Origin of the sequence: Sphingobacterium sp. E70 (assembly GCF_019285695.1) — a bacterium.
GTDB lineage: Bacteria > Bacteroidota > Bacteroidia > Sphingobacteriales > Sphingobacteriaceae > Sphingobacterium > Sphingobacterium detergens.
Genome location: NZ_CP079104.1, coordinates 1,386,254 through 1,442,682, shown reverse-complemented (window position 1 = coordinate 1,442,682; position 56,429 = coordinate 1,386,254). Strand labels below are relative to the sequence as shown.

Genomic DNA, 56,429 nt, shown 5'->3' with positions numbered 1-56,429 from the left:
GGTTGAAAAACAAATACATCTGTATTAACCAACGTTGCTTTAAGGTTGAGTTTGTTATTTTCACTTAGGTGGTTGTAGGAACCTCTTAACTGAATTAATTTATCACCTTCTTCTATTTTACTATCTAGTTTTACCAATTGGTTTTCAGGGTCATAATTAGCACTAAGTGCTAATGCTCCTATTGGGATATTGTTGTAAAGGATGGGGATGTCTTGATGTTGGCAACGATAAATGGAGACTTAAAAACAGAATTAACCTCAATCTTTCCATTTAAATTTCCTAACAAATTGATACCGTGTGGTTTTGTGATACCATTGAGCGAACTGAGATTAAAATCCTCGAATCTTAAATTGATTTGATCTGAAACGTCATTTGATAATATGCCATCAATATGCACTTTCTGCTCAGCATGACTCAATGTGAGTTTTTCAAAATACCATTTGCCTTTTGAAATTTTTAATTGTGCATCATTGTTGACAAGCCACTGTTCTTTGTTGATAAGTATATTGGATGGGTAAAAATTGATGAAAGCTGGTTTTGCATGGGCAAAACGGATAACGCCATTGAGATCTAAGCTATTGCTAGCTTCCAGTTCTGACATTTTTATGTTGAACTGTAGACTGTCATTGACTAAGGTGTTTGAGATATTTACATTCTTGATGTAAGTGCTATCCGTAAAATTGATCTGGTCTATGGAAGTCTGTAGTTCCATATTTTTAAGATTGGCATTTTGGTCAATAATCAAATGGGTGAGACGTATGCCATTGTATTTAAATTCAGGTGCATAAAAATTAAAATTTGCGGTCTGCTTTTCGCTGGCAAATTTTGCATTCAATGTTGCTCCACTATCCAGGGCGATGTCTTTTCTAAAGAAGGTTGCAATAGGTCTGAAAGATTTTATATTGATATTGAGGTCAAAATCCTGACGGTTAAAGTCATTCTTTTCAAATCCAATTGCAGGGGCGTAACGCATCGCTAATGCCTTAAAATAGGGACAATCGTGTTTAGATCAATTCTTCCTTTGAGGTCTATATGGCCAATAGCGGACTGCAGTGTTAACGACCGCGCTTGATCTCCCTCTGCGAGGAAATTGATGTTTTTGATCACAAACTTTCCCTTGGAGGAAGTAAAACTTACACTATCGGATTTAAATTCCCCGGTAATATTATTGATGTTATCCCCAATTAAGCTCGTATGTAATTTGGTGTCTACAATATTAATTGAGTCCCCTTGAAAGAAATTGAGCTTTTTAAATTTGCCTGTTGTATATCCGCATCCAAGTGATAGTTAGGCTGGGCGGACCAGTCTATATCTGTCGTAAACTGTAACCTAAGATGTGGGTCATGTATTGTTCCCGAACCGAGAAATAATTGTTTGTCTATATCGCCTTTAACCTGAATCTGTTGATAGGTATATTGTTTAAAACTGAAATTAGTTAGATTACCTGCTATATTAAGTTTTAAATACTTGGGATCGGTACCTGTTCCATCGAGCTGTAGATCGAAGCCAGAACTGCCTAAATCTTTTAATTTGGTAGCTTTACCAAGATCAAATTTTTTAGACTGAAATTTGCCGGCATATTTTATTTCTTTTCGTAGGTCTAGTGCTCCATCAGCTTCTACATTACCAATGTCAGTAGCGAAGGCACCAATGGTTTTAAACTTATTGTACTTTCCAAGTAAGCTGCCTTTGAATGTGAATTTATTGAAAAGTGTGACAATCTCAGGAAGTTTGAAGTTTTTTAAATTACCGAGTTCACTAATAATATTTTTGAGATCACTATGTTCAGAGGAAATAAAAACATGGGGAACAATAAAATCTGTCTTGTCTATATCAGGTAGGCCTATAATTTTTAGGTCGCCCGCTAATTTGGTGTTTTTTCCAATGGTCAGATCTACTTGTGAGGCATTGATGGCTGCTACAGTGCCCTTCAGGTTCGATTTTTTGATCTTTACATCAAACTTGACCTGGTGCATTGGGGATGAAAAGAGGGCAATATCTTCGGAGTGTATGCGCGAATCGCGTGCACGTATCTCGACATTGACTTTATGGATAAAGTCTGAAAAATCTGAGAAATTATTGTAGCTTAATTTTATGTAATTTTTGACGGTGGAACGATTGGTTGTGAGCATGAGATCTGTCAGTTCAATGCTTTTGTTACTTACTGAAGCATGGGCGAGGAGTCCCTTAATAACCAATCCTTTTTTTTCATTAAGATTGAAACCTTTGATGTCCGCTGAGATACGATTGGAGTCAATTTTAATATTACTAAAGTGTGCATTTAATTTTGATATGCCTAAATCGCCAAAATCAACAACTTTATTATAGTGTTTTTGCCTGTGGTTAACATAGTTGAATGAGTTGTTGTTGATAATAAGTTCTTTAATATCAAAGATTATTTTTTTGAACTTTTCTTTTTCTCTTTCTTTGGCGGGTTGAAATATCGGATTAAAAATGAGATATTGCTGCTATCCTTAAATTGTTCGAAATTGCTTTCCGTATTTTCAATCTTCAACTTATTAATGACAACCCTGTTCAATTCTATGAGTTGGGATAGATTTACAATTGCCTCTATTTTTTCGGATTTTATGATTTTTTGACCTTCTGGGGTATAAATTTCGAAGCCCTCTATCACAACTGATTTAAAGGGTTTAAAATAAATACTTTTTAAACTGATTTTAGTGTCCAGCTCCTTGGATAAATACTTGATGGTCTTTTGTGCAACAAAATTTTGTACAGGTTTCAGCTGTAGCGATAATGCCAATGCAAGCAGTATAATGAATATACTACCCAGGACTATTGACATTATTTTTATTATTTTTTTGATACTTTTGTATTCTAATTTATAACTCCAGCTATGGCTATTATTTTAGGGATTGAATCCTCTTGTGATGAAACCTCCGCTTCTATTTGTATTAACGGTGAAATTCATTCAAATGTTATTGCTACTCAAGCAATCCACGCAAAATATGGTGGAGTTGTTCCCGAGTTAGCCTCACGTGCCCATCAACAAAATATTATTCCTACGGTGGACGAAGCCATTCGTCAAGCAAAAATAAGCAAAAATCAAATAGATGCAGTGAGTTTTACGCGCGGACCTGGATTATTAGGTGCTCTTTTGGTCGGAACTTCTTTTGCAAAATCATTTGCACTTGCTCAGAATATTCCATTAATAGATATAAATCATATGCAGGCGCATATTTTGGCCCATTTTATTGAAGAACCGAAACCGAGTTTTCCTTTTTATGCCTAACTGTTTCAGGTGGGCATACACAAATTGTCCTGGTAAAAGATTACTTCGAAATGGAATTATTGGGTGAAACTCTGGACGATGCTGCAGGGGAAGCCTTTGATAAGACGGCTAAGATCCTCAATCTGCCTTACCCCGGTGGACCGCTTATTGATAAATATGCAAGTCAGGGTAATTCCAATATGTACAAATTACCAGAACCTCAAATTCCTGGACTTAATTTTAGCTTTTCGGGGTTAAAGACAGCAATACTCTACCTTGTTCAAGATCAGTTAAAACAGAATCCTGATTTCTTGACCGAAAATATCGCAGATCTCTGTGCTAGTGTGCAATCCCGTATTGTCTCTATCTTATTAAATAAATTGAAGAAAGCCGCAAAGCAAACGGGTGTGAAAGATATCGCGATTGCGGGCGGTGTTTCTGCTAATTCTGGACTAAGAAAGGGATTGATTGAAATGGGGAGCAATACCATTGGAATGTCTTTATTCCTAAATTCGAATATTGTACAGATAATGCAGCGATGATCGCCATTGCTGGATATCATAAATATTTAAAAGGGGACTTTGTTGGTCAGGATGTAGCTCCGATGGCGAGAATGCAATTATAAAATATTATTAAAGAACGTTTCCCTAATTATATAACTAGGGAAACGATAATTTCCTTATAAAGGAGAACTGTAACCGTAGGCTTGTGCTGCTGAAGTAAACTTATCTTTTTTAGGTTGATAGAAGTTCAATTCATAACCTTCTGCTCCCCAAAAATGCTAACAAAACTAATTCCTGCTTCCGAACGTAGTACAGTGAGAACCTGGAATGCTTCATTATCAAATTGACCACCATCGTCGACTCGCCAAGTACTAATATCATCGTAGGTGGCCGGAAAATCCAAATTAATTAATTGGTCTTCTTTGATATAAGAAAAAACTGCTAATGCTGAATCTTGTTGGTTTTCAAAGACTGTGAGATTGAATTCAGCTTGATCTTTCAGGACCGCAACTGTAGTACTTTTGTTTATTTTCCTTTTATATTTTTTTTTCCAGTATTTCCTTTATCTCTGGAGTTGTCTCACGCTGAACCTTTGTAAAAGGTTCTATTTTGTATTGACTCAAGAAAGCTTGATTGACCAACATTCCAAAATCACCGGATTTAATTTCGTTCTTTATCGTGAACAATGAGCCTTCGCTATTGGCAAAGTTTTGTGCTGTCTGCCTTCCATTGCTTTCCTTATTGTCCGTTTTATTCTGTATAAATCCCAATGGGCTAACTTGATTTTCTATAATGACATAGTTGTATTTTTCGGGACTCTCCATGGCCTGATCCATTGGAAGGGCAATTAATGAATCTTTTGCTGATTCAAAAGCCAAAATAAGGTGAAATTAATTGCTCTTTATTTTCACTCTTAACCGGAGGTTTGGATTGATTTTGACTGTTTTCACAACCGTATAATGTAAGTAGAAGAATAGCTAAAAAAGTGATTTCATAAGAGTGTGTAAAATTTTTATGAAATATAAGGCTTTCGCGCATCATAATGAAAAGATTTAAACTTTAATGTTATGATGAACTCAAAATTGAATATCTATCGCAAGGAATGGCTGGATGTTATCTTTGCAGGTCGCAACAAGATGTATGGTGCATATGAATTGCGGAATTTGTCAAATAAAGCAACAAATGTGGGGCTCGCTATTGTTGTTTCCTTTGCTTTCCTTTTGATCGTGGGTTCTTACGGGTATAATAAATATTTTAAGAAAGCCATGCCAATAACAACTACTACGATTGTGGATTTTCCTAATGATTTGGAAGAACTCCAGAAAGAGGTCGAGAAAAAGAGGAGGTTAAAGAAGAACCTATTCTAATGCAGGAAAAAGCACCACAGCAGATCGCACAGGATGTTTCGAAGTTTGATTTGGTGCGTCTGCCGGAGCCTAAGATTACGAAGGCAAAAGAAGTAACTGAGGATGTTGCTACACAGGATGAACTGAGTAAACCAAATACAATGACCGCGCGTATTACATTAAAAGCAAATGCCGCTGGAACGCATATTGCAAGAGGTGAATTTGGCCCCTCTAAGAAAGATGGTGGTATTACAGGCCATACAGTGGGACCGGAGTCGGAGGGAGGTACTGATAGCGACGCAGGTACAGTGTTTCGGGCGGTTGAGGTAATGCCACGTCCGGAAGGGGAATGCCTGCTTTCATGAAATGGGTGTCGGAAAACTATAATTTTCCGCAATCCGCTTTGGATCAAGGCGTGTCTGGGGTTATCGAAGTGTCTTTCGTAGTGGAGCGAGATGGATCTTTGACTGATATTGTGGTAAAACGGGATATGAATTTTGGAACTGGTGAAGCCGCAATTAATTTATTAAAAAAGGCAAAAAAATGGAAAGCTGGTGTTCAGAATGGACGTACTGTGCGGGTGGCTTATACCTTGCCTATCCGTTTAAGCGCGGCATCTCAATAAAACCGATCTTAACTTTATTTAACAGATGAGGTTTTAAACTTTTGATGGTCAATAATACTCTTATAGATAAATAGGTTGGAAAGTCAATCTATTAAAATTGAAAGATTGTTGATTTAAAAAAGAGAGATGAAAAAATTGATGTTAAGTTTGGCGTTATCCGGATTAATGTTAACAGGTTTCGCGCAGGAGAAAAAGGATCTTAAATCAGATACCAAAGAAATGACGGCTCCCTTGCACAAGCGTTCAAAGGATAAAAAGCACGATGGCTTAAAAATAAAAATCCTGAGGAGTTGGCTAAGATCAAAACAGATCGCATGGACCAAAAGTTGAAGTTTACAGATCAACAGCGCAAAGAGGTATATGCATTTCATTTGAAGCAAGCGCAGGATCATAAAAAAATTGCAGCGGAGCGCAAATTGTATCGTGAAAAGATGAGAAAACAACGTGCTGCGGATCATGAAAAAATGATGGGATTATTGACTCCAGAACAGCAAAAGACATTAAAAGATTCTTACGCAGAGAACCATAAAATGCACAAAGAAAATTGGAAAAAACATCGACAAATGCGAAGGGGTGATTTTAAGAAAGGCGAGGGTGAAAAGGCAGTTGATGCTGAGGCAAAAACAACTTAAGGTTAAAAGAAAGAGTAGTTTTCATATTAATAATTGGTGAGTGTTAGTTGAAAAGGGGATCATTGATCCCCTTTTTTTTTTTATAGTGTGCACATATCCGATGTGCTGTTTTTGACCCGTTGTTTTAGCGAATAAACCGTCGTGTAATTGAGTTTGTATCAAAAAGCTTCGTCACCAAATAGCTTAAACCAAAACTTAGAAGGGCAATTGACAGAATTTTTAGGGAAGCGGGAAGATAATCAATATTCAGAAACGTATCTGTCATCGCCTGTACAATAACAAAATGACATAAATAAATGCCAAATGTGGCTCCTGCTATATTTTTTATCCACTTGGATTCGCGAATATTTAATTTTTGCACGATGAGAAATATTGCGACAGTCATCATTGCGACATTGATATTACAGAAATACCAAACAATCTCCAAATTTGCGTAATTTCCTGGATAATGTTTTTGGGTTAGCAGGAAGCCTGAAAAGGTAATGATAAAGCCTATTACAAAAAGTGGAATTGCAATTGAAATAGTCTTAGTCAGGGACCATTGAAAAGGGTATTTTACCAGATAGTACGCTAATATGATATAACCTAGGAAACCTGAGAAATAATAGAATGTGCCAAATTCATTCCAATTGCAGACTCCCCATAGTCCCATTTGTCCATAATTGCCCGTGTAACCCAAAGTTGGGGCAATCATTTTGATGTAAGGTGCTAGAAGTGTAATTCCCAAAAGCCGAGAAAATATTGAATATCTTTTTACTGGCTTGATTTAGCCAGCTTCCGATAATTGGAATGATAAGATATAAACCGATTAACATATACATGTACCATAAAGGTGTTGTATCATAATTGAAGTTAAAGACTGCAGTATAGATTTTTGTTAAGGTTGCCTGTGCCGTAAAATTATTCATATCTATCAAAGCACTCAAACTGCTCTTAATAAAGTTCAGATAGATAAAAAAAAGTGAGCGGTAAGACGATTGACCAAAATAATAAAGGAACAAGTATTCGACCTATTCTCTTTTTGTAGAAAGTAGCCACATCGGTTTGTACGGGAAATAGTAGTATACCCGACATCATTGCAAATAGCGGTACACAGGCACGAACAATGCTACCCCAAAATACGCCTTGATGAAATGTGCTGCTATTGTCAAATGTACCAACAAAGGCGTCGCAGCTGTGTGATATTAAGACCATAAAGCAAGCTAAAATGCGGAGAAAATCTATCCAAGGAAGATACGTTTTTATATTTTTTGAAGTCATTAACAGTAGGTTTGGAGCGAAACTAATAAAAAAAAGTGGCATTAGTTTGATAAGCTAATGCCACTTTTTGTTATTCTTTGTTTTTCTGCTGCTCTTTCCATTGTTTGGAAAAGGATTTTTCCGCTAGCTTGGGTAATTCCGTTGATCGCCCCATGTTTTTTAAAAAACTTCCGAAGGAAGAAGTTCTTGAATTTCCCACCAAAGAAATCAATCAATTTTCGACGTTGTATTCCGTATGTAAACCAACTCCAGACTTTTTGTTCTGTTTTAGTGGATAACCCCTGCTCTACGGAGTCTTTTCTGTTGACAAGAAGCATACGTTGAATATCGATGCCTACAGGGCACACTTCTGTACATTTACCGCAAAGGGTAGATGCATAGCTTAAGTGCTTAAACTCCTTCATCCCATTTAAATGGGGAGAAATGAGAGATCCGATTGGTCCTTGATAGGTTGTTTCATACGTATGCCCGCCTATATTTTGATAAATAGGACATACATTTAAGCAAGCTCCACAGCGAATACAATATAGGCCCTGGCGTTGTTCTTTTTGAGCAAGGAGATTACTACGTCCATTGTCAAGCAGGATAACATACATTTCTTCAGGTCCATCAGACTCGTAAGGCTGTTTTGGTCCTGTGAGTAATGTGTTGTAGACTGTTAAGTTTTGACCTGTACCATGTGTGGATAAAAGTGGCCAAAATACTTCCAGATCTTGTAGTGTGGGAATGATCTTCTCAATGCCCACAACAGCAATATGTGTTTTTGGAAAAGTAGAAGTCAGACGTGCATTTCCTTCGTTTTCTGTAATTGCTATACTCCCAGTTTCAGCAACTAAGAAATTAGCTCCGGTAATACCGACTTCTGCTGCTAAATATTTGTCTCTTAATAATTCGCGCGCCTTTAGTGTTAATTGTTCAGCAGATGCATCCAGGGGTGTGTCAAATTTTTCATGAAAGAGCTTAGCGATATCTTCCAAGCTTAAATGCATAGCAGGAGTGACAAAGTGGTAGGGTTTCTGGTCTAGCAGCTGAATAATATATTCTCCAAGATCAGTCTCGATGGCTTCTATGTTTTTGGATTCCAGAAAATGATTTAATTCAATTTCTTCGGTAGCCATAGATTTAGATTTTACAATCGATCGTGTTCTTTTTCGTTCGATGATTTTATAAATCTCCTCCCGCGCCTCATCGGCATCATTAGCCCAGATTACTTTTCCACCACGTGCAGTAAAATTTGCCTCAAATTGTAATAGATATCGATCGAGGTTTTCCATTACTTTCCATTTGATCAAATTTGCTTTTATTTTGGAGTTTTCGAGATTTGCAAATTTGCTTTTCCCCTTTTCGAAAGCAATACTGTATTTGTCGATATTGTAATTTATAATATCGCGATGTTTGGTGTCAAATGCTTTCTGTGCACTTTCTTTTAAAAACGTATTTGCCGTACTCTCTGACATCTAATCTGCTGATTTTTCACAAAAAAAGTTGGTCGTTTCCTACCAACTTTTAAATATAGTGTTAATAAATTGTTTCACGAAAATCGAGCTTGAAATTTATTCTTTTATATTAATATTTAAGCTTAATTCATCCAATTGTTCCTGGTGAATTGTTGATGGAGCATCAATCATGATATCTCTTCCTGAATTGTTTTTTGGAAAGGCAATCACATCACGGATAGAATCTAGACCAGCTAATAGCGATACAAGTCTGTCAAAGCCAAACGCTAAACCACCATGTGGAGGAGCTCCATAGGTGAACGCTTCCATCAAGAAACCAAATTGTTTCTGTGCTTCTTCCGGACTAAATCCGAGGTGTTTAAACATGAGTGACTGTAGGTCTCTGTCATGAATACGGATAGATCCACCGCCCACTTCGACACCGTTTAATACAAAGTCATAAGCATTTGCTCTTACTTCACCAGGGTTTGTATCCAGTAGCGGAATATCTTCCGGTTTTGGAGAGGTGAAAGGATGGTGCATGGCATGGTAGCGTGCGTTGTCCTCATCCCATTCCAATAAAGGGAAATCGATAACCCATAACGGAGCAAAGGTGTTTTTGTCGCGAAGACCAAGCTGTGAGGCAACTTCCAGGCGCAATTCGTTTAATTGTTTACGAACTTTATCCTTGCCACTTGCCATAATTAATAAAAGGTCGCCTGGTTTCGCGTGGAACTTAGCGGCAATAGCTGTTAGTTGTTCTGGCGTAAAAATTTATCAACAGAAGATTTAACTGAGCCATCTTCATTCACACGGGCATAGACTAAACCTGTAGCGCCGATTTGAGGACGTTTAATAAAATCTGTTAAGGCATCCAGTTGTTTTCTGGTATAATCCGCGCAATTCTCGGCATTGATACCAACAACCAGCTCCGCAGCGTCAAATACAGGGAACCCTTTTTCTTTGACTACATCATTTAATTCAACAAACTGCATTCCAAAACGGATATCCGGCTTGTCGGATCCATATAGACGCATGGCATCAGCATAAGTCATACGTGGTACAGCTCCAAGGTCTATGCCCTTAATCGTTTTGAAGATGTGTTTTGCTAATCCTTCAAAAATATTTAGTACATCTTCCTGTTCTACGAAGGACATTTCACAGTCGATTTGTGTAAACTCTGGCTGGCGGTCAGCACGTAAGTCCTCATCGCGGAAACATTTGACAATTTGAAAATAACGATCAAAACCTGATACCATCAATAGTTGTTTGAAGGTCTGTGGTGACTGAGGCAATGCATAAAATTCACCTGGATTCATGCGGGAAGGAACCACAAAATCTCGTGCTCCCTCCGGAGTAGATTTGATGAGATATGGTGTCTCTACTTCTAAGAAATTCTGAGAGTCAAGGTAACGACGTACTTCCTGAGAAGTTTTATGTCGTAAAATAAGGTTCTCACGTACCGGATTACGACGTAAATCCAGATATCTGAATTTCATTCTGATATCATCCCCACCATCCGTTTCATCTTCTATTGTAAAAGGCGGTAATTTCGCAGCATTTAATATTTCAAGATTTGAAACCTTGATTTCGATATCTCCAGTGGAGATTTTAGCATTCTTATTGGAACGTTCAATAACCTCTCCGGTTACTTTTATGACATATTCTCTTCCCAGTTCGCGGGCACTAGCACGTAAAGACGCGTCATCATCTGCATTGAACGTTAATTGTGTGATACCATATCGGTCTCTAACATCGATGAAAGTCATACCGCCCAAATCGCGGGATTTTTGAACCCATCCACTTAGGGTAACCGTTTTCCCTAAGTCAGCTAATGTTAATTCTCCACAAGTGTGTGTTCTGTGCATATCTTAATAAAAATAAAATTTATGCAAAATTATTGGTTTTACTCGACAATAACGAATTCTACTGTTCTTATTTGAATGCTGTTCTCCCACTTTCAACCACGCGAGAGATTATCTGTTTTTCAGTCCTCCACTTTCTCCCATTTTTCCCAAAAAAGAAGTAAAATTAAATTTCTAAAGAGGAAATTTTTACAATTCATTTCCATTTTTTGAAAAAAACCGAAAAATATCTGTCCTTGTTTTGAAGATATAATTGATTGAAATGCCCCTTTAACTGTTTGTAAATAAGGTTTTATGCGTTGTGGTGAAAATGGATGTTATTTTTTCTTGTAGCTATTTTTCGATGTGGAAAACTTTTTTATGTTGTAAAGTGGGGAAAGTGGGAGAAAGTGTATACTTTTACATTTAAATTAGAATAGGATAATTGACGGTATGACTCAGTTGATCGGAGAATTCGAATGCAAGCTAGACGCCAAAGGAAGGATGGTGTTGCCGGCGGCGCTCAAGAGGCAGATGCCTCATGTTGAGCGTGATGGGCTTGTTGTGAATCGCGGTTTTGAGAAGCATCTGGTTTTTTATCCACGCGAGGAGTGGGATCTGATGACAGCTAAACTGGCTAAATTAAATCAATTTGATCCGAAAGTACGGGCTTTTGTGCGTGCTTTTACTCGTGGAGCTACAGAGCTGACTTTGGATGCGGCTGGTCGTGTTTTGTTGCCAAAAAGCTTGCTTGAATTTGCAGGGATAACAACAGAATTGGTTTTGGCTTGTCAGTTTAACAAGATAGAAGTTTGGTCTAAAGAAGGGTATGATGATTTAATGGGTGACGGAGGTGTGGAGGATATATCGTCTTTAGCGGCAGAGGTAATGGGGATATTAATTTTGGAATATAGTAATATGGAGAATGTGTATCATGTTCCGGTAATGTTGCAAGAATGCATGGATGCTTTGGCGATCAAGCCGAATGGTATTTATGTGGATGTGACTTTCGGTGGAGGTGGTCACTCTCGTGAAATACTGAAGAGATTGGGGCCAGAGGGAAAGCTGTTTGCTTTCGATCAGGATCCAGATGCTTTGGGAAATGTGATTGATGATCCTCGTTTTACATTGATTCATCAAAATTTCAGGTTTTTAAAGAATAGTCTTCGTCTGCACGGTGTGCGTACAGTGGATGGTATTTTAGCTGATCTGGGTGTTTCATCGCATCAGTTTGATGCAGCAGATCGTGGCTTTTCAATCCGATTTGATGCTGATTTGGATATGCGTATGGATCAGGTGGGAGATTTGGATGCAAAAGCCGTACTAGCGACTTATGCTGAAGAAGATCTCCATCGGATTTTTGGTATGTATGGCGAGATTATGAATGCAAAGTCATTGGCGAAAACAATTGTGACAGCTCGTTTGGCACAGCCGATACATACGGTTGCTGAATTAAAAGAAGTTATTCAGCGAATGGTTCCAAAGGGAAAAGAACATAAATATCATGCGCAGGTTTTTCAGGCCTTACGTATTGAGGTTAACCGTGAATTGGAGGCTTTGCAGGAGTTTTTGTTGCAAACTGTTGATGTGTTGAAAAGTGAAGGAAGATTGGTGGTGATGTCTTATCATTCCTTAGAAGATCGTTTGGTTAAAAACTTCATGGCCAAAGGGAAATTTAAAGGAGGTGTTGAGAAAGATTTTTTTGGAAATGAAATCAAGCCGTTCCATGTGTTGAGCCGTAAGGCAATTACAGCATCGCCGCATGAACTGGCTGTAAATAATAGATCGCGCAGTGCGAAACTGCGTATTGCTGAAAGGTTGGATTTGTCTTAAAAATGGAGCGAAAAGATGAGCAGGAATACAATAAGACAGAAAGAATTGAGTGAAGAAGTTCAGGAAGAACTACAAGAAACTGTCGAGGAAAAGGCGGAAGAAACAGAAGCGTTTATTAAAACGCTTTTTACCGTTGGAGACCTTTCCTTAAACAAAATATTGGAGTATCTCCCTTTTGGGGCTTTCATCGCCTTTTTGATGTTGTTGTATATCTCTAACCGTCACTTCGCTGAGCGAACTATTCGTAGTATCGATAAAGTAAGCAAGGAAGTCAAAGAATTAGGCTGGGATCATAAGTCGTTATCTGCTGAGCTGATGAAAATGTCCACGCAAACGGAGATCGCAAAGCGTGTGGATTCATTGGGTTTGAAAGAGCGGGTGGAGCCTATCAAGATTGAAGTTGTAGAGAAAAAGAAGATAAATAGAGAGAGTTATGAGTATCAGAAACACGATTCTTATTCGCGTCTATTTTGCCTTTGGACTTATTGTGCTTCTTGCATTTATGGTATTTGGGAAAATGCTGAAGTTGCAATATGTGGATGGGCAACATTGGAAGGCTTTGGCGGATAGTCTTTCTATTCAAGAACGTGAGGTTGAAGCTGCACGGGGAATATCTATTCCAACGACGGAAGCTTATTGGCAACTTCTGTTCCTGAGTATGAACTTCGTTTTGATGCGATGGCTATTCCCGAAGAAGAAAATGAATATTTCAATCTCAAAGTTGATTCTCTCGCGATTAAACTGGCTGATTTTTTTAAGGATAAATCATCCCGGCAATATTTGACATTACTAAAACAGGCGCGGAATAAAAACAACGCTATCTACTAATTAAGCGGAATGTGTCACATCAGGATTTAAAGAAGGTGAAGCAATTTCCTTTATTTAAATCAGCTCGTGTTGAAAAAGAACGTTTTCCTAGCGGTTTGATTACCGATAGACAGAATAAACGGATTTTGCCGTTCGTTAATCTGGCAGCAAGAACTATTGGATATAAAAACGTAAAGGAAAATATTCATGTCGGCTTAGAGGAGCATACGGTGAGTATATTGATGGAAAGAGTGGAAAGAGATTGATGCAGCGTATTGCTGGTGGTGTCTGGATACCTGTCAATAGAGATATTGAGGTAGCACCTGTCGATGGTTCGGACATCATATCCACAATTGATGTTAATATGCAGGATATGGCTCAAAGAGCGCTGGAGAAACAGATGATTGTGAGCAATGCTGATGAAGGTTGTGTTGTGATGATGGAAGTGAAAACAGGTGAAGTGCGGGCCGTTGCAAATTTTATGCGGGATAAAGATGGTGTTTATCGGGAGAAGTTCAATCTTGCCATTGCGCAAAGTGCCGATCCGGGCTCAACTTTTAAACTTGCCTCTTATCTAGCGTTGATTGATGATAAGAAAATCGATTCAAGTACAACTATAAATATTGGAAATGGTAACTGGCCGATTTACAAGCATACAATTCGTGATTCGCATGCACCAAAAAAATCTATAGTTTCGGCTAAAAGAGCTTTTGAAGAATCTTCGAATGTTGGGGTTACAAAATTTGTCTATCAGGCTTATAAAGATAACCCAGACCAGTTTACGTCGAAACTGCATTCTTTTGGATTCGGTAAGACGTTAGATCTGCAGATTCCGGGAGAGGGGGTTCCATTGGTGAAAACATCGAAAAGTAAATCTTGGAGTGGATTGTCATTGGTTCAGATGGCTTATGGTTATGAGATGAAGATTACGCCATTACAGACCTTGACATTTTATAACGCTGTTGCAAATAACGGTAAATTGATTGCACCTCTATTTGTCAAAGAGATTAGGCATTTAGGTAACACGATCCAAACTTTTCAGGCGAAGGTAATTAATGAAAAGATCGCTTCGGATCATGCCTTGGCAGAGGTGAGGGAATGATGGAAGGTGTCATGACGGAGGGTACAGGAAGAAGTGTTGCTAGCCCATTGTATACATCGGGAGGTAAGACGGGAACAGCGCAGATGGCTGATGGCTCAAGAGGTTATGGAGCTAGGAGATACCAGTCTTCTTTTGCAGGCTATTTTCCTGCTGAAGATCCGAAATATTCGATTATTGTGGTGATCCGAAATCCGAGAAATGGTTATTATGGTGGATCGGTGGCCGGACCTGTTTTTAAAGAACTTGCAGATATGGTTTATGCTAACGATATGGAGATGCAGGGAAAAAAATCATTTAAAGCAGTTAATGTTGGCGGAAGAATGCCATTGACTTTGCAAGGGTCAAGAGAAGCGAGTAAGAAAGTATACGATAAGTTGGGAATTAATACAGTGAATTGGGATATGGTAGCCAGAGGCGAAGTAGATACATCGAATAGAGGTGTGCCATTTGTGGATTTGAAATATAAAGAAGGAATTGTACCAAATGTAGTGGGAATGGGATTGATGGATGCATTGTATGTGATGGAGAATGCGGGATTTAAAACACATGTATTTGGAAAGGGAAGAGTGGGAGCACAATCTTTGACTGCGGGTCAAAAACTCCCATTTGGAACAGCGATAAATTTAGAACTTAAGTAATGATGGATTTAAAAAAGTATTGCATGCTATCCCTGTTCAACAGGTGGTGGGAAACCTCGAAGAGGTCGATGTGCACTCTTTGTGCTTTGATTCCAGAAAGGTGGAGCTGGGAAGTTTGTTTATCGCTGTGCGTGGTGTTCAGACAGATGGACATTTATTTGTCGATAAGGCAATTGCCTCTGGAGCAAGAGCAGTTATTGTTGAAGAACTTCCTGTGGAGACATTGGACTCTGTGGCTTACATTTTAGTGGCAGATTCGGCATATGCCTTGGGAGTCGCTTCTGCTAATTTCTATGGTAATCCATCCGAGCAACTCAAGTTGGTTGGAGTGACGGGAACCAATGGAAAAACGACTGTAGCGACATTGTTATTCCAATTGTTTACTGAGTTGGGATATCATGTTGGTTTGTTGTCAACAGTGCAGAATCAAATTGGTCCAAAGATAATTCCCGCAACACACACTACACCGGATCCGATCCAGTTGAACCAACTCCTACGGGATATGGTAGACGATGGTTGTGATTACGCTTTTATGGAAGTCAGTTCACATGCCGTGGTACAGGAGCGTATTGCGGGGTTAGTGTTTGCAGGTGCAATATTTACGAATATTACACACGATCATTTGGATTTCCACAAAACTTTTGACAACTATATCAAAGCAAAGAAGAAGTTCTTTGATGATTTGGATGTACATGCGTTTGCTTTAACAAATGCGGATGATCGAAATGGTCAGATCATGTTGCAAAATACAGTTGCCCATAAAAAAGCTATGGCTTGCGTTCTGGGGCTGATTTTAAAGCTAAAGTTATCGAAAGCCATTTTGATGGGATGTTAATGAGTATTGATGGGCAGGAAGTATGGGTCAAATTGATCGGTGATTTTAATGCTTATAATCTTTTAGCGGTGTATACCGCAGCAATCCTATTGGAGCAAGAGACCGTAAAGGTGTTGACGGCCTTAAGTACCTTGAAAGGGGCAGAAGGACGCTTTGAAACGATGAAATCCACCTCAGGTGTTTTTGGTATTGTGGACTATGCACATACACCAGATGCTGTTGAAAATGTCTTAAAAACCATTAGTTCTTTGAGACGCCCGGAGCAAAAGATTATTACTGTTTTGGGCTGTGGAGGTGATCGCGACAAAACCAAAAGACCTGAGATGGCAGAAGCGGCATTACGCTACAGCGATCGTTTCTTGATTACATCGGATAATCCACGTACAGAGGATCCCTATCAGATTATTAAAGATATTGAAGCTGGTGTAGGGGCTGATCAAAAGGCAAAAACGCTTTCTATAGCCGACCGTAAAGAGGCGATACGTACAGCGTATCAGTTGGCAAAACCTGGAGATATTATCCTGGTCGCCGGAAAAGGACATGAAAAATATCAAGATGTGAATGGTGTCAAGCATCATTTTGATGATAAGGAAATTTTAGAGAATACATTTAACGAAAAATAGAATATGTTGTACCATCTATTTACGTGGCTTAGCGAATATATCCATATACCAGGAGGAGGTTTGTTTCAATACATCTCCTTTAGAACATCTATGGCAGTAATCGCTTCATTAATTATTACCACGGTTTTTGGGGGAAATTGATCCAGTTCTTGCATAATAAACAAGTTGGGGAAACAATTCGTGATTTAGGGCTAGAAGGTGAAAAAAAAAGCTGGTACGCCCACAATGGGAGGAATAATTATCATTGCGGGGATCTTGATTCCTACCTTATTATTTGCCAAGTTGACAAATATCTATGTGATCATCATGATTGTAACGACACTTTGGATGGGGGCAATAGGTTTTCTGGATGATTATATTAAAGTTTTTAGACATAATAAAGAAGGGTTAGCCGGGAAGTTTAAAGTTGTGGGGCAAGTGGGCTTAGGGGCTATTATTGCCTGCACGATGTATTTTCATCCAGATATTGTGGTGCGTAAAGGGGTGGATAAACCAACTTCGACAAAACCGGTGGAAGTGGTTATTAATGAGGGGACAGGAGAAAAAACATATGCTGAAAATGTAAAATCTTCTAAAACAAATATCCCTTTTTATAAGAATAATGAATTTGACTACGCCAAGGTATTCAAGATGTTTGGCTTGCAAAGTGACTATCTGACTTTTGTAGTCTTTTTAATTGTTGTCATTTTTATCGTTACTGCAGTATCCAACGGTGCTAATATTACCGATGGTATCGATGGTCTGGCCACGAGTACGTCCGCAATAATTGGGGTTACCTTGGCAATTTTGGCTTATGTGTCTGGTAACGTGATTTTTTCAGACTATCTCAATATTATGTATATCCCCAACTCTGGTGAGCTTGTGATTTTTGCAGGTGCATTTGTGGGAGCTTGTGTCGGTTTTCTATGGTATAATACCTATCCAGCACAGGTTTTTATGGGGATACGGGGAGCTTGGCAATTGGAGGTATCATTGCGGCATTTGCGATTTTGATCCGTAAAGAATTGTTGATTCCGATTTTATGTGGTGTGTTTTTATTGGAAAATCTCTCGGTGATCCTACAGGTTTCCTATTTTAAATACACCAAAAAGAAATACGGTGAAGGAAGAAGGATATTTTTAATGTCCCTTTGCATCACCACTTCCAAAAGAAGGGGTATCATGAAGCAAAAATTGTAACGCGTTTTGTCATTGTGGGAATAATTTTAGCCATTCTGACAATAGTAACATTAAAAATTAGATAACGATGTCAAATATATCAACAGCATATTACCCTCAATCCGGAAGCTTGGTCATTTTAGGCGCAGGTGAAAGTGGTGTGGGTACTGCAATCCTGGGGAAGGAAAAGGGCTATGATGTTTTTGTATCGGATAAAGGATTGATAGCAGATCATTATAAGGAGCAATTGAAAGCAGAAGGCATTGCTTTCGAGGAAGGGAATCATGATGAATCTCGGATATTGAATGCTGCTCTTGTTGTCAAGAGCCCCGGAATTCCGGAAACAGTACCCTTGGTGATCGCCTTAAAGGAAAAAAATATTCCGGTTATTGCCGAAATAGAATTTGCTGCCCAATATACTGCTGCTAAATTAATCTGCATCACAGGATCAAATGGTAAGTCTACGACAACCATGTTGACATACGAAATGCTAAAGCATGGTGGCCTTAATGTTGGTTTGGCAGGTAATATTGGAAAAAGCTTTGCACTTCAGGTCGCGCGTGAAAATTTTGACTGTTACGTATTGGAAATTTCAAGCTTTATGCTGGATGATATGTACCATTTTAGAGCAGATATTGCTGTAATTCTAAATATCACGCCAGATCATTTGGATCGTTACGACCATAAAATGGAGAATTATGTGGATTCCAAATTCAGAATGATTCAAAATCAGACGGAGAAAGATTATTTTATATACTGTCTAGACGATCCTGAGACAATAAAAGGATTGGAGAGACACCATAGTAAGGGGACTTATTTACCTTTTACACAAGAACAGCTTGTTGAATTGGGAGCCTATTTGACTGCCAATTCAACAATGATTATTAATACACCAAATAACGATACATTCACTATGAGAACTGAGGAATTGTCATTGCAGGGGAAGCATAATATTTATAATAGTATGGCTTCTGGATTGATTGCAAAAGTGCAGGAGTTGAGAAATCAAGCGATGAAAGAGAGTATGGGATCGTATGTGAATATTCCACATCGTCTTGAACATGTTGCTTGTATCGGTGGCATAAACTACATCAATGATTCAAAGGCGACGAATGTTAATTCGGTATGGTACGCTTTGGAAAGTTTTTCAACACCGATCGTGTTGTTATTGGGAGGTGTAGATAAAGGAAATGACTATACAATGCTTGCTGATTTGGTGAAAGACAAAGTACGCGCTATCGTGTGTTTAGGAAAGGATACGGCGGCAATTCATAAGGCCTTTGAGCAGGATGTAGAAATTATCGTTAATAGTACATCGATGCAGGATGCCGTTGTATTGTCTTCACATTTAGCTAAAAAGGGTGATACGGTATTATTGTCTCCAGCTTGTGCAAGTTTTGATTGGTTTAAAAATTATGAAGATCGTGGCGATAAGTTTAAAGCTGCTGTAATGGAATTATAAATAGATGGTACAACCATAAAGGGAGAAGGATATGTTACAGAACATAATGTCTAAATTAAAAGGTGATCGATGGATATGGATCATTGTGATTATTCTATCAGGATGGTCACTTTTGGCTGTATACAGTTCGGTCGGAACCCTAGCCTATAAAGAGGGTAAGGGGACAGAAATGTATCTGCTGAAGCATTTTTCGATCATTGCCATTGGATTTGTTTTGATGTATCTCTCGCATAAGCTGGATTATCGATATTATGCGGGTATTTCTAAAATTTTAATGGGGATCACGATACCTTTATTACTATTTACTTTATTATTTGGAAGTAGTGTAAATCAGGCGAGCCGCTGGTTAACTATTCCTGGTACAGGAATGACATTCCAGACATCGGATTTGGCAAAATTATCGTTGATTGTTTTTCTTGCGCGGATGTTATCTCGAAAACAGGAGGAAATCAAGGACGTTAAAAAGGCATTTTTACCCATAATGGGGTCGGTATGTGGTGTTTTCGTTCTGATCGCTTGGGCGAATATGTCTACTGCGGTTATGTTGTTTGGGGTGAGTGTTTTATTGCTTTTGATTGGTCGGATATCGTTTAAACAGATCGCTATTGTTTCGGCGGGAGTTGTTTTATTGGGGATTATAGTGGTGTCTGTTGGTCCTAGGCGTGCGACGTATTATAGTCGTGTTAAGTCTTTCTTTGGAGTAGAAAAGAAAGATGATGCAACACCAGTTTCATTCCAGGATGATAAGAACTATCAAGCAAATAATGCAAAGATCGCAATTGCTACAGGAGGACTCTTTGGTAAAGGCCCGGGAAATAGCGTTCAGCGAAATGTATTGCCGCATCCATATTCCGATTTTATTTATGCAATTATTATTGAGGAGTATGGTACAGTTGGTGGGGTGATCCTGCTATTTCTATACTTGGCTTTTATGTATCGATGTATACGTATTGTCACGATGAGTCCCAAGGCGTTTGGGACGTTCTTGGCGGCGGGTTTAGGTTTCAGTTTAACCATACAAGCTCTGGCAAATATGGCGGTGGCAGTAGGGCTAGGGCCAGTAACTGGGGTGCCATTACCCTTAGTGAGTATGGGGGGACATCGATTTTGTTTACGAGCGTCGCCTTAGGGATTATTCTGAGTGTGAGTAGAAATATTGAGGAATTAAAAGGAAAAGAACAGTTGGATGAAAAACCGAAACCCAAAAGGTGGTTATCGGCTCCATTCCAGCTTAAAAGATATATTGAGCATGGCAATCCGAGTAATAATAAGTGGGGTGGTACCGGAGGACATATCTTTCCGGCGATTTCAATTGCAAATGCGTTGAAGACGATGGATCCTGCAAATGAAATTTTGTTTGTAGGTGCTAATGGTCGGATGGAAATGGATAAGGTGCCTGCTGCAGGTTACACCATTGTTGGACTTGATATTCAGGGAATCAATAGAAAGCAGCTTTGGAAGAATATCCTATTACCATTTAAATTAATGAAGAGCCTCCGTAAGGCAAAAAGGTAATCCGCGACTTTAAACCCGATGTTGCAGTAGGGGTTGGTGGTTTTGCTTCTGGACCTTTATTGATGATGGCAAATAAATTGGGTGTTCCTACTGTAGTTCAGGAGCAGAATTCTTACGCTGGTGTAACAAATAAAAGGTTGGTGCAAAAGCGGCAAAGATTTGTGTAGCCTACGAGGGGATGGAACAATTCTTCCCAGCTGATAAAGTGTTGTTGACTGGAAATCCGATACGAAGGGAGTCTGTTTCGATCGAAGGAAAAAAGGCTGAGGCTTTGGAGTTCTTTGGATTGGAACAACACAAAAAGACAATCTTGGTATTAGGTGGGAGTTTAGGTGCCAGAACATTGAATGAAAGTGTTGTCGCCTATTTGGATTTGCTATCCAAAGAGGATGTACAGGTGATTTGGCAATGTGGTAGCTTTTATATCGACACACTTCGGACAGACCTGGAAGGGAAACTTCCAGCGAATGTGAAGATGATGGCATTTCTTCAAAAATGGATTATGCCTATGCCGCTGCTGATTTGATTATTAGCCGGGCAGGAGCAGGTACGATCTCGGAACTGTGTGTTGTCGGGAAACCTGTTATTCTGGTTCCTTCGCCAAATGTTGCGGAAGATCATCAGACTAAAAATGCAATGGCATTGGTCAATAAGCATGCAGCACTGTTGGTGAAAGATATAGATGCCACAAAGACTTTGATTCCAACAGCGTTGGATTTATTCAGGAATCCGGATCAAGTGGCACAGTTGAGTGAAAATATAAAAGTACTTGGTAAGCTGGATGCTGATATTCAGATTGCAGAGCAAGTGTATAAATTGGCAAATAAGAAATAGATAATGCGTATGAATCTAGATGCAATAAAACAAGTTTACTTGATCGGAATCGGCGGAATCGGCATGAGTGGCCTTGCACGCTATTTTAAGCATTTGGGCTGTGAGGTGAATGGATATGACCGTACGGAAACCGAATTGACCAAGACATTGGTCAAAGAAGGTATTTCGATCACATATCTGGATGATGTGAATTCTATTGATTCTATTTTCCATCAGCCTGCTGCTGCTACATTGGTGATATTTACACCTGCGATTCCTAAAGATTCCAAGATTAAAGCTTTTTTGAATCTCAGGGTCATGTATTGTATAAAAGATCACAAGTACTCGGTATCATTAGTGAAAGTAGGTTTACAATTGCGGTAGCTGGAACCCATGGCAAAACGACTACTTCAACGATGGTCGCACACCTATTGAAAGATTCGGGCTACGATTGCTCCGCTTTTTTAGGGGTATCAGCTCTAATTACGATACGAATGTACTTTACGGAAACAATAATACCGTAGTGGTTGAAGCTGACGAATTTGATCGTTCATTTTTGACACTTCATCCGAATATCGCGATCGTAACTTCTTCGGATGCAGATCATTTGGATATCTACGGTGATAAGAGCCATTTGCTTGAATCTTTCCAGCTGTTTTTGGACAAGGTCGTTGATGGCGGCACGCGTATTATAAGGAAAGGACTGGAATTTAAAGGTCAGATTAGTTATTCTGGTCAGGAAGTGGCAGATGCCTATGCATCCAATGTTCACGTAAGAGAAGGGGAGTTCTTTTTCGATTATCAGGATGCCAATGGGAAAATTGAAGATATTCATTTGGGTATTCCAGGGATTCACAATGTTGAAAATGCTGTTGCAGCAATTACAGTAGCTCGTCTACTGGGGATTTCGACGGAGGCAATTAAGACCGCTTTGACAACATTCAAAGGAGTCAAAAGACGTTTTGAATATATTGTCCGTACACCAGAGGTGGTTTATATTGACGATTATGCGCATCATCCTGAAGAGTTACGAGCTTTTTGACATCCATGCGGAAATTATATCCAACAAAGAAACTAAATGTTGTATTTCAGCCACATTTGTTTACGCGTACCAGAGATTTTGTGGATGGGTTTGCTGAAGTGTTATCTACGGCGGATAATCTACTCTTAATGGAAATATATCCAGCACGGGAACTTCCGATAGAAGGCGTTAACTCAAGTTGGTTGTTGGATAAAATTACAGCGCAGCATAAACAGATTGTTACAGCCGAAGAGGTATTAGATTTTGCACGAAATGAAAGACCGGATTTGATCGTGACAGTAGGAGCAGGAGATATAGATAAATTGGTAAAACCATTACAAGCGATCTTTGAACATGCTTAAAAATTACGTGACATACAATGGAACCGTGTACTCTACTTTACCCTATTTTTTATTGGGGTTATTGTGGTGGTTGTGATCATGGCCATTGTGGGGAAGCGTGATGAACAACAGCTCTGTAAGGATGTGAAAATAGTCATTGAAGGAACAGAGGCTTTTATTGACCAAGCAGATATTTCAAAACTGATTGAGCAAAACTATGGAAGTTTTGTAGGTAAGAAGGTCAATGGTATTCCTTTTCAGCGGGTGGAAAAGACCTTGAAAAAGTTGCCCTATGTATCGAATGCTAGTATTCATGCTGATATGGACGGAACCATACGGATTAATATCGATCAGCGCGAAGCTGTCATGCGGATTATCAATAAAAACGGACGCGAGTTCTATGTTGATCCCAAAGGTTTAAAGATACCGACTACGTTAAAGTATATCCCGCACATCATGGTGGCAAACGGTAATATAGCTGAAGGATATAACGAGGCATTGGATACAATATCAACTCCATTGGTGAAAGATTTAGTGAAGGTGGCGGAATTTATTGGAAAGGATGAATTGTGGAGTAACCAGGTTGTACAGATCTATGTGAATGCAGATCATGACATAGAACTTGTACCCCGGGTCGGAACACAACAATTGATTGTTGGATCTGCCGATTCGTTGGAACAAAAGTTTGAATTATTAAAAACATTTTATACGCAGATCATGCCAAAAGTAGGTATCAATGCCTATGGTGTGGTGAATGTAAAATACGGAGGACAGATCATCTGTGAAAAGCGAGGAAATTGGAGCTTCTCAGATGATCAAACAAAAAAAATAGCAAATAATACATTATAGTAATACAGCAACAATACAGGAAATTATGAACTCAAAGGCAGCAGAAATTGAAAGAGAGAATCCAATTATCGTGGGACTCGATATTGGTACTACCAAAATTTGTGTTACGGTTGGGAGACGTAGCTCAGGGAACAAAATCGAATTATTAGGTGTGGGCAAAGCCGACTCTGCAGGTGTGAGCCGAGGAGTGGTTGCCAATATCCAAAAGACTGTGGGAAGTATTTTGGAGGCGGTAGAAATTGCCGAAGCACAATCTAATGTCGATATTAAGGTTGTCAATGTGGGGATCGCTGGTCAACACATTAAGAGCATCCAACACCGTGGAATATTTACCAAAACAGATGGTGATGATGAAATCATTCGCAGAGATATCGAACGATTGATTTCGGATATGTATAAACTGGTACTGCCTCCAGGAGAAGAAATTATACATGTTTTACCTCAGGAGTTTACGGTAGATAATGAACCGGGTATCCGCGAACCTATCGGCATGGCTGGACGTCGTATAGAAGCAAATTTCCATATTATTTCGGGAAGAGTTACCGATATCAAAAATATTAAAAAATGTATTGATAATTCCAACCTGGAAGTTGCTGAACTGATCCTTGAGCCTTTGGCATCTTCAGAAGCTGTATTGGATGAAGATGAAAAAATGCTGGTGTTGTATTAGTTGATATTGGTGGTGGAACGACAGATGTTGCAATCTTCCATGAAGGAATCATTCGTCATACTGCTGTAATCCCATTGGGCGGTAATATTGTGACTGAAGATATTCGCCAAGGTTGTTCTGTATTGCGTTCGCAGGCGGAATTGCTGAAAACTCGATTTGGATCTGCTCTTGCGGATGAAAATAAAGAGAATGAGGTGATCTGTGTGCCTGGATTGAAAGGTCGTGAGCCGAAAGAAATTTCGGTTAAAAACTTAGCTTATATTATTCAAGCCAGAATGGAAGAGATTATCGAACATGTTTATTATGAGATCAAATCTTCTGGTTATGAAAATAAACTGATCGGTGGTATCGTTATCACAGGAGGTGGAGCTCAATTGAAGCATTTGGTACAACTCGTTGAGTACATCACTGGAATAGATTGTCGTGTCGGTTTTCCTAACGAGTATCTTTCGAAGAATGAAGTGTTGCCGAAACCGCTATTTGAGGAATTGAAAAGCCCATTATACGCAACAAGTATTGGCTTGTTGATCAAGGGTATTCAATCGCATGAAGAAGAGGAGGATAGCCGTAGAGAAGCGCATGCACCAGCTAAAAAGTACAGGCGACCACGACGACGAAAGAAGTTTCGGAACAACAGCAAAAAGAGCAAGGATTGTTGTCATGGTTCAAGCGATTTATTAAGGATGGTAATGAAATTGATGACGCAAGTTTTTTAGATAAAAAGTAAGTTTTCCACAATGGTTGAAGTTTTCCACAATTTCACAAATGTGGAAAACTTTTGTTGAAATTATATTATTATTACATTACATATAGTGGGTTTGGTTCATTTTGATATCGTGTTCATTATAAGTTAAATAGGGATAAGTTATGTCAATACAGTTTGAAATGTTAAAAGAGCAATCTTCAATAATCAAGGTTATTGGGGTTGGTGGTGGTGGCAAATGCCGTAAACCACATGTATAAACAAGGAATTAGTGGTGTAGATTTTATCGTGTAATACTGATGCTCAGGCATTGAGTTAAGCCCGATCCCAAATAAAGTTCAATTGGGAATAAGTCTGACCGAAGGTATGGGTGCTGGAGCAGATCCTGATGTAGGTGAAAATTCCGCTATCGAAAGTATTGAAGATATCAAACGCATGTTGGGCACCAATACCAAAATGTTGTTTATTACTGCTGGTATGGGTGGTGGTACAGGTACTGGAGCAAGCCCGGTTTTGGCTAAGGCCGCTAAGGAATTGGGTATTCTTACTGTTGCGATCATTACCACACCATTTACATTCGAAGGTAAACGTCGTCGTTCACAAGCGGAAGAGGGACTTTCGGAATTGCGTAAATATGTAGATTCTTATCTTGTTATCTCCAACGATCGCTTGCGCGAAATCTTTGGAAACCTAACGATGACTGCTGCCTTTGCAAAGGCAGATGATATATTAACTACTGCCGCAAAAGGTATCGCCGAAATTATCACTATCCCTGGTTATGTAAACGTCGATTTTAAAGATGTTCGTACTGTAATGAACGATAGTGGTGTAGCGATTATGGAAATGCAATTGCCGAAGGCGAAGATCGTGCATTACGCGCAGTAGAAGGTGCATTGGCTTCCCCATTGTTGAAAGACAATGAGATTGAAGGGGCTCGTTATATTTTATTGAATATTACTTCTGGAACAAAAGAGGTAACGATGGATGAAGTTGCAATCATCACAGATTATATTCAAGAAAAAGCAGGCTTGTCTGCTGATTTGATCTGGGGTAATTGTATTGACGAAAACTTTGAAGATGAATTGTCAGTAACAATTATTGCAACAGGTTTTCAGACTTCAGAAGAACGTGATAAAGAGCGCGAAAATACAAAAGTATCTATGCCCTTGACACCTGAACCGGTAAATTCTTTTGTTAAACCTGTTTCGCAGGTTGCCCCAAAGGAAGCGCCAGTTGCCAATAGTTTTGTCACTCCGGTTCAACGTGTGGATACACCAGCTCCTTCAACAAATACTTCGACGCCAAATAATCTGCAGTCTGACTTATTTACTTCTCCCAAAAATGTTGTGCAACAACAGCAAGTAGCGATTGAAGAACCACAAGTAATACGTCATGATTTGGGATTTGATGGCGCTTATGAAGAGGAAACTCCATTTGCTGAAAGTGATTTTCAATTGAAAACATCACCTTCTGTTTTTCAGTTTCAAATGCCAACAGTATTCGATTCCTATTCAACTCCATCTGCATCAGACTATGAGGAAAAACCGACGTTTTCTTCAAGCACAACAAACGAACAAATAGAAGTTCCGCAGGTAGAAGAAGAGCAGGTATCGTTTGAGGATCAATTGGTGCGTACCAAAGAGCGTATCTTGCGATTGAAAGAACTAAGCATGAAATTGAAATCTTCGAATGGTCTTCATGAGTTGGAAAATGAGCCAGCTTACAAAAGAAAGCAGATGTCATTGGAGGATACACCACATTCTTCGCAGTCACAAGTCTCTCGCTTTACATTGTCATTTGAGGATGGAAATACCGAGATTCGACCAAATAATTCATTTTTACACGACAATGTAGATTAATCGAATTGACATAAAATACTAAAAAGCCATCCATTCGGATGGCTTTTTTAGTATCTTTAAATACCGATATAATACAATTATACAAGCTATGACTACAAAATTAAATAACCCTGTATGGGTGATGAGTTCTGCCTTTGATAAATTGTCACTACCAGAATTGATTCAAACGACAAAAAGAATTGGCGCTGGTGGAATTGACCTTTGTGTTTTTAGAAAAGATGGTACGCGTGAGGACCATACAGCTACACATTTGGACTATGAGGGATTTACACCGGTAAAAGCTAAAGAGACGCTAGAATTGTTTAATCAGGCCGATTTAAAGCTTTCACTTGGAGCCTTTGAGAATATGATTGGAGGAGATCCCGAACAACGCGTGAAAAATCAGAATCACCTATTGAAATTGATCCGGATCGCCCATTTGCTGGGTGGTGATGAGAACAATGTCAAAGTTGGTACTTTCGTCGGTTATAATCACGAATTGGGAAATCAGCTCGATGGATTTCAGAAAAACCTGGATGAATATAAACGTGTATTTGCGCCAATTGTTAATTACGCAGAGAGTCTTGGGGTAACAATACTTTATGAAAACTGTCCTATGGAGGGCTGGCGTTCTTCAAGATACAGTTCTACCTACAACAACTTACCGGCAGTCTTGGCAGCACGTAAATTGATGTATGCAATGGTGCCTAGTAAAGCACATGGTGAAATTTACGATCCTTCACATGATGTTTGGCAAAATACAAACCCAATTGACGTCATTCGTAATACTGATATCAGTCGATTGCAGCGTATACATGTGAAAACCACACGTAACCTACAGACAGCTGCTCGTGTGGATTGGGGTGGAATGTATCCTATGCAACATGTCGATGCTGAACTGGCAAAAAAGCAAATGTGAGTATTCCGGGGCATGACTGGGATAGACATCACTATGAGGCGATGCTTCCTGGATTTGGTGGATCAGATAGCATGGATTGGCGCGGTTTTGTTGATCTACTTCAGGAACGTGGATTCAAAGGGCCATTTGAAATTGAAAACGAGGCAAAAATTCAAAAGATACAGGAGATTTTTCGGCAACAGTACAAGGATTTACGACTTGTCTTAATTTCTTGGCCCCTATGTTATGGGATTTGGAAGCTGAGGTGGGTTACGCTTATAAAAAAATCTGAACCCCTCAAAGATATCAATGTGAAAGATATTCCAGTTATAACAATGGATGATCTAATCTAAAAAGATACACTCCAACAACATTTTAATTGTTGGAGTGTATTCTGAAAAGTTCAATTAGCTCAGGAATATTGGAAACATTTAGCTTCTCAAATATTCTGCTTTTATAAGTACTTACAGTGGATGGGCTCAGCTCAAGTAGACCCGATACTTCAATGATTCCTAGACCTTTGATCAGTTGTTTTGCTACATCTACCTCCCTGTTTGACAAGCGTGCCAATGGATTTAATTTCGTAAGTTCGGATTTACTCTGAGTCAATTTTTGGACATATAAATCCTGTACATTGCTCGACATATACTTACCTCTCTCTTGGATAGCTAATATAGCGTGGCTCAATTCTGCCATCGCGGTAGTTTTATTGAGATAACCTACTGCTCCAGCTTCAATATAGCGTAAAGCATATAATGATTCATCATAAGATGAGAAAATTAGAATTTTGATAGATGGTTGAATCTGCAGGATTTCTTCAACAACTCTAATATTATTTCCTCCTGGCATATTGATATCCAGTAATAATAGATCGAAATCTTCCAGTTTTATCTTTTCTAGTACCTCGTCGAAATTTTCGGCCTGAAATATTTCCGCTTTTTAAGGGTTTCCTTAATAATAACGGAAGCTCCGAGTCGTACAATACCGTGGTCGTCTGCAATAAGAATCTTCTTCATAGATACTTTATATTATTCTGGGCTTTAATTACCGTACGAAATTTAAAGTACTATCAATATACAATATATCTTGATATTTTGCCCTAGTTAACGAGCAAATATAGCAAATTAAGTTAATAAAAAACTTGAGCATATCGTTTTAGGTCATAATTTTAAAAATAGGATTTAAGACAGAAAAATATAGGACAATAGAAGACTCGCGATAAAAAATTGGTTTATTTTAATTAGATTTATGTGACAATTACTAGTTTTGGTAAAATTTTAAAAGATTAAATGGTTTTAATATGGGATTTTTAAAAGAATTTAAAGAGTTCGCAATGCGCGGTAGCGTTGTTGATTTGGCTGTCGGTGTTGTTATCGGTGGGGCATTTGGTAAAATTGTTACATCATTGGTTGACGATATTATCATGCCTCCCATAGGATATTTGACAGGCGGGGTTGACTTCTCCTCGAAAAAAATTATACTGAAAGCTGCTGATGAAGCTGCGAAACAAGCTGAAGTTTCTATCAACTATGGGAATTTTATCAATGTGGTCATTCAGTTTATAATTGTTGCATTATGTATTTTCACTGTTATTAAAGCATTAAATTCGCTAAAACGCAAAGATGAGGCTGCTCCTGCCGCTCCAGCTGCACCAACAAAAGAAGAAACATTGTTGACGGAGATCAGAGATATTCTGAAAACTAAATAATTTCAAATTTTTATTTGATTTGGAATAAGACAGAGGAGTACTACTTCTCTGTTTTTTATTCTTATGCAATTTGTAAATTGGTTTTTTTAGGCTGTCAGTGAATAAATTAGAGGTGACTTTTTACTTAAAGTCTAAATGTTCTCAATATTGTTTGTTTTTGTCTAAAATAAACTTTACTTTTGCATTCCTCTTGGGGAGTTTTGTATTAATTGAAGTAAGAACAAATTAGCATAATAGCGTCATGAAAAGAACATTTCAGCCATCGCAAAGAAAAAGAAGAAACAAACACGGTTTTAGAGAGCGCATGAGCTCTGCAAACGGTAGAAGAGTATTAGCTTCACGTAGAGCTAAAGGTAGAAAACGTCTTACAGTGTCTGACGAATACCGTCACAAAGGTTAATCTTTGACAAGGATCGGTGGCCGCTTATAAGAGCTTTTTCTGATAAGATTAAGTCATCGTATGAGAAATACATTTACAAAAGAAGAACGGTTATGTGCGAAAAGGCGTATTGATATGCTTTTTAAAAGCGGTTCTTCTTTTGTTTTGTACCCTTTTAGAATTGTTTTTGTTTTCGAAAAAGCAATGAGACTGAAAATTCCTCCCCTGTCAGTCTATTATATCTGTTTCCAAACGTAGGTTCAAAAGAGCAATAGATCGCAATGCGATAAAGCGTATGATGCGTGAAAGCTATCGTCTCCAAAAATCGAATGATTTGATTCCTTTTTGCTTAGACATAATGTAACTTTGTATTTAGCTATTCAGTACGTGGGCAAGCAGATCTTAGCATATGATGTGTTCCATACCGCGATGAATAAAATGCTAAAAAAATTACAGGATGAATGTGCTGATGCTTATTTGGAAAAAGGGAATTAAACCTTTCTTTAGTTTTATTTTCTTAGCTATTATTCGTTTCTATCAACTATTTATTTCACCATTCTTGGGTGCTAATTGCCGGTATACACCTACTTGTTCTCAATATGGCAAGGAGGCTATTCTAAAATATGGACCTTTTAAGGGGGCTGGATGGCCTTGAAGCGAATAGGACGTTGTAATCCCTGGGGCGGCCATGGTCATGATCCTGTACCTTGATTTCAATATAAACGATGAATAATTTAATTTTACAAATTGATACCTCGACCAGCGTTTGTTCGGTAGCCTTAAGTGAAAATGGACAGACATTAACTGTGCTGGATCTTGATGAACCTAACGCGCATGCTGCTAAACTGACTGTTTTGATCGAACAGGTTTTGGCTGAAACAGAACGTTCTATGAAAGAGCTTACAGCGATAGCGGTAAGCATGGGCCCCGGATCTTATACAGGATTGCGTATTGGGGTGTCTACAGCAAAAGGCCTTTGTTATGGTTTAGATATACCTTTGATTGCGATCAATACGCTTGAAGCATTGTTTTTGGATACCACGAACAATTTGGATTAAAGGAAAAAGAAGCTTTTATACCCATGCTGGATGCGCGTCGCATGGAAGTATATTCTGCAGTATATGACCATAAGCGTGAACTTGTAAAACCTACTTCAGCAGAGATCATTGACGCTGATTATTTTGAAGAACTGTTGACTACATACAATTGCGTTAATCTATTTGGTTCAGGTGCTGATAAATTTGATACATTTTTTGATACAAACGATCGGGTGAATGTGCATTTAGGGTTTCGAGATTCTGCTGCGTTTTTATCACAATTGGCGTTTGATAAATTTCAAAATAAAGAATTCGAGGATGTTGCCTATTTTGAGCCTTTCTATCTGAAAGACTTTGTGGTAACGACAAAGAAAAAGGTTGGCTTATAGCCAACCTTTTCTTTGAACCATAAGTAAATGGCCATCGAAATAACAATCATGATTGCCATAGCAATGGGGTAACCATAATACCATTCCAGTTCCGGCATATTTTTAAATTCATTCCATATACTCCCGCCACAAATGTAATCGGCATAAAAAGACTGAGAAAATCGTCAAAATACGCATGATTTCGTTCGTGTGATTTGATGATATATTAAAGAATACGTTCAATAATTGCGCAACATTCTCAGATAAGTTTTCATACAATGTCGAGGTGCGTATTTGAAGATCTTTTAAGTCCCGCGTATATACGTCTTTTTGGAGGACGAATGGAAATGTTCGATGACCTCCTTATATAAAAAGATGACCTTTCTGGCGACATCTATTTGCCGTTTGATGAAATATAGATTTTTCAGTACAGGTTGTTGCTTCATACGTTTCAGAAAAATCAGTTCCTCATAAGAATCGATACGTGTTGACAGTTGTTCCAATGTTTTACTGAAAGTGAAAACCGCAGCTGTGGTAATAAATACAGCCAGTTTTCGACTATTTTTAGTCTTTATACTCGTAAACTCAATGTTTTTGAGCTTCTCTAAAAATTCAATACGGCGTTTATGTACAGTGATTACAAAATCGCTGCCATAGAAAATCGTTAGGCGATCTGTTACTTCGCCTATACTGTCCGAATTCTCTTTGAAATTATCAGACATGACCCGGAGAATAACAAACGTGTAGTTTTCAAATTCTTCAATTTTAGGGAGATGATCTGGTTCCTTGGAATCCTTGATGGAGGCATCATTTAGATTATATCTTTCCTTGATGAAAGTAAAATCTTCCGAGGTAGGCTCGGAGATATCAATCCATTCATAATTTGCGATTTCTTTTTCAACAATCGTTCTGATCATAAATCTAATTTATACAAAGACAAGATACTAAACAATTTTGTTTGTTGCCAATATCTGCAGAACGAGGGGGAGTGGGGTTGCTTTTTAATTGGCAGGTCTGGGTGTTAATAAATCAAAAAAGCCATCAAATGTTATGATGGCTTTCCTGATATTATTTTAGTCTTCTTATTTGTTGGAAGATTTGTATTCGTCATTTAACTGTTTGATTACTTCATTGGTGATTTCCAGCGAAGGGTCAGCATACAATACAGTAGGGTTGGATTTTGAGTAAGTCAGTACAAGTTTATAGCCGTTATCTGCAGCATGTTTTTTCAAAAACTCAGTGATTTTATTATACACGTTGTTGAATTCTTCTGACTCATCTTTAGCGAGGGATGAAGAAGCCGTCTGATCCAATCTTGCCAACTCATCTTGTTTACGTGCTAATTTTTGTTCGGTAGCTTGTCTATCTGCAGCAGACATTGTAGCAGCATTTTTTTGGTAGTCAGCAACCTCACGTTGAAAAGCAGCACTTTTAGCTTGAAGATCAGCTTGTGCTTTTTTACTTTGTTTTCAAGCTTTGACTTGATGTCTTTAAAATATTGATATTTTTCCGAAAGAGAATCAGAATTTAAATAAACGATTTTATCCTTATTACTGCTTTGGCTTTCTTTGCTTACAGCATTTGAATCATTTTTGGAAGGTTCATTTTGCGTTTTTGCACCTTGATTACATGATACGATTGTCCCAGCCAATAAAAGACCAAAGGAAACTTTCGATACAATTGAAAATATAGTGTTCATTTTTTTATTATTTGCAAATTAATACTGAAACAAACCTAACATAAAAAAATCGAAATTCTAATTTTTAAGCATAAAAAAGTAAAATTATCGACCATTTGATTGTTTCGGATTATCCGTTTAATACTTCACCGTAGACTTGATAAATCGGCCAAAATTTCGTATTTTTGAATATTACATTTAACAGTTTTTCAATGAGCGAAGAAAAGAAAATGCATCCACCTACTCGGCCGATAATATTCAGGTATTAGAGGGTTTAGAGGCGGTTCGTAAGCGTCCATCCATGTATATTGGTGATACCGGTGTAAAAGGATTACACCACTTGGTATACGAGGTTGTAGACAATTCAATCGACGAAGCTGTAGCAGGGTACTGTACAGATATCTTTGTTACTATCCATAAAGACAATTCAATTTCTGTTCGGGATAACGGTCGTGGTATCCCTACCGGAATCAACAAAAAGAGAATAAATCAGCGTTGGAACTCGTTATGACGGTATTACATGCTGGTGGTAAGTTTGATAAAGATACATACAAAGTATCTGGTGGTCTACATGGTGTGGGGGTATCTTGTGTGAACGCATTGTCTACACTTTTGAAAGCTGAGGTACATCGCGATGGAAAAATATACCAACAGGAGTATCAAATCGGTAAACCTTTATACGATGTTAAAGAAGTTGGTGTCTCTGATAAGACAGGTACAATTGTAACATTCCATCCGGATGCAACCATATTTACACAAACCACGGTATATAATTACGATACTTTGGCCAATAGACTTCGTGAGCTTGCATTCTTAAATAAAGGGGTAAGCTTAACTTTGGAGGACGAGCGCGAAACTAACGAAGACGGTTCAGAAAAGAAAGAAACTTTTCATTCTGAAGGTGGTTTGAAAGAATTTGTCAAATTCTTGGATGGTACGCGTCAAGCATTGATTCCTGAGCCAATCTATGTCGAGGGAATCAAACAAGGTATTCCTGTGGAGCTGGCTTTACAATATAACGATACTTATTCTGAGAATGTACATTCTTATGTCAATAATATCAATACGATCGAGGGTGGTTCACACGTAGCGGGTTTCCGCAGAGGTTTGACACGTACCTTGAAAGCATATGCAGATAAATCAGGGTTGCTTAAAAACCTAAAAGTCGAAATTACAGGCGATGATTTCCGTGAGGGATTGACTGCTGTCATTTCAGTGAAGGTTGCTGAGCCTCAATTTGAAGGACAGACAAAAACCAAGTTAGGTAACTCCGAGGTAATGGGAGCGGTAGATGTGGCTGTTGGTGAGATTTTAGGTGTTTACCTTGAAGAAAATCCACGTGAAGCAAAAGCGATTGTTCAGAAGGTTGTCATCGCTGCTCAAGCGCGTGCAGCAGCACGTAAAGCGCGTGACCTGGTACAACGTAAAACTGTAATGGGCGGTTCAGGGCTTCCTGGTAAATTGGCCGATTGTCAAGATAATGACCCTACCAAATGTGAGATTTATTTTGTCGAGGGGATTCTGCGGGCGGTACAGCGAAGTCTGGTCGAGACCGTAAGCACCAAGCCATTATGCCGTTACGGGGTAAGATCCTGAACGTTGAAAAAGCAATGGAACATAAGATCTATGAAAATGAAGAGATCAAAAATATGTTTACTGCTTTAGGGGTAAGCGTTGGTACTGCTGAAGATGCCAAAGCACTCAACCTTGAGAAACTGCGTTACCACCGTATCATTATCATGACCGATGCCGATGTGGATGGTTCCCACATTACGACTTTGATTCTGACATTCTATTTCAGATACATGAAAGAATTGATCGAAAGAGGATATGTATATATCGCTACTCCTCCTTTGTACCTCGTGAAAAAGGTAAGGAACATGAGTATGCATGGAATGAAGACCAACGTATTAATGCGATCCAACGCCTAAAAGGAACAGGTAAAGAAGATAGTGTACACGTACAGCGCTATAAAGGTCTCGGTGAGATGAATGCGGAACAACTATGGGATACAACAATGAATCCTGAAACGCGTACTTTGCGTCAGGTAACTATTGAAAATGCTGCTGAATGTGACCGTATTTTCTCGATGTTAATGGGAGACGAAGTTGCTCCTCGTCGTGAATTTATTGAGAAAATGCACGTTACGCAAAAATTGATATCTAAGCACAATTTTATAACGTAAAAAGAAGGTCTGATGAAATTTTCATCAGACCTTTTTTTTATTTCAATTTATTTTCTAACTTAATATAGAGGAATCATTTTTCTGCCGGGATAAATGCTTCTTAAACCAACGGATAGCCAATATTTAATAGAACCTATTATGAAATATTGCAGCAAAATTTTGCTCTTTATAGGTTGTTTTATTGGAATAACCTGTATGGCGCAAACAAATGAAAAAATGAACCTTGAGGAGCTATTTGAAAGCTTATCGGAGGAACTACCCGAAGACACCGATTTAAGTGATTTAAGTGAAAAATGGACCTATTATCTAAAAAATCCGATTGATCTGAATAAGACTGATGGGACAGAACTAATCGAATTACAATTTATAGATCCTTTACTGTTACAACGGTTGATTGAGCATCGTCAGGTTTCTGGCAACTTTATCAATGCCTTGGAGATCCAGTCCATTGAAGGTTTTAATCCACGGATCGTGAGCTTATTGTTGCCTTTCGTTAAAGTCGGAGAGGCTAGTCCATTTACGGGAAGCAAATTCAATGATTTATCACACGAAGTTATGTTGCGATATGGACGGACCCTGGAGAAAACAAAAGGATACCAAATTATAGATACCACAAGATCCCGGTATCTGGGAGATCCCAACCGATATGCCATTCGATATCGGGCTAATCTAAAAGATAAAATTCGCTTAGCAATTAATATGGAAAAGGATGCTGGTGAGCCATTTTTTTAAGGATAAGCAAAAATTGGGATTTGATTTTTATGGAATAAGTTTATTTGTTAAGTCTATTGGTCCAGTTCGCAACCTTGTCATTGGAGATTATGCATTGCAATTTGGTCAGGGACTTAACATGTGGAATGGTTTGAGCTTTGGCAAAGGTGGGCTGATACAGAATACCGCCAGACAGGGAATCGGAGTGAGGCAATACACCTCATTAAATGAGGTTAATTTTATGCGTGGAATTACTGGAACATTACAGCTGCAGCGATTTGAGATCACACCATATTTTTCATACCAGAACATCGACGCGAATGTATCCGATAATATAGAATCTAGGGTCATTAAGTCGACTGCGAAATCAGGATTACACCGAACGCCAACTGAGCAACGCTATAGAAATGCCGCACATCAAATGACTTATGGGGTGAATATCTTATGGCGATATAATCGTTTCAAAATCGGAGTCAATTTCAATCGATCTCAATTAGATGCGATTAAGCTCAAAGGGACGAGTAAACGACAGCAGTATGATTTCGAAGGCGACATGCTGCAAAATATAAGTCTATATACAAACTATACGTTCCGAAATGCTCATCTATTTGGAGAATATGCCAGTAGTCTAGATGGTGGATCGGCTATGTTATTGGGGTCAATTGTCAGCTTACACCCACAGGTATCCACAGTTGTTCTTGTTCGGAATTATAGAAAAAACTACCATACTTTTTATGGACAGGGTTTTGGTGAATCGAGTAACACCTCAAATGAAGAGGGAATTTATGCCGGGCTTACCTATCAGTTGGCAAGAAAGTTAGTTTGGTCCAGTTACATTGATATATTTAGATTCCCAGAAGCTAAATATCAGGCCGATACCGGATCTGTAGGTGCAGACATTTTTAGTCAACTCAGTTATATATGGTATAAGAAAGGACAACTCACGTTGAGGTACAGAAATCGACTAAAACAGACAGATTATTTAGGAGAGGGGCAAACTGAATCAGGACTGGTGAATAGCTCAAAACAACAGGTACGCTTAGAGTTTCAATATAAATTGAATCGTATCTGGACTATTCGTTCTCGAGTTGAAGCTAATTTATTCCAGAAAGAATATGAGGATAATAGTCTAGGCTATCTATTTTATCAGGATTTCTTTTGGAAACCCGATGTTGGAAAAATTCAATTGAATTCACGGATAGCCTATTTTCAAGCTGATACTTATGATAATCGGATCTATGCTTATGAGAACGATGTGTTATATGCTTCAGGATTTGGAATGTATAATATGAAAGGCTGGCGTACATATTTGAACTTAAGGTATAGAATAAACCATAATCTTGATATATGGGCAAAGTATGGTGTTTATTATTACCCTGATAAAGAAGTCATCGGTACAGGATTGGATGAGATCAGCCGTAATAAAAAGTCCGAAATCAAGCTGCAATTGAGATGGCAATTATGAAGGGATTGAGTTTTTATCAAAAGCTGGAACGAATTCCTATACTAAAAATTGCGTCGGTTTACGCTATTGGACTCTTTACAGCTCCAGCGTTAAAGCTCTCACCTGTATGGTTTCAATACCTGCAATATAGTTTGTTCTTGTTGACAGGAATAACCCTTTGCTGCTATATACTCAAAGGAAAGGTCTTTAAATATAGCTATCTTATCGGATATTATATGCTGGTCCTGTTATTTGCTTTGTGGCAATTTTGGCGTAATGACCCACTTTATCTTAGAAATCATTTTTCACATTTTGAGTTGGATAACTATGTTGTGGAAATTACCGAGGAGCCTAAAGCTAAGTCCGGTGTCATTCGATTCTCAGCTGAAGTAATAGGCGGTTATAGCCCGGGACGTTTTATAGCAACCACCGGCAAGATTATGATCTCTTTAAAATCTACAGCAAAAAGCCAGTTTCAATTTGCCGATCGCATTTGGTTGGAAGGTAAAATGGTAAGTGTACCTCCGCCATTGAATCCACTCGAGTTTGACTATAAAGAACACCTGGAAAGAGCCGATATCTATCATCAAATTTTCTTACGGACGGATAGCTATACCATAATCGAAAAAGGAACTTATCAATCCGCTGATGTTACTGGTATGGCGCTAGAAACACGGCGGTATTTTTTAAAAAAATGCGGAATTATTTTGAAAAAGAGGAACACTTCTCCATTGTAGCTGCTTTGATTTATGGTTTTCGTAATAATCTTGATGAAGATACCATAAGAGCATTTACAAACACAGGAACGGTACATATTTTGAGCGTTTCTGGAATGCATGTGGCAGTGCTTTTCAGTTTTTTATCACTTGTGTTTAGATATATTCCCTGGCCGTTAATGTTGAAGTGGTTGCCTGTTGCAATAACATTTTCCGTTATTTGGATTTATGCTTTTATTACAGGGTTAGATCCACCTATTACCCGTGCAGCTATTATGATAAGTTTTGTTTTATCCGCACAATATTTTAAACGAAATAGTTCGACTTTAAATGCGCTAGTAGCTGCCGCAACAGTAATATTGCTCTGTGCCCCGAAAGCGATTATGAATGTAGGATTTCAGCTCTCATTTTTGGCGGTTTTAGGCATGATATTATTTTTGCCAATTTTTGAAAAAATGATTGTTGCAAAAATTCGGTACTGCGTTTTTTTAGGGATACCGTTGGTATCTCTGTAGCTGCACAAATTTTGACAACACCACTGACGCTCTATTATTTTGGACAATTTCCTACCTATTTTTTACTGGCTAATCTATTGGTCGACTTCCCTTCAACATTAGCAATGTATCTGGGTTTTGTGATGACGATCAATCCTATTGATTGGTTAAATGAAATTTTGGGAATCCTCTTGGAAAATTTAATCAGATTTATGCTTTATTGCCTGGATTCCATTGATCATTTGGCCTTTTCAACTATCAAAATCAATATCATTGACAATGGCCTCCTTTTCCTTTCATATGCGGCTATTTTTTCGTTTTTATATGCCTATCAATGGAAAGACAAAAAGTATCACTATTTGGGGCTCCTTTGCGTGACTGGGATCATGATCATAGATATCAACCAACAGATGATAAATAAAAATATGGAGCGATTTCGGGTATACAATACGAGAAGTGAACTAACAATAGCTTATTTTAAGAATAGACGGGCTGTAATTTATAGCACTTTTGATTCATTAAATCATAAAGCCCTGCAATATGCTTGCGGTCGGGAAATTCAGGTATTGACTACTGATGACAATATTCAATTTATTCCATTAAATGGTAAAGCTATAAGGAATAATTATTTAATAGAACTACCCATAGGAAAAGTAGTCGTTATGGAGCATTTTGAAGACACACTACCACAAGCAGATCTATTGGTCATTAGGAAGAATGCTATTCATAAACTATCTGCTGCAGTACATATAATTTCACCCAAAGAGGTTATCCTTGATGGTTCCAATTCACTGAAAAAATCGTTACAAGCTGAAGTCATACTGGACAGCTTGCGTATAAAGAATTATATCATAAAAGATAATTTTGCGTATGTTTGGGATAAGGAGAGCTTATGACTTTAGATAGCATATCAATCTTAAGGCAATATTGGGGTTTTGAATCATTTCGACCATTACAGGAGGAAATTATTCAGTCAGTTATTTCTGGTAAAGATACACTTGCCTTACTACCAACAGGAGGGGGAAATCCATTTGTTTTCAGGTACCGGCATTGATGATGGAGGGAATCTGCATTGTGGTGACACCGTTGATCGCGCTGATGAAAGATCAGGTAGAACATTTGAGGAAAAATGGGATCCAGGCAGTCGCTATTTATTCGGGAATGAAAAAGCGGGAAGTGGATATTACCTTGGATAATTGTGTCTATGGAAAAATAAAGTTTCTTTACTTATCTCCTGAGCGATTGTATAATGATCTTGTCAGGAGCGGATCCGATTTATGAACGTCAATCTATTCGCTATCGATGAAGCGCATTGTATTTCTCAATGGGGTTATGATTTTAGGCCACCTTATCTGGAGTTAGCGAAACTGAAGGAGCTCCATCCTAAAGTGCCATTTTTGGCGCTGACAGCAACCGCCACTGAACGGGTTATTGTCGATATACAGAAGAAACTCAATTTTCCGCAGGAGAATGTATTTGTCAAAAGTTTTCTTCGAGATAACTTAGCCTATATGGCGATTGAGGAGGAAGACAAAATGGGGCGGATGGTGCGTATTATTCATAAACTGGGTGGATCAGGTATCGTGTATGTTCGAAATCGGAGAGAAACGCAGGAGATAGCACGTATTTTAATTAACAATGGAATAGCATCAGACTACTATCATGCGGGGCTGCCTGGACAGGAGCGTGATCAGAAGCAGAATGGCTGGATGACTAATGCTGTTCGTGTTATCGTTGCTACAAATGCTTTTGGTATGGGAATCGATAAACCTGATGTTCGTTTTGTCATTCACCTGGATCTGCCTGATTCGCTGGAAGCTTATTACCAGGAAGCTGGTAGGGCCGGACGTGATGGTAAAAAAGCTTATCCAGTTATTCTTTATCAAAAGAATGATGAAAAGAAACTTGTTGATAGCTTGGAAGCCAGTTTTCCGGATGTCACTTTCATCCAACAGACTTATCATTATCTCTGTAATCATTTCCAGATTCCCTATGGAGCGGGCGAAGGTCTTACGATAGATTTTGATGTGGTTACGTTTGCCAAAAATATCAATTGCCTTTGGTACCGGTCATGAATGCATTGAAATTTTTGGAACGCGATGGTTGGTTGACATTGTCAGAAGCGTTAACGATACCCTCACGTTTCAAATTTGAAATTGATAGTACAGAATTGTACAAGGTTCAAGTGCAATATGTGAAATATGATAAATTGATTAAGGCGATTTTACGTACCTATGGTGGTGTTTTTGAGAATTATATACTAATTAATGAATATGAATTTGCAAACAAGCTTGGCGTTCCATACGGTCGGGTGGTAGAACTGCTAAAATCATTGGAAACATTGGAAATTGCGAGTTACCTTCCTTCTACGGATGCACCACAGCTGACGTTTTTGCAAAATCGTGTTGACTACAAACACCTGTACATCGATCATATCTTTATTCGCGACCGCCATCAAGTCAAAGGGGAACAAGTCAATGGAATGATAGATTATATCGAAAAATCCCATTGTCGCAGCCAGTCCCTGCTGCTTTATTTTGGCGAAAAGAATGCGGGCTTTTGTCAGGTATGTGATCTCTGTTTAATGCGTATCCATAAAGAAAGCCAGCGGGCTAAAATTAAGGAAGAGATAAAAAACAGCCTGTTGTTTGGACCTAAAAGTCTTCACGATCTGATTGACAGTTTGACTCTTGGAACTGAAAAAGAAGAATAGAGATTGTCCGTGACCTACTGGATGCCGAAGTAATTCGTCTGGAGGACAAGCTCTATTCCTGGAATACTTTATTTTGATTATTTTTCTATTGGGAGGTTAAGTTCTTCTCTGCCCCATTCAGACCAGGAACCATCGTATACACGTATGTTGGTGTGACCTGAGATATACGATGCAAAGGCGAGGATAGAGGCTGTTACCCTGAACCACAGGAAAATATGTATTCATTTCCTGGTGTTTTAAATTGATCAAACTGCTGCTTAAGTTCATCAACTTGTTTATAATAAATACCATCAAGCAAATCTTCGAAAGGCAGGTTTTTAGAATGGGGAATATGTCCACCATTAAGGCCTTTTCGGGGCTCCGCAACTAAGCCGATAAATCTTCCTTTACTTCTAGCGTCAAAAATACTTACTTCTGGCGCCTTATAATGTGCTAAGATATACTCTTTGTCAGCGTAAAGGTTTTTTTGAAAATGTGCTTTATAATTTCCCGTATTGTGCTGCTGCTTGTAACTGTCTGTTAGTTCAAATTTATTTTTTTCCAGGCAGGAACTCCTCCATTTAAAATATAGACCTGATCAAACCCCATTACTTTAAACATCCACCAAGCGCGTGGACTGGAATAAACTCCCCATCTGTCATATAAAACAACAATACTGTTCTGATCAATTCCCAATGCTTGAGCTTCTGTTTCAAACACCTGTTCAGATACTAAAGTATGTGGCAATTTAGCAGCGTGGTCAGAGAATTTCCTTCGATATCAAAAAATAATGAATTTGGAAGTAATTCTAACTTTGCGTCTTTTAAAGATTGACCGACCTTATCGATGGTGCAGTCTAGTAGGATTACATTTCCATTTTGGACCAATGTATCCTGAAGTTCGGATGGACTAATTAAGGCTGATTTGAATAACATAACAATGATCTTATGTATACAAAATTACAAAGCAGACCTTTAAAAACAAAGAGGCTGTTCTTTGGGAACAGCCTCTTTTATGGATTGAAAATGCTAATTACTTAGCGTTTTTGTCATTTTCCATTTGCTCTTTCAATTGAGCTAACACGTCTAAGTCGCCTAAAGTAGATTTTTCAACAGAATCTTTTACTTTTTAACAGCTGAAGACTCAGCTTTAGCGTCTTTTTTACGGTTGCTAGACTCTTCTTTGCGAGCTTCTTCTTTCTCTTCTTCCCAAATACGAGAGAGAAATTACCAAACGTTTGTTCTCTTTGTTGAACTCGATGATTTTGAATGAAGTTACTTCATCAACTTTCAATGAAGAACCGTCTTCTTTAACAGAGTGTTTAGAAGGACAGAAACCTTCAACACCATATTGTAGCGCAACGATATCACCTTTATCACCAACTTTGATCACAGTACCTTCGTGGATAGAACCTTCAGTGAAGATTGTCTCGAAAGTATCCCAAGGATTTTCTTCCAATTGTTTGTGACCTAAAGATAATTTACGGTTTTCTTCATCTAATTCTAATACAACTACTTCTAATGTCTCACCAACTTTAGTGAATTCGTTAGGGTGGTTGATTTTTTTAGACCAAGATAAATCAGAGATGTGGATCAAACCGTCGATACCTTCTTCTAACTCAACAAATACACCGAAGTTAGTCATGTTTTTAACAACAGCTGATTGTTTAGAACCAACAGGGTAACGCTCAGTGATGTTTTCCAAGGATCTGGAGTCAATTGTTTGATACCTAAGCTCATTTTACGCTCATCACGATCTAAAGTTAAGATTTGAGCTTCGATCTCGTCACCAACTTTTAAGAACTCTTGTGGAGAACGTAAGTTTTGAGACCAAGACATTTCAGAAACGTGGATCAAACCTTCAACACCTGGGATGATTTCTAAGAAAGCACCGTAATCAGCAACTGTTACGATTTTACCTTTAACTTTAGAACCAACTTCTAATGCTGTATCTAAAGATTCCCAAGGGTGTTCAGATAATTGTTTCAAGCCTAAAGCGATACGTTTTTTCATCGTCAAAGTCTAATACAACAACGTTGATTGTTTGATCTAAAGCTAAAACTTCTTTTGGATGCTCGATACGACCCCAAGAGATATCTGTGATATGCAACAAACCGTCAACACCACCTAAGTCGATGAATACACCGAAGTCAGTGATATTTTTAACAGTTCCTTCTAATACTTGACCTTTTTCTAATTTAGCAACGATCTCAGATTTTTGGTTTTCTAAGTCGTTCTCAATTAACACTTTGTGTGATACGACAACGTTTTTGAATTCGTGGTTGATTTTTACAACTTTGAATTCCATTGTTTTACCTACGTATACATCGTAATCACGGATCGGTTTGATATCGATTTGAGATCCAGGTAAGAAAGCTTCAACACCTTTGATGTCAACGATAAGACCACCTTTAGTACGGCTCTTAACGAAACCAGTAATGATTGCATCATTTTCCAATGCCTCATTGATAGCTTCCCAAGATTTTTGAGTTTTAGCACGTTTGCGAGAAAGTACTAATTGACCGTTAGCATCTTCTTGAGATTCAACGAATACGTCAACTTTGTCACCAATTTTTAATTCTGGTAAGTCACGGAATTCGGATAAAGAAACTAAACCGTCAGATTTGAAACCAACATTTAAGACAACGTCTTTGTTGTTGATAGAAACGACAGTACCTTCAATAATTTCACCTTGGTTAACTTGGTTGAAAGTATCTGCGTATTGTGCTTCAAGTTTAGCGCGTTCAGCTTCGCTATAATTTCCGAAACCTTTATCATTTGCATCCCAGTCAAATTCACCTTCTGGTGTGATCCAAGTGTTTGATTTGATTTCGTCGATTAAGTTTGAATCAGCTTCTGATTCAATTTTTTCAGTGTCTTTCACTACTTTAGTGTCAGCACCTTGTAGCTCTGCGTTTTTCGCTGCTAATTCTTTTTCTGCTTCTTGTTTTTTTGCCATTAATTAATTTTCTCCTTTTTCCTACGTTGTAGGAGTTGCAAAGGTACAAAAAAACTTTTAATGCAAAATTTTATTTTTCTTATTTTATTGAAAGACTTTCAGTTATCCCTAGGCATAGGTTGCTGCCGAACAACTTTGTTCTGAGTGGGCTCAGGACAGGATCTTTCAATGGTCAGAATAGGAGCGGGCAACCCTTATTGTATTCTTTTTGACTGTTCGTTGTGACTTGTCGTGCTATTCGTTATCTTTTTAAAGGAGTTGAAGATCCGCGGCTTGGCGATCACAATAGTTTGCTTGGATAATGCTATTGCAGCATTTAACTCATAGCCCAATAATAATATTAGGGTATTGAGGTAGATCCAGAGCATAATGACGATCAGCGTTCCGATCGAACCATATAATTTATTATATGCACCAAAATGGTTAATATAGAATGTGAAAATCGAGAAAGTCAAAATCGCTAATATAGTGGCCATGGAGGCTCCGGGGCTAAATAACTTCCACTTGTTTGATGTAGATGGACCAAACTTATAAATACAGCTCACTGTAAAGAAATAAATTGCGAAAATAATAATCCATCGAGAGAGCTTTAACAAAGTCGCCCACATACTGGATTTAATGCCCGTAGTTTCCTTTAGATAATCAATCGTTACACCAGCAATTGTAAATACAGTCATCCCGACGGTGAGGGCAAAAATAATAAGAAAGGCTAACGTCAGTGCAACGAACCTTTTTCTTATCCAAGGTCTTTCTCTGTCATTAAGGAAGCTTTATTGAAAGCATTCATCAATGAGGCCATGCCATTTGTCGCAAAATATGCTGCGAAAAGAAAACCGAAGGAAAGGAGCCCTCCATTCTGGTTTTTAATAATATCCTCGAGGGTGGTTTCAACGACAAGGAATGCATTTTTAGGAATGACAACCGCTAAAAAAATCCAGTAATTGCTCCTGAAAGTTGTTGATTGGAATATAGGGAATTAATGTAAATAGAAAGATGATGCCAGGAAATATAGCCAATAAAAAACTATATGATAATGATGAGGCCTTGCTGACGATTGAATCTCTGGCGAGCTCCTGAAAGAAAAACACCGCTACAGTATAAAGGGGAAGTGAACCAAATCCTGGTAACACAACCCGTTTACTCCATTCGATTAATCTAAAATAAGGTTCAAAATTTAATAGCCATTGGTGGAATTTCCCCATATCAATTAAAATATTTACTCATCTTATCCTGAAAGATCTGTGGCGGCATACATGGTTTGTTCTTTTCCATATTGACAAATACCAACGTTGTCTCTCCTTGATTGAGTAACTCACCACTTTCGTTAAAAAGTTCATATTCAAAAATAATACGGATCGCAGGTTTCTTACGAATCGTTACCCGGATCGTTATCAGATCATCATATTTACCCGGTTTGAGATATTTTGTTTTCAACTCTGTGACAGGGAGCATAACGCCCATTTCTTCCAGTTCTTTATAAGATATCCCTGTACTTCTCAGCATCTCAGTCCTTGCTATCTCATAAAAGGCAGCGTAATTGCCATAATAGACATAACCCATTTGGTCTGTTTCTGCATAGCGAACACGAATCTGATGGTCAAATACAAACATTATTTCTTGATATTTCTGGCGTCTAGGGCTTGTTGGAATTTTCGCGCATTCACTAGATGTTCTACTTCTGTTTTTGCAAAGTTATGGTAACCTGAGAAATCATCTTTTGCACACATATAGATATAATCATGTTGCTTAAAATTCAGAACCGCATCAATAGCAGCAATACTCGGGATAGAAATAGGTCCCGGAGGCAAGCCTCTATAGATGTAGGTATTGTAAGGGTTATCCATTCTTAAATGCTTATTTAAGACCCTTCTGATCGTAAAATCATTGTTCGCAAAGATTACTGTTGGATCAGCTTGTAGGAGCATGCCTTTTTTAGACGATTTAAATATAAGCCAGCGATCATGGGCATTTCGTCTTGGTGCAAAGCCTCGCCTTTAACGATGGAAGCCAATGTACTCACCTGTTGTGGGCTTAGGTTCAGTGCTTTTGCTTTAGCAATACGATCTGCATTCCAGAATTTTTTCCACTCATCATCAAAGCGGGCAATAACCTTTTCTGGACTCGTGTTCCAGTAAATTTCATAGGTATTTGGAATGAAAATTGAAATCAGGTTTTCTTTGGTAAATCCAAACTTTTGGGCTGTAGCTTCATCATTCAGTACTGCAATAAATTGTGCTGAATCAGCCTCAAAGCTTTTGCCCAATAATGCAGCCATATTTTCTTTTAGCCTTACATTGGCAAATCTAAATTTCACAGGTTCCTGATAGCCACCGATTAAGTTACCGATCAAACGTCGGTTGTTCATTCCGGGAGTTAATAGGTAGCGACCCGGTTTTACACTTTGTTCGTATTTCTTATATTGGGCAGCACGTTCGAATGAAGCGATATCATCCAAAAGACTAGAGTCTTGAATTGATTTGAGGACATCTTCATACTTTGCGCCCTCATGGATATAGAGGTACTTCTTCTCTCCAGAAACGTTTGAGGCAAAGAAAGCCTTATAAAATGTCCATGCAAAATACCCACCGACGAGGATGACGATTAATGCAATAATTTTTAACCAACTTGGTATTCCTTTTTATTTTCCATCAGAATTACTTTTTTATATCTGTGATGAAACCTTCATGAACCTATGACTCATCTTTTATACAAATGATCTATGGCTCATGAAGGTTTCATAATAGCTTTAAAAAGCCTAGACTATTTGCTTTATTTTCCTTTTTTGCCCCGCTGTAGGCGCTGTATTTGAAGACTTGGCGGGAGGGGTGTTTGTTGTCGTTTTTGTCGTAGTAGCGGGCTTCGGCGCAACGGGCTTTGCGGCAGGTGGGTTCGACTGCGTCGGAGTTACCTGGGGTTTGGGTACAGTTGTAGATCCCGGTGTACCTGTTGTCGGTGAAGGCGCTGTCAACGAAAGTGTCACGTCTATTTTGGCGCCTAAGCTCGTTAATCCCTTTTCTACCCCGGAGATTGCACACTGATCACCGCTGTTGTTGTATCGGTTACGTTGGGATCGTAGGTTACTGTTCCCAAGCCAAGTCCGGCACCAGAGAGCGCAAATTTAGCTTCGTTCAAAGGCAGTCCGATCAGATTGGGGATTTCAACTTCATTCGCCCCAAGACCATTACCGAGGACAAGATCTATCCGTGAACCTTTTGGAATCATTCGGCCATTTCGGATGGACTGACCCGCAAATGGGCATCCAGAACAATATCTCTAGCAATATCAGCAACATAAGAAGTGTCTCCTATTTTAAGATTATGATTTTTCAGGATAGCTGTTGCTTCGATCAGGGTCTTATCTTTAATATTTGGGAAAGAGACTTCTGGAGCCACCTGTGTGATAATGGTCAGATAAATTGTTCGGGCAGATTTCACGTGAAATCCCTGCTCGGGATCTTGTTCGATCACCAGACCGGGTTTGGCATCCATCTGATAAACGGAGTCAATTTGATATTCTAATCCGGCATCCTCCAAGGCTTGGATGGCTGCGTTGATATGAAGTCCCTTTATTTTCGGAACCGCAATAGATTCATCATGCTTAGTATATATTTTCAGCCCCACATATACGGCAAGAAATAGGCAGACTATCGCGATGAATGCGGCAATGAGATTTTTTCTGAACGTGGGTGTCTGAAGATATTGTACGACTTTGGACATTACTGTGTTTGATAAAAATGAATTCTGCATAGAACCAAATATTGAAGCCAATTTTGCAGAATGGTTAAATAAAATTATTCCTCACAAAATTATTCGTTTTTCCGTGTATAGCAAATTATATTTGCTATTCGAATCGCTAAAATTTATGAAAGCAAAAATAGCATTAATAACTGGAGGTTATACAGGGAGGCCGAAGTTTCTTTTAAAAGTTCTGCCTTTGTCAATTCCCAACTCGATCATGACAAATACGATGTGTACCTGATTACCATATCAAAAGACACATGGTTTTATACAGATAAAGATGGACGGCAGTATCCGATCCTGCGCGAAAGCTTTACCTTACCATTAAATGGAGAAACAATAAGTTTTGACTTAGCCTTTATTATGGTTCATGGCGTACCCGGAGAGGATGGAAGACTACAGAGCTACTTTGATTTGCTGGATATTCCTTATACTTCATGCGATGCACTGACTTCAGCTTTGACGATGAACAAGGGCTATACAAAGGCGATATTAAGTGATATTCCTGAATTGTATCTGGCCAAGTCTGTTTTATTATTTGAATCACAACGAGCGGAAGCAATCAATACCGTAGAAAGTAACCTTTCCCTTCCGTATTTTGTGAAGCCTAACGCTGGTGGAAGTAGTATCGGAATGACAAAGGTGAAAGAATCGGCTCAACTGCAGGAGGCTATTGACAAAGCGTTCGATGCCGAGAATACGGGGAAGCAAGTGATCGTTGAAGAATTTGTTACCGGACGTGAGTTTTCCGAAGGGATTTTCCGTAATGCGAAAGGCGAGTTGGTCGTGTTGCCCGCAACAGAGGTTCGTACAACACGTGAATTTTTTGATTTTGAAGCGAAATATATCCCTGGCTTGACTGAGGAAATTACACCCGCAGACCTGACGACAGAGCAACAAGAACGTGCTGCCCGTATTCTGAAGGAAATTTATGTTAGGTTGAATTGCAAAGGTATGGTACGCGTGGACTTTTTCCTCGAAAATGGTACCGATAAGTTTTACTTTATTGAGATCAATACAATTCCTGGGCAGACAGCACAGAGTTTTATCCGCAGCAGGTGCGTGCCTTTGGTATGAAAGAAGGTGATTTCTATGGTGAATTGATCGAAAGTGCTTTATTATCCGCTAAATAAAATAGATCATTTCTAACACAAAGGGGCTTTCAATTTTTTGAAAGCCCTTTGTTATTTTCTGAAATCAAACTTGGATAAATCAGGTTTGATTTTCTTTGTTCTCTTTAATTCCTCCTGATAGATAAGCTGTCCAATGTTTTTCAAAAATGGATAGGTGACCGCCTCATATTCATAAATACCGTCATTATAAATACCGTTTTCATTAGACTGGACAACGACGGCAAGGAGAAACTCTACGCCATGTTCAAAATCTACAATATAAGCGTTATCAATATTATAACCATAGGAGTCACCATACTTATTGAAAATAAGGATATTGGGGTTTAGCTTTGCACTTTTTCGCGTCCATAGAAAAGTAATTTGCTATATGTTGGCCAAATTCTGTCGAATCATATTTTGGGAAATCCGATTCAAATGGATAACGTGACATATAATCATAGAGTAGGGTATAATCCTCTTTTGTAAATTAAACCTGTCTTTGCTTTTGAATGCTTCTGGAAAAAGTAATTTCTTCAAGATCAGCTGTTGATCCGCTAGTGCATAAACGTTTAGCCCTTCAAAACTCCATGGTTCGTGGATGAGTTCATCTTTATCATTCATGTAACCTTTCCCTTGAAGTATATTGGCTAACTTGATATCATAGTCTTTGGGATCGAATTGTTCTTTTTGCTGATAGATAATATGGTCACCGTTATAGAAGGTGAAGGGATTGGTATGTCTAGCCCAGATTCCCTTGTCACCTATAGCAAGGCGGTTGACAATTCGACTGTACTTGGTGCCATATTTTTTGAGTTTTGCATTTAGCTCAGCACGGCCAATAAATTCGAACAGCCTGTTTTGGGCATCATTGTCACTGGTCAATAATATTTTTTTACATACTGAGCAATTGACGGAAGACCATTAACGGCAGATTCGTCCACGGATACTTTGGTTTGTTTTTCAAAAGCAGAGTCAATGCGTAGAGGTGTTTCTTTTGTAAGGCCATTAATATGTAAATCATTGATTTTTTCCAGAGCCAAAATCGCAGTCGGCAGTTTCACGGTACTCGCCGGATAGAAATACCAATTGGGATTCAGTCGATAACTATAAGACCTGAAGTGTGGGATATTGGATTTATCACGATCAATTTGAGTGTAGAGGATCTGCACTTCATTCTTTGTCGGATGATTTAATATTTGTTGGAATAGATCAGGACGACTCTGAAGTAATTTTTCCAAGTATATGGTATCTATCTTTTGAGCGTATGTCTTGGACATAAGTAAAATAAAAACAAGAGATAAATATTTTAACATTTCAATGATTATTTTCTTGTATACACTTCAAAGGTATAGTTGAATGCATGTTTATCATCTGCCTGATGCGGTTCTGCGGAAACCAGTTCCCATTCTTCCGATGATAGTTCGGGAAAGAAAGCATCTCCTTGAATCGTTGTGTGTACACGTGTCAAAAGTATCTTGTTTGCCAATGGTAAAGCCTGTTGATAGATATTTGCTCCACCGATGATAAATATTTCACGCTCGTCACGGCAATATAAAAGAGCCTCCTGGATACTGTTGGCAACATCAATATCCTCTCCTGAAAATTAGCATTACGCGTGATGACGATATTTCTTCGATCGGGCAATGCCTTACCGATGGCGTCAAAGGTCTTTCTGCCCATCAGGACAGAATGCTCAATGGTGTTTCTTTTAAAATATTTAAAGTCATTTGGTAAATGCCAAGGCATCTGATTATTGATGCCGATCGCATTGTTTTCCGAGGCAGCTACGATTAATGTGATCGTTGGGTTACTCATTTTTGTGTTGTGTAGATTAGTTCTGTTGTGTAAAATGATGTTGCGTATTAGGACAGCTTCTTAAAGGTTTTCCTAAACTGCAACAGGGGCTTTATATGAGCATGAGATTCATAATTCAGCAATTCGAAGTCTTCGAATTTGAAATCAAAAATATCTTTCACCTCTGGGTTTATCTTCATTTGTGGCAATGGCTTTGGATCACGGCTCAACTGTAGTTCCGTTTGTTCAAAGTGATTGCTATAGATATGTGCATCGCCCAATGTATGGATAAATTCAGCGGCTTCCATATCACAGACTTGTGCCACCATCATCGTCAACAGCGCATAAGAGGCAATATTGAAAGGAACACCTAAAAATATGTCGGCGCTACGTTGATAAAGCTGACAGGATAATTGCGGCTTCATAATCCCCTTCTCAGGCTGTGCTGGTGCTACATAAAATTGAAAAAAAGCATGACAAGGGGGCAAGGCCATGTTTTCGATTTCAGCAACATTCCATGCCGATACAATAATGCGACGGGAATCAGGTGAATTTTTCAACTGGTTGATAACCTGTGTGATCTGATCGATATGACGACCATCAGGTGTTGGCCAAGAGCGCCATTGCGAACCATAGACAGGGCCTAGGTTTCCCTGTTCGTCAGCCCATTCGTCCCAGATACTCACCCCATTTTCTTTTAAATACTGAATATTGGTTTCACCTTTTAAAAACCAGATTAACTCGTGAAGAATTGATCGCAAGTGCAATTTTTTTGTTGTTACTAGCGGAAATCCTTCCTGAAGGTTGAAACGCATCTGATATCCAAAGACACTTTTGGTACCTGTCCCGGTACGATCCGTTTTTACAACACCATTCGTATATACGTGTCTGAGTAAATCTAAATATTGTTTCATCTGTAATTTATTTATTAAACGCTTAATATTTGAGGTTTGAATATGTATGTTCTGCTGCTTATATGATAGGTGTGTGCTTTTTTACATAGCCTCCTATATCAAAATTGCATTAAACCATAGCCAATGGATGCTGTATCTGCCTTTAGCTATAAAATTTAAATTCTCTAGTGCATCCAACCTTTCAAGATAGTCAAAACTAAGGAAAATCCTTATAACGAGAAAGTCAAAACTTAAAATGATAAGAGGGGTTACTGAAAAAAATGTAATTTTGCAAAATATTATGGAGAATAAAAAAGTAGCTTTTTATACACTTGGATGTAAACTGAATTATTCGGAGACATCATCCATAGGACGTTTATTTAAGGATGCGGGCTATGATACAACAGCGTTCAATAGCCGTGCGGACGTCTATGTAATCAATACATGTTCTGTAACGGACAATGCTGACAAGAAGTGTAGAAAAGTGGTCAAAGAAGCTTTAAAGCACTCTCCGAATGCCTATATTACCATTGTTGGTTGTTATGCTCAACTAAAACCAAAGGAGATCGCGGAGATTCCTGGTGTAGATATGGTATTGGGAGCTGCTGAGAAATTTAATATCATTGAACATATCAATGACCTGACCAAACAGGAAAAAACAATTGTTTATAACGGCCCGATTGATGAAACCAATCAATTTGTGTCGGCTTATTCCATAGGCGACCGTACGCGTACCTTTTAAAAGTACAGGATGGATGTGACTATTCATGTACTTTCTGTACAATCCCTTTGGCACGTGGTGGAAGCCGCTCAGGAAAGATTGAAGAAATTGTCAAGCAAGCGGAAGAAATTGCTGCTTCGGGTGTAAAAGAAATCGTACTGACCGGGGTGAATATTGGGGATTTTGGTATTCGGGATGGTAAGCGTGAAGACCGCTTCCTGGATTTGGTAAAAGCACTGGATGAGGTGGATGGTATTGACCGAATACGTATATCTTCAATTGAACCTAATTTACTCTCCAATGACATCATCGAGTTTGTCGCACAATCCAAAAGATTTGTTCCGCATTTTCATATGCCATTACAGTCAGGAAGCAACAAGATTTTGGGTCTGATGCGCCGGAGGTATAAACGGGAATTGTATACAGAACGTGTGGAATTCATCAAGTCATTAATGCCGAACTGTTGTATAGGTGTTGACGTGATTGTTGGATTTCCTGGAGAAACGCGTGAAGACTTTATAGACACCTATAATTTTCTGAACGATATGGATATTTCCTATTTGCACGTTTTTACCTATTCAGAACGTGAAAATACCATTGCTGCCCAAATGGAAGGAGCTGTACCCGGAGCACAACGTAGTGATAGAAGTAAGATGTTGCATATTCTTTCAGAGAAGAAACGTCGCGCTTTTTATGAATCACAGCTTGGAGCCCAAGGTGATGTCCTGTTCGAAGCAGATGAAAAAGACGGTTATATGCATGGTTTCTCCAAGAATTATGTCAAGGTGAGGACTTTGTATGATCCGTTATTGGTGAACGAGGTTGTACCAGTCAAATTTATGGAAGTAACAGATACGTGTGAAGTAGAAGTCGAGGAGGTTCCTGAAACATTAGCGCATTAATTTTTTAAGAATTATACATTCATAAAAAGGGCAATCTTCTATAAGATTGCCCTTTTTACTAAAGAAAAGTTTCATTTCGAGATCTTTCGATCCTAAGTGTATGCTTTTGATTAGTGCGCACTGCTTTTTGCGGCATTTAACCAGATCACTGTACCTAAAATCAAAAGAACACCGATCCATTGTACCAACGAAACGGATTCATGTAATATAAAATAAGACATACAAGTAGCTACAGGTAATTCTGCAGAACTTAATATTCCACCTAAAGAGAAGCCCGTTTTTGGTAAACCATAAGCGAATAGCAATGGTGGAATGACGGTGCCAAATAAAGATAGGATCAGTCCAAAATGGAGAAAATTAGCATCAAATTGGCCATTAAATAAATAGTTCGGTGGAAATAACGTGAAAATCAAAATGCAGGAACCTGTTACCATGATTGCACTTTTTTGTATTGATGGTAATCATTGCCCACACGGCCATTCACGATCATAAAAACCGAATAAGCGGTAGCTGCCAAGAACCCAAATAATAGACCTGTTAAGTTGAGATCCTCCAATCCCTTCTCAATGAGCCCTGTTGCCAATAATGTTGCAATCAATACGATACCAATACCGATCAAGTTGTTTTTGATGGTTTTGTTTTGAAAAAGATAAATTCAATGACCACACCGATCCATATATATTGCATCAGTAGGACAATAGCAAGAGATGCCGGAACCAGCTGCACACATTTATAGTATAAGACACTCACGAGCCCCGTTGATGTACCACTGATCAATATTTTGACCCAAGATGATTTTTTAGTTGAAGATTGAAAGGATTTTCCAGAAAATAGTTTGATCACGATAAAGATAAGCCAAAGCATAAGCATGCCAAATAATACCTGAATCCCTGTTACCTCTCCCAAAGTAAGCCCCTGACCATATGCTTTTTTACAAACGTTGATAGTATCCCAAAACTACTCGCACCTAAAAAGACGGCTAATGCACCTTTTAATTTTTCCATTCTCAAATAAATTAGGCGGCAAAGTTACGATTTCTGGACAATTCTTTTTCCGATCCTTCGTTCTTGGTAGGGAAAAAGGATAGATCCGCGGCTGTTGGGGATAGTTGAACTAAAAGCTTCAATGAAGATCAATCAATCCTAACTACTCAGTGCGTGGAAATAATCCTTTATGACGAATAGCTTATCAATAAAATAAGGAGAATGAATAAATTGTTTTTTAGGAAGGGGGTAAATAGGTTGTATATCAGGGGCAATTTATTTAAGTTTGTCTTACAGGAAAGTAAATCGAACATAATGATTGCTAAGTCTTATTTTATCTTCTGTTTAAGCGCACTACTATTCTTGAGCAGTTGTTCAACGAAGAAAAAGGTACTTACCTCCGGTTCACGTTCATCCAGTGGTTCGGTATTGACAGATGCAAGTTCGGCGCGGGAAAAACCTTTTCGGGATCTCGTCTTGATAATTATGCTTCCTTACTGAATGTAAGTACGAAGAAGCTAAACGCACAGCTCTATTCATTTATCGATGACTGGATGGGGATACCGCATCGAATGGGTGGACAGACCAAAAGCGGAGTGGACTGTTCGGGTTTCGTTAATCTGTTATATATCGAAGTCTACAAAGGCAATCTTCCGCGGACATCACGAGATATGGAAGGCATTGTGAAAAGAAAGAAGCCTGAGAAATTGGAAGAAGGTGATTTGGTGTTTTTTCTTTCGGTAAAAAGGAATTGACCATGTGGGCGTATACTTACACAACAATAAATTTGTTCATGTCTCAACGCGCAAAGGGGTTATTATATCAGATCTGACGGATAGCTGGTACGCCAAAACTTTCGTTGATGCTGGTTCCCAAAGATCTAAGCAGGTGAAATCCATGTAGGTTTTATGTCATATCTTGACATAAACTTTTATACCCTATATAAATCCTTATTTTTGTCAAAATTTTATAGAAATGACAATAAAGAGTAAAAAGATTTTTTAGGCCTTTGTATTATTGTGCCATTTTTAATGTATTGTGTTTATTATTATAGCAATATGATTAAAAACGCACCCTTCCGTTTTGCTGATTTTGAATCCATTGAATTCAAATATGGTGAACCGAATCATATGGTCAATGAATACAATTCGAAAACGCGTATCTATAAATATTTAGACAAACAAGATTCATTAATTACGGATACTGTAAAGTTCACAAAAGATGATTTATTGTATTTGCACCGCAAAGCAATGGAATTAGGGTTTTGGAATTTAGATACCGATATGACAGGTCCAGAATGGAAAAAGGACTCCACAAATTCTAAAGTACCTCGTTTTTATCTGGAATATAATTACAAAGATAAATCAAAACGAGTCACTTTAGATGCGGACTTTGCAGGCAATCCACGAATGCATGATGCCGCCAAATCGATGATAGACGAAGTAAATCGTATGTTAGCGACTGCCCAAGCAAGATAATAACAATAATTATATTTATTGAAAGAAGGAGAGACCAAGCATTTGGTTTCTCCTTCTTTTTCAACGCTTTTTCCGATTTAATGGGATCCTTTATCGATAAGCCAAACTAATCAAATAATTTCGTGCCATTATAATCCTAAAATTGGAATGAAATGATGTCGGAAAACCTTATATCAAGTGGGTGACAAATTCATAATAAATAATAGACTAACAGGGACTTGATACGGACCTTATACGGACCTCACTCGGATCTCATTCGGATAAACACGTATAAAGCCCGATTTAAATCCCTATTATATAAGAACTAATTAGGTGTTATTTGTTAAGTTGATCACTCTTTGATACGCGTTTATATTTACGAATCCTTTATATTCAATTGATATTGTCTTAATGCTAATAGGGTACTTTAGCGGCAAAACTAACGTTCGATATGAAAACATTTATGGCATTGACCAT

At 38.5% G+C, this 56,429-nt stretch carries 65 protein-coding genes and 18 pseudogenes (2 of these 83 running past the window's edge); 49 read left to right on the top strand and 34 right to left on the bottom strand.

Annotation, left to right across the window (positions count from 1 at the left end):
• From KUH03_RS10430 to KUH03_RS10415, 4 genes are all read right to left on the bottom strand, one after another.
• A protein-coding gene (locus KUH03_RS10430; protein WP_257093115.1) for a hypothetical protein crosses the window boundary here: on the bottom strand, positions 1-137 show its 5' end (the start). 169 nt of this gene lie to the left of the window's left edge; 137 of the gene's 306 nt are visible here — the first part of the coding sequence; its start codon is at positions 135-137; the stop codon falls past the left edge of the window.
• Positions 138-178: 41 nt separating this feature from the next.
• Positions 179-973, bottom strand: coding sequence for a hypothetical protein (locus KUH03_RS10425; protein WP_257093114.1), 795 nt, complete (start codon positions 971-973; stop codon positions 179-181).
• A gap of 235 nt (positions 974-1,208) precedes the next feature.
• Positions 1,209-2,198 carry a hypothetical protein gene (locus tag KUH03_RS10420; protein ID WP_257093112.1) on the bottom strand — a complete coding sequence of 330 codons (990 nt, stop codon included), beginning with the start codon at positions 2,196-2,198 and terminating at the stop codon, positions 1,209-1,211.
• A 197-nt stretch (positions 2,199-2,395) separates the two neighbouring features.
• Positions 2,396-2,806: a hypothetical protein gene (locus KUH03_RS10415; protein WP_257093110.1), complete on the bottom strand. Its 411-nt coding sequence runs from the start codon at positions 2,804-2,806 to the stop codon at positions 2,396-2,398.
• 51 nt (positions 2,807-2,857) lie between these two features.
• Here KUH03_RS10415 and tsaD point away from each other — a divergent pair.
• Positions 2,858-3,857, top strand: a pseudogene (tsaD, locus tag KUH03_RS10410) (tRNA (adenosine(37)-N6)-threonylcarbamoyltransferase complex transferase subunit TsaD).
• Between the two features lie 125 nt (positions 3,858-3,982).
• On the opposite strand, the gene KUH03_RS10405 reads toward tsaD, so the two are convergent.
• Entirely contained in the window at positions 3,983-4,138 is a 156-nt protein-coding gene (locus tag KUH03_RS10405; protein WP_257093108.1) for a hypothetical protein, read from the bottom strand.
• Positions 4,139-4,271: 133 nt separating this feature from the next.
• The gene (locus tag KUH03_RS10400; RefSeq protein WP_257093106.1) at positions 4,272-4,613 is read right to left on the bottom strand and encodes a hypothetical protein; all 342 of its coding nucleotides are present in this window, start codon (positions 4,611-4,613) and stop codon (positions 4,272-4,274) included.
• Positions 4,614-4,802: 189 nt separating this feature from the next.
• Between KUH03_RS10400 and KUH03_RS10395 the strand changes: the two genes are divergently transcribed.
• From KUH03_RS10395 to KUH03_RS10375, 5 genes are all read left to right on the top strand, one after another.
• Complete coding sequence (locus tag KUH03_RS10395; protein WP_257093104.1) at positions 4,803-5,102, top strand: hypothetical protein; 300 nt, start codon at positions 4,803-4,805, stop codon at positions 5,100-5,102.
• Entirely contained in the window at positions 5,102-5,446 is a 345-nt protein-coding gene (locus KUH03_RS10390; protein ID WP_257093102.1) for a hypothetical protein, read from the top strand. Before KUH03_RS10395 ends, KUH03_RS10390 begins: the two co-directional genes overlap by 1 nt.
• Complete coding sequence (locus KUH03_RS10385; RefSeq protein WP_257093100.1) at positions 5,431-5,706, top strand: energy transducer TonB; 276 nt, start codon at positions 5,431-5,433, stop codon at positions 5,704-5,706. Before KUH03_RS10390 ends, KUH03_RS10385 begins: the two co-directional genes overlap by 16 nt.
• Positions 5,707-5,832: 126 nt before the next feature.
• Positions 5,833-6,036 (top strand): hypothetical protein, encoded by a 204-nt coding sequence (locus KUH03_RS10380; RefSeq protein WP_257093099.1) that lies wholly within the window; start codon positions 5,833-5,835, stop codon positions 6,034-6,036.
• Positions 5,997-6,338, top strand: coding sequence for a hypothetical protein (locus KUH03_RS10375; RefSeq protein ID WP_257093097.1), 342 nt, complete (start codon positions 5,997-5,999; stop codon positions 6,336-6,338). Before KUH03_RS10380 ends, KUH03_RS10375 begins: the two co-directional genes overlap by 40 nt.
• A gap of 124 nt (positions 6,339-6,462) precedes the next feature.
• Here KUH03_RS10375 and KUH03_RS10370 read toward each other — a convergent pair whose 3' ends face one another.
• The 5 genes and pseudogenes from KUH03_RS10370 to aspS all read right to left on the bottom strand — a co-directional run bounded on the left by KUH03_RS10370 (position 6,463) and on the right by aspS (position 10,902).
• A complete protein-coding gene (locus KUH03_RS10370; RefSeq protein ID WP_373564687.1) occupies positions 6,463-6,990 on the bottom strand; it encodes an acyltransferase in 528 nt (175 codons plus the stop codon).
• On the bottom strand, positions 6,959-7,264 hold the full coding sequence (locus KUH03_RS10365; RefSeq protein ID WP_257098117.1) for a hypothetical protein: 306 nt from the start codon (positions 7,262-7,264) through the stop codon (positions 6,959-6,961). Before KUH03_RS10365 ends, KUH03_RS10370 begins: the two co-directional genes overlap by 32 nt.
• Positions 7,265-7,271: 7 nt before the next feature.
• Positions 7,272-7,598: an acyltransferase gene (locus KUH03_RS48470; protein WP_373564686.1), complete on the bottom strand. Its 327-nt coding sequence runs from the start codon at positions 7,596-7,598 to the stop codon at positions 7,272-7,274.
• 70 nt (positions 7,599-7,668) lie between these two features.
• Positions 7,669-9,055: pseudogene (locus KUH03_RS10360) on the bottom strand (LutB/LldF family L-lactate oxidation iron-sulfur protein).
• A gap of 96 nt (positions 9,056-9,151) precedes the next feature.
• Positions 9,152-10,902: pseudogene (gene aspS, locus KUH03_RS10355) on the bottom strand (aspartate--tRNA ligase).
• Positions 10,903-11,331: 429 nt separating this feature from the next.
• Here aspS and mraZ point away from each other — a divergent pair.
• The 21 genes and pseudogenes from mraZ to KUH03_RS10280 all read left to right on the top strand — a co-directional run.
• A pseudogene (gene mraZ / locus KUH03_RS10350) lies at positions 11,332-11,772 on the top strand (division/cell wall cluster transcriptional repressor MraZ); the annotation flags it as partial.
• Between the two features lie 24 nt (positions 11,773-11,796).
• A complete protein-coding gene (gene rsmH / locus KUH03_RS10345) occupies positions 11,797-12,711 on the top strand; it encodes a 16S rRNA (cytosine(1402)-N(4))-methyltransferase RsmH (protein WP_257096881.1) in 915 nt (304 codons plus the stop codon).
• A 15-nt stretch (positions 12,712-12,726) separates the two neighbouring features.
• Positions 12,727-13,281, top strand: coding sequence for an FtsL-like putative cell division protein (locus tag KUH03_RS10340; RefSeq protein ID WP_257093085.1), 555 nt, complete (start codon positions 12,727-12,729; stop codon positions 13,279-13,281).
• 66 nt (positions 13,282-13,347) lie between these two features.
• Positions 13,348-13,539 carry a hypothetical protein gene (locus tag KUH03_RS45700; RefSeq protein WP_306429536.1) on the top strand — a complete coding sequence of 64 codons (192 nt, stop codon included), beginning with the start codon at positions 13,348-13,350 and terminating at the stop codon, positions 13,537-13,539.
• Positions 13,540-13,550: 11 nt separating this feature from the next.
• Positions 13,551-13,784 (top strand): hypothetical protein, encoded by a 234-nt coding sequence (locus tag KUH03_RS45695; protein WP_306429535.1) that lies wholly within the window; start codon positions 13,551-13,553, stop codon positions 13,782-13,784.
• Positions 13,784-14,808, top strand: a pseudogene (locus tag KUH03_RS45690) (peptidoglycan D,D-transpeptidase FtsI family protein); the annotation flags it as partial. The gene KUH03_RS45695 and the pseudogene KUH03_RS45690, both read left to right, overlap by 1 nt.
• A 63-nt stretch (positions 14,809-14,871) precedes the next feature.
• Positions 14,872-15,258, top strand: coding sequence for a PASTA domain-containing protein (locus KUH03_RS45685; protein WP_306429725.1), 387 nt, complete (start codon positions 14,872-14,874; stop codon positions 15,256-15,258).
• Between the two features lie 19 nt (positions 15,259-15,277).
• Positions 15,278-16,716, top strand: a pseudogene (locus tag KUH03_RS10330) (UDP-N-acetylmuramoyl-L-alanyl-D-glutamate--2,6-diaminopimelate ligase).
• 3 nt (positions 16,717-16,719) lie between these two features.
• Positions 16,720-17,959: pseudogene (mraY, locus tag KUH03_RS10325) on the top strand (phospho-N-acetylmuramoyl-pentapeptide-transferase).
• Between the two features lie 2 nt (positions 17,960-17,961).
• Positions 17,962-19,335, top strand: coding sequence for a UDP-N-acetylmuramoyl-L-alanine--D-glutamate ligase (gene murD / locus KUH03_RS10320; protein WP_257093083.1), 1,374 nt, complete (start codon positions 17,962-17,964; stop codon positions 19,333-19,335).
• A gap of 31 nt (positions 19,336-19,366) precedes the next feature.
• Positions 19,367-20,464 (top strand): FtsW/RodA/SpoVE family cell cycle protein, encoded by a 1,098-nt coding sequence (locus KUH03_RS10315; RefSeq protein ID WP_306429534.1) that lies wholly within the window; start codon positions 19,367-19,369, stop codon positions 20,462-20,464.
• Between the two features lie 203 nt (positions 20,465-20,667).
• Positions 20,668-21,017 (top strand): annotated as a pseudogene (locus KUH03_RS48465) (glycosyltransferase).
• 11 nt (positions 21,018-21,028) lie between these two features.
• Positions 21,029-21,684: pseudogene (locus tag KUH03_RS48460) on the top strand (glycosyltransferase).
• A 9-nt stretch (positions 21,685-21,693) separates the two neighbouring features.
• A complete protein-coding gene (locus KUH03_RS45660; protein ID WP_306429530.1) occupies positions 21,694-22,047 on the top strand; it encodes a Mur ligase domain-containing protein in 354 nt (117 codons plus the stop codon).
• 67 nt (positions 22,048-22,114) lie between these two features.
• Positions 22,115-22,705 carry a Mur ligase family protein gene (locus KUH03_RS45650; protein ID WP_306429528.1) on the top strand — a complete coding sequence of 197 codons (591 nt, stop codon included), beginning with the start codon at positions 22,115-22,117 and terminating at the stop codon, positions 22,703-22,705.
• Between the two features lie 5 nt (positions 22,706-22,710).
• Complete coding sequence (locus KUH03_RS45645) at positions 22,711-23,046, top strand: cyanophycin synthetase (protein WP_306429527.1); 336 nt, start codon at positions 22,711-22,713, stop codon at positions 23,044-23,046.
• A gap of 63 nt (positions 23,047-23,109) precedes the next feature.
• Entirely contained in the window at positions 23,110-23,874 is a 765-nt protein-coding gene (locus KUH03_RS10300; protein ID WP_257093081.1) for a cell division protein FtsQ/DivIB, read from the top strand.
• A gap of 25 nt (positions 23,875-23,899) precedes the next feature.
• Positions 23,900-25,271: pseudogene (ftsA, locus tag KUH03_RS10295) on the top strand (cell division protein FtsA).
• A 140-nt stretch (positions 25,272-25,411) separates the two neighbouring features.
• A pseudogene (gene ftsZ / locus KUH03_RS10290) lies at positions 25,412-27,106 on the top strand (cell division protein FtsZ).
• 88 nt (positions 27,107-27,194) lie between these two features.
• Entirely contained in the window at positions 27,195-28,004 is an 810-nt protein-coding gene (locus KUH03_RS10285; protein WP_257093079.1) for a sugar phosphate isomerase/epimerase, read from the top strand.
• Entirely contained in the window at positions 28,001-28,336 is a 336-nt protein-coding gene (locus KUH03_RS10280; protein ID WP_257093077.1) for a hypothetical protein, read from the top strand. Before KUH03_RS10285 ends, KUH03_RS10280 begins: the two co-directional genes overlap by 4 nt.
• A 22-nt stretch (positions 28,337-28,358) precedes the next feature.
• Here the strand turns inward: KUH03_RS10280 and KUH03_RS10275 are convergent, their stop codons facing one another.
• The gene (locus KUH03_RS10275) at positions 28,359-28,868 is read right to left on the bottom strand and encodes a response regulator transcription factor (protein WP_257096879.1); all 510 of its coding nucleotides are present in this window, start codon (positions 28,866-28,868) and stop codon (positions 28,359-28,361) included.
• 415 nt (positions 28,869-29,283) lie between these two features.
• Here KUH03_RS10275 and mscL point away from each other — a divergent pair, with 415 nt between their 5' ends.
• The 6 genes and pseudogenes from mscL (at position 29,284) to KUH03_RS10245 (ending at position 31,496) form a co-directional block, all read left to right on the top strand.
• Positions 29,284-29,691, top strand: a complete 408-nt coding sequence (gene mscL, locus KUH03_RS10270; protein WP_257093076.1) for a large-conductance mechanosensitive channel protein MscL — start codon at positions 29,284-29,286, stop codon at positions 29,689-29,691.
• A 241-nt stretch (positions 29,692-29,932) separates the two neighbouring features.
• A complete protein-coding gene (rpmH, locus tag KUH03_RS10265; protein ID WP_075991291.1) occupies positions 29,933-30,091 on the top strand; it encodes a 50S ribosomal protein L34 in 159 nt (52 codons plus the stop codon).
• A 214-nt stretch (positions 30,092-30,305) separates the two neighbouring features.
• On the top strand, positions 30,306-30,434 hold the full coding sequence (locus tag KUH03_RS10260; RefSeq protein WP_306429723.1) for a ribonuclease P protein component: 129 nt from the start codon (positions 30,306-30,308) through the stop codon (positions 30,432-30,434).
• Between the two features lie 93 nt (positions 30,435-30,527).
• A pseudogene (gene yidD, locus KUH03_RS10255) lies at positions 30,528-30,781 on the top strand (membrane protein insertion efficiency factor YidD).
• Positions 30,782-30,795: 14 nt separating this feature from the next.
• On the top strand, positions 30,796-31,128 hold the full coding sequence (gene tsaB / locus KUH03_RS10250; RefSeq protein ID WP_257093074.1) for a tRNA (adenosine(37)-N6)-threonylcarbamoyltransferase complex dimerization subunit type 1 TsaB: 333 nt from the start codon (positions 30,796-30,798) through the stop codon (positions 31,126-31,128).
• Between the two features lie 23 nt (positions 31,129-31,151).
• A complete protein-coding gene (locus KUH03_RS10245; protein ID WP_257093072.1) occupies positions 31,152-31,496 on the top strand; it encodes a tRNA (adenosine(37)-N6)-threonylcarbamoyltransferase complex dimerization subunit type 1 TsaB in 345 nt (114 codons plus the stop codon).
• Here the strand turns inward: KUH03_RS10245 and KUH03_RS48455 are convergent.
• From KUH03_RS48455 to KUH03_RS10230, 4 genes and pseudogenes are all read right to left on the bottom strand, one after another.
• Complete coding sequence (locus tag KUH03_RS48455) at positions 31,448-31,594, bottom strand: hypothetical protein (protein ID WP_373564683.1); 147 nt, start codon at positions 31,592-31,594, stop codon at positions 31,448-31,450. The genes KUH03_RS10245 and KUH03_RS48455 overlap by 49 nt on opposite strands.
• Before the next feature lie 10 nt (positions 31,595-31,604).
• A complete protein-coding gene (locus KUH03_RS48450) occupies positions 31,605-31,754 on the bottom strand; it encodes a hypothetical protein (protein ID WP_257093071.1) in 150 nt (49 codons plus the stop codon).
• 26 nt (positions 31,755-31,780) lie between these two features.
• Positions 31,781-32,392, bottom strand: a complete 612-nt coding sequence (locus KUH03_RS10235; RefSeq protein WP_257093069.1) for a CorA family divalent cation transporter — start codon at positions 32,390-32,392, stop codon at positions 31,781-31,783.
• 165 nt (positions 32,393-32,557) lie between these two features.
• Positions 32,558-32,884, bottom strand: a pseudogene (locus tag KUH03_RS10230) (OmpH family outer membrane protein); the annotation flags it as partial.
• Positions 32,885-33,409: 525 nt separating this feature from the next.
• On the opposite strand from KUH03_RS10230, the pseudogene gyrB reads away from it, so the two are divergent.
• From gyrB to KUH03_RS45630, 9 genes and pseudogenes are all read left to right on the top strand, one after another.
• A pseudogene (gene gyrB, locus KUH03_RS10225) lies at positions 33,410-35,319 on the top strand (DNA topoisomerase (ATP-hydrolyzing) subunit B).
• Positions 35,320-35,533: 214 nt separating this feature from the next.
• Complete coding sequence (locus tag KUH03_RS10220; protein ID WP_257093068.1) at positions 35,534-36,070, top strand: helix-hairpin-helix domain-containing protein; 537 nt, start codon at positions 35,534-35,536, stop codon at positions 36,068-36,070.
• Between the two features lie 13 nt (positions 36,071-36,083).
• The gene (locus tag KUH03_RS10215) at positions 36,084-37,514 is read left to right on the top strand and encodes a hypothetical protein (protein WP_257093066.1); all 1,431 of its coding nucleotides are present in this window, start codon (positions 36,084-36,086) and stop codon (positions 37,512-37,514) included.
• Positions 37,502-38,230 (top strand): ComEC/Rec2 family competence protein, encoded by a 729-nt coding sequence (locus KUH03_RS10210; protein WP_257093065.1) that lies wholly within the window; start codon positions 37,502-37,504, stop codon positions 38,228-38,230. The genes KUH03_RS10215 and KUH03_RS10210 overlap by 13 nt, the downstream gene beginning before the upstream one ends.
• Complete coding sequence (locus KUH03_RS10205; protein WP_257093063.1) at positions 38,188-38,724, top strand: ComEC/Rec2 family competence protein; 537 nt, start codon at positions 38,188-38,190, stop codon at positions 38,722-38,724. The genes KUH03_RS10210 and KUH03_RS10205 overlap by 43 nt, the downstream gene beginning before the upstream one ends.
• A gap of 11 nt (positions 38,725-38,735) precedes the next feature.
• Positions 38,736-39,599, top strand: a complete 864-nt coding sequence (locus KUH03_RS10200; protein ID WP_257093061.1) for a ComEC/Rec2 family competence protein — start codon at positions 38,736-38,738, stop codon at positions 39,597-39,599.
• A 157-nt stretch (positions 39,600-39,756) separates the two neighbouring features.
• Positions 39,757-39,984, top strand: a complete 228-nt coding sequence (locus KUH03_RS48445; protein ID WP_373564682.1) for a hypothetical protein — start codon at positions 39,757-39,759, stop codon at positions 39,982-39,984.
• Complete coding sequence (locus KUH03_RS45635) at positions 39,981-40,778, top strand: RecQ family ATP-dependent DNA helicase (protein ID WP_306429525.1); 798 nt, start codon at positions 39,981-39,983, stop codon at positions 40,776-40,778. The genes KUH03_RS48445 and KUH03_RS45635 overlap by 4 nt, the downstream gene beginning before the upstream one ends.
• A complete protein-coding gene (locus KUH03_RS45630) occupies positions 40,775-41,416 on the top strand; it encodes a RecQ family zinc-binding domain-containing protein (protein ID WP_306429524.1) in 642 nt (213 codons plus the stop codon). The genes KUH03_RS45635 and KUH03_RS45630 overlap by 4 nt, the downstream gene beginning before the upstream one ends.
• A gap of 193 nt (positions 41,417-41,609) precedes the next feature.
• On the opposite strand, the gene KUH03_RS48440 is transcribed toward KUH03_RS45630, so the two are convergent.
• From KUH03_RS48440 to mltG, 8 genes and pseudogenes are all read right to left on the bottom strand, one after another.
• Positions 41,610-41,855: a rhodanese-like domain-containing protein gene (locus KUH03_RS48440; protein ID WP_373564803.1), complete on the bottom strand. Its 246-nt coding sequence runs from the start codon at positions 41,853-41,855 to the stop codon at positions 41,610-41,612.
• Between the two features lie 80 nt (positions 41,856-41,935).
• A complete protein-coding gene (locus tag KUH03_RS10190; RefSeq protein ID WP_257093059.1) occupies positions 41,936-42,142 on the bottom strand; it encodes a sulfurtransferase in 207 nt (68 codons plus the stop codon).
• A gap of 285 nt (positions 42,143-42,427) precedes the next feature.
• Positions 42,428-44,353, bottom strand: a pseudogene (gene rpsA / locus KUH03_RS10185) (30S ribosomal protein S1).
• A gap of 194 nt (positions 44,354-44,547) precedes the next feature.
• Positions 44,548-45,096: pseudogene (locus KUH03_RS45625) on the bottom strand (YihY/virulence factor BrkB family protein); the annotation flags it as partial.
• Entirely contained in the window at positions 45,090-45,269 is a 180-nt protein-coding gene (locus KUH03_RS48435) for a YhjD/YihY/BrkB family envelope integrity protein (RefSeq protein ID WP_373564802.1), read from the bottom strand. The gene KUH03_RS48435 and the pseudogene KUH03_RS45625, both read right to left, overlap by 7 nt.
• Positions 45,262-45,555 carry a YhjD/YihY/BrkB family envelope integrity protein gene (locus KUH03_RS45620; RefSeq protein WP_306429523.1) on the bottom strand — a complete coding sequence of 98 codons (294 nt, stop codon included), beginning with the start codon at positions 45,553-45,555 and terminating at the stop codon, positions 45,262-45,264. The genes KUH03_RS48435 and KUH03_RS45620 overlap by 8 nt, the downstream gene beginning before the upstream one ends.
• Position 45,556: 1 nt before the next feature.
• On the bottom strand, positions 45,557-45,964 hold the full coding sequence (locus KUH03_RS10175; RefSeq protein ID WP_257093057.1) for a thioesterase family protein: 408 nt from the start codon (positions 45,962-45,964) through the stop codon (positions 45,557-45,559).
• Positions 45,964-46,808 (bottom strand): annotated as a pseudogene (gene mltG / locus KUH03_RS10170) (endolytic transglycosylase MltG). The gene KUH03_RS10175 and the pseudogene mltG overlap by 1 nt, the downstream one beginning before the upstream one ends.
• A gap of 358 nt (positions 46,809-47,166) precedes the next feature.
• Between mltG and KUH03_RS10165 the strand changes: the two are divergent.
• Positions 47,167-47,391 (top strand): hypothetical protein, encoded by a 225-nt coding sequence (locus KUH03_RS10165; protein WP_257093055.1) that lies wholly within the window; start codon positions 47,167-47,169, stop codon positions 47,389-47,391.
• Here the strand turns inward: KUH03_RS10165 and KUH03_RS10160 are convergent.
• Together KUH03_RS10160 and KUH03_RS10155 are read right to left on the bottom strand one after the other, a co-directional pair.
• Positions 47,369-47,575, bottom strand: coding sequence for a PASTA domain-containing protein (locus KUH03_RS10160; RefSeq protein WP_257093052.1), 207 nt, complete (start codon positions 47,573-47,575; stop codon positions 47,369-47,371). The two genes, KUH03_RS10165 and KUH03_RS10160, sit on opposite strands and share 23 nt — an antisense overlap.
• Complete coding sequence (locus KUH03_RS10155) at positions 47,572-48,069, bottom strand: PASTA domain-containing protein (protein ID WP_257093050.1); 498 nt, start codon at positions 48,067-48,069, stop codon at positions 47,572-47,574. The genes KUH03_RS10160 and KUH03_RS10155 overlap by 4 nt, the downstream gene beginning before the upstream one ends.
• A gap of 114 nt (positions 48,070-48,183) precedes the next feature.
• Between KUH03_RS10155 and KUH03_RS10150 the strand changes: the two genes are divergently transcribed.
• Positions 48,184-49,167, top strand: a complete 984-nt coding sequence (locus KUH03_RS10150; protein ID WP_306429722.1) for an ATP-grasp domain-containing protein — start codon at positions 48,184-48,186, stop codon at positions 49,165-49,167.
• A 419-nt stretch (positions 49,168-49,586) separates the two neighbouring features.
• Here KUH03_RS10150 and KUH03_RS10145 read toward each other — a convergent pair whose 3' ends face one another.
• The 5 genes from KUH03_RS10145 to KUH03_RS10125 form a co-directional block, all read right to left on the bottom strand.
• Positions 49,587-50,084, bottom strand: a complete 498-nt coding sequence (locus KUH03_RS10145; protein ID WP_257093048.1) for a class A beta-lactamase-related serine hydrolase — start codon at positions 50,082-50,084, stop codon at positions 49,587-49,589.
• A complete protein-coding gene (locus tag KUH03_RS10140) occupies positions 50,081-50,440 on the bottom strand; it encodes a hypothetical protein (protein ID WP_257093046.1) in 360 nt (119 codons plus the stop codon). The genes KUH03_RS10145 and KUH03_RS10140 overlap by 4 nt, the downstream gene beginning before the upstream one ends.
• 83 nt (positions 50,441-50,523) lie before the next feature.
• Positions 50,524-50,772 carry a dihydrofolate reductase gene (locus KUH03_RS10135; protein WP_306429721.1) on the bottom strand — a complete coding sequence of 83 codons (249 nt, stop codon included), beginning with the start codon at positions 50,770-50,772 and terminating at the stop codon, positions 50,524-50,526.
• On the bottom strand, positions 50,667-51,017 hold the full coding sequence (locus KUH03_RS10130) for a dihydrofolate reductase (protein WP_257093045.1): 351 nt from the start codon (positions 51,015-51,017) through the stop codon (positions 50,667-50,669). Before KUH03_RS10130 ends, KUH03_RS10135 begins: the two co-directional genes overlap by 106 nt.
• Before the next feature lie 47 nt (positions 51,018-51,064).
• Entirely contained in the window at positions 51,065-51,910 is an 846-nt protein-coding gene (locus KUH03_RS10125; RefSeq protein ID WP_257093043.1) for a thymidylate synthase, read from the bottom strand.
• Positions 51,911-52,190: 280 nt separating this feature from the next.
• On the opposite strand from KUH03_RS10125, the pseudogene mtaB reads away from it, so the two are divergent.
• Positions 52,191-53,512 (top strand): annotated as a pseudogene (gene mtaB, locus KUH03_RS10120) (tRNA (N(6)-L-threonylcarbamoyladenosine(37)-C(2))-methylthiotransferase MtaB).
• A 110-nt stretch (positions 53,513-53,622) separates the two neighbouring features.
• Here the strand turns inward: mtaB and KUH03_RS10115 are convergent.
• From KUH03_RS10115 to KUH03_RS10105, 3 genes are read right to left on the bottom strand one after another with little or no spacing between them, the layout of a single operon-like run.
• Positions 53,623-53,946, bottom strand: coding sequence for a DMT family transporter (locus tag KUH03_RS10115; protein ID WP_257093041.1), 324 nt, complete (start codon positions 53,944-53,946; stop codon positions 53,623-53,625).
• A complete protein-coding gene (locus tag KUH03_RS10110) occupies positions 53,940-54,131 on the bottom strand; it encodes a hypothetical protein (protein ID WP_257093039.1) in 192 nt (63 codons plus the stop codon). Before KUH03_RS10110 ends, KUH03_RS10115 begins: the two co-directional genes overlap by 7 nt.
• Entirely contained in the window at positions 54,128-54,418 is a 291-nt protein-coding gene (locus KUH03_RS10105; protein WP_257093037.1) for a hypothetical protein, read from the bottom strand. The genes KUH03_RS10110 and KUH03_RS10105 overlap by 4 nt, the downstream gene beginning before the upstream one ends.
• Positions 54,419-54,866: 448 nt before the next feature.
• On the opposite strand from KUH03_RS10105, the gene KUH03_RS10100 reads away from it, so the two are divergent.
• From KUH03_RS10100 to KUH03_RS10085, 4 genes are all read left to right on the top strand, one after another.
• Positions 54,867-55,250, top strand: coding sequence for a C40 family peptidase (locus KUH03_RS10100; protein ID WP_257093035.1), 384 nt, complete (start codon positions 54,867-54,869; stop codon positions 55,248-55,250).
• Positions 55,251-55,254: 4 nt separating this feature from the next.
• Positions 55,255-55,398: a hypothetical protein gene (locus tag KUH03_RS10095; RefSeq protein WP_257093033.1), complete on the top strand. Its 144-nt coding sequence runs from the start codon at positions 55,255-55,257 to the stop codon at positions 55,396-55,398.
• A 155-nt stretch (positions 55,399-55,553) separates the two neighbouring features.
• Positions 55,554-55,973: a hypothetical protein gene (locus KUH03_RS10090; RefSeq protein ID WP_120260009.1), complete on the top strand. Its 420-nt coding sequence runs from the start codon at positions 55,554-55,556 to the stop codon at positions 55,971-55,973.
• 430 nt (positions 55,974-56,403) lie between these two features.
• Positions 56,404-56,429 carry the 5' portion of a metallophosphoesterase N-terminal domain-containing protein gene (locus KUH03_RS10085; RefSeq protein ID WP_257093031.1) on the top strand. The gene runs 595 nt beyond the window's last position, so only the first 26 of its 621 coding nucleotides appear in the window; its start codon is at positions 56,404-56,406; its stop codon lies beyond the right edge, outside the window.

Bases quoted from the DNA above. Each gene is read 5' to 3' on its own strand.
- KUH03_RS10245 (WP_257093072.1), top strand. From the start codon at position 31,152: ATGCTGGATGCGCGTCGCATGGAAGTATATTCTGCAGTATATGACCAT.
- KUH03_RS10395 (WP_257093104.1), top strand. From the start codon at position 4,803: ATGATGAACTCAAAATTGAATATCTATCGCAAGGAATGGCTGGATGTT.
- KUH03_RS45645 (WP_306429527.1), top strand. From the start codon at position 22,711: ATGCGGAAATTATATCCAACAAAGAAACTAAATGTTGTATTTCAGCCA.
- rpmH (WP_075991291.1), top strand. From the start codon at position 29,933: ATGAAAAGAACATTTCAGCCATCGCAAAGAAAAAGAAGAAACAAACAC.
- KUH03_RS45620 (WP_306429523.1), bottom strand. From the start codon at position 45,555: ATGGGGAAATTCCACCAATGGCTATTAAATTTTGAACCTTATTTTAGA.
- KUH03_RS10235 (WP_257093069.1), bottom strand. From the start codon at position 32,392: ATGATCAGAACGATTGTTGAAAAAGAAATCGCAAATTATGAATGGATT.
- KUH03_RS48455 (WP_373564683.1), bottom strand. From the start codon at position 31,594: ATGCCGGAACTGGAATGGTATTATGGTTACCCCATTGCTATGGCAATC.
- mscL (WP_257093076.1), top strand. From the start codon at position 29,284: ATGGGATTTTTAAAAGAATTTAAAGAGTTCGCAATGCGCGGTAGCGTT.
- KUH03_RS10115 (WP_257093041.1), bottom strand. From the start codon at position 53,946: ATGGTAACAGGTTCCTGCATTTTGATTTTCACGTTATTTCCACCGAAC.
- KUH03_RS45685 (WP_306429725.1), top strand. From the start codon at position 14,872: ATGGTTTATGCTAACGATATGGAGATGCAGGGAAAAAAATCATTTAAA.
- KUH03_RS10160 (WP_257093052.1), bottom strand. From the start codon at position 47,575: ATGATTCCAAAAGGTTCACGGATAGATCTTGTCCTCGGTAATGGTCTT.
- KUH03_RS10315 (WP_306429534.1), top strand. From the start codon at position 19,367: ATGTTACAGAACATAATGTCTAAATTAAAAGGTGATCGATGGATATGG.
- KUH03_RS45635 (WP_306429525.1), top strand. From the start codon at position 39,981: ATGAACGTCAATCTATTCGCTATCGATGAAGCGCATTGTATTTCTCAA.
- KUH03_RS10285 (WP_257093079.1), top strand. From the start codon at position 27,195: ATGACTACAAAATTAAATAACCCTGTATGGGTGATGAGTTCTGCCTTT.
- KUH03_RS10210 (WP_257093065.1), top strand. From the start codon at position 37,502: ATGGCAATTATGAAGGGATTGAGTTTTTATCAAAAGCTGGAACGAATT.
- KUH03_RS48470 (WP_373564686.1), bottom strand. From the start codon at position 7,598: ATGACTTCAAAAAATATAAAAACGTATCTTCCTTGGATAGATTTTCTC.
- KUH03_RS10205 (WP_257093063.1), top strand. From the start codon at position 38,188: ATGCGGAATTATTTTGAAAAAGAGGAACACTTCTCCATTGTAGCTGCT.
- KUH03_RS48445 (WP_373564682.1), top strand. From the start codon at position 39,757: ATGATGGAGGGAATCTGCATTGTGGTGACACCGTTGATCGCGCTGATG.
- KUH03_RS10425 (WP_257093114.1), bottom strand. From the start codon at position 973: ATGCGTTACGCCCCTGCAATTGGATTTGAAAAGAATGACTTTAACCGT.
- KUH03_RS10175 (WP_257093057.1), bottom strand. From the start codon at position 45,964: ATGTTTGTATTTGACCATCAGATTCGTGTTCGCTATGCAGAAACAGAC.
- KUH03_RS10415 (WP_257093110.1), bottom strand. From the start codon at position 2,806: ATGTCAATAGTCCTGGGTAGTATATTCATTATACTGCTTGCATTGGCA.
- rsmH (WP_257096881.1), top strand. From the start codon at position 11,797: ATGGAGAATGTGTATCATGTTCCGGTAATGTTGCAAGAATGCATGGAT.
- KUH03_RS10385 (WP_257093100.1), top strand. From the start codon at position 5,431: ATGCCTGCTTTCATGAAATGGGTGTCGGAAAACTATAATTTTCCGCAA.
- KUH03_RS10370 (WP_373564687.1), bottom strand. From the start codon at position 6,990: ATGGGACTATGGGGAGTCTGCAATTGGAATGAATTTGGCACATTCTAT.
- KUH03_RS10125 (WP_257093043.1), bottom strand. From the start codon at position 51,910: ATGAAACAATATTTAGATTTACTCAGACACGTATATACGAATGGTGTT.
- KUH03_RS45630 (WP_306429524.1), top strand. From the start codon at position 40,775: ATGAATGCATTGAAATTTTTGGAACGCGATGGTTGGTTGACATTGTCA.
- KUH03_RS10340 (WP_257093085.1), top strand. From the start codon at position 12,727: ATGAGCAGGAATACAATAAGACAGAAAGAATTGAGTGAAGAAGTTCAG.
- KUH03_RS10220 (WP_257093068.1), top strand. From the start codon at position 35,534: ATGGCGCAAACAAATGAAAAAATGAACCTTGAGGAGCTATTTGAAAGC.
- murD (WP_257093083.1), top strand. From the start codon at position 17,962: ATGTCAAATATATCAACAGCATATTACCCTCAATCCGGAAGCTTGGTC.
- KUH03_RS10390 (WP_257093102.1), top strand. From the start codon at position 5,102: ATGCAGGAAAAAGCACCACAGCAGATCGCACAGGATGTTTCGAAGTTT.
- KUH03_RS10090 (WP_120260009.1), top strand. From the start codon at position 55,554: ATGATTAAAAACGCACCCTTCCGTTTTGCTGATTTTGAATCCATTGAA.
- KUH03_RS45660 (WP_306429530.1), top strand. From the start codon at position 21,694: ATGAATCTAGATGCAATAAAACAAGTTTACTTGATCGGAATCGGCGGA.
- KUH03_RS10155 (WP_257093050.1), bottom strand. From the start codon at position 48,069: ATGTCCAAAGTCGTACAATATCTTCAGACACCCACGTTCAGAAAAAAT.
- tsaB (WP_257093074.1), top strand. From the start codon at position 30,796: ATGAATAATTTAATTTTACAAATTGATACCTCGACCAGCGTTTGTTCG.
- KUH03_RS10130 (WP_257093045.1), bottom strand. From the start codon at position 51,017: ATGAGTAACCCAACGATCACATTAATCGTAGCTGCCTCGGAAAACAAT.
- KUH03_RS10380 (WP_257093099.1), top strand. From the start codon at position 5,833: ATGAAAAAATTGATGTTAAGTTTGGCGTTATCCGGATTAATGTTAACA.